Genomic DNA, 57671 nt, shown 5'->3' on the forward strand with positions numbered 1-57671 from the left:
TGCAGTTGTAGTTCGTACTAAAAAAGAAGTGCGCAGACCAGATGGTTCTTATATTCGTTTCGATGATAATGCATGTGTGTTATTAAATCCTTCGGGAGAAATGAGAGGAACTCGTGTTTTTGGTCCTGTTGCAAGAGAACTTCGTGATAAGCAATTCATGAAGATTGTTTCACTAGCGCCAGAAGTGCTTTAAAACATTTGAAAAGATGACAAAGCTAAAAATTAAATCAGGAGATACAGTACGCGTTATCGCTGGAGACAATAAAGGTCAAGAGGGTACGGTGCAAAAAGTATTGAAAGATAAGAACAAGGCGATTGTAGAAGGTGTTAACTTAGTGTCTAAACACCAGAAGCCTAGTGCTACTAATCCACAAGGTGGAATTGTAAAGCAAGAAGCACCTATTCATATATCTAATTTATCATTGTTAACTTCGAAAGGAGAAACTACAAGAGTTGGGTATAGAGTAGAAGGAGATAAGAAAGTGAGATTTTCTAAAAAATCTAATGAAGTAATATAATTATGGCTTATATCCCAAGATTAAAACAAGAGTATAAAGACAGAGTAGTGTCTGCTCTTACAGAAGAATTTAGCTATGATAATGTAATGCAAGTACCAAAGCTTAAAAAAATTGTTTTAAGTAGAGGTGTTGGTGCAGCTGTAGCTGATAAGAAGTTAATCGACTATGCAGTAGACGAATTAACAACAATCACTGGTCAGAAAGCAATATCAACGATTTCTAAAAAAGACGTTGCATCTTTCAAATTACGTAAAGGAATGCCAATTGGTGCTAAAGTTACGTTAAGAGGAGAAAGAATGTATGAGTTTTTAGATCGTTTGATTACTTCAGCGTTACCACGTGTAAGAGATTTTAGCGGAATTAAAGCAACAGGTTTTGATGGTAGAGGTAATTATTCCTTAGGAATTTTAGAACAGATCATCTTCCCAGAAATTGATATCGATAAGGTAAATAAGATTTCAGGAATGAACATCACGTTCGAAACTTCTGCTAAGACCGATAAAGAAGCAAAATCATTGTTAACCGAACTAGGATTACCTTTTAAAAAGAATTAATTATGGCTAAAGAATCAATGAAAGCCCGTGAGGTGAAGAGAGCTAAAACTGTAGCTAAATATGCTGAAAAACGTAAAGCTTTAAAAGAAGCTGGAGATTATGAAGCATTACAAAAGTTACCGAAAAATGCTTCTCCAATCCGTAAGCACAATCGTTGTAAATTAACAGGAAGACCAAAAGGATATATGCGTCAGTTTGGAATTTCTCGTGTTACATTTAGAGAGATGGCTAATAAAGGGTTAATTCCAGGAGTAACTAAAGCTAGTTGGTAATAATAAAAGTAAATTAATTGGTGTAAGGTTCGGCTAAGTGTAGTTGAAAACCAATACCAGAAATTAAATATAATGAATACAGATCCTATAGCAGATTATTTAACCAGAATTCGTAATGCAAATAGTGCTCAACACAGAGTGGTTGAGATCCCTGCATCAAAGGTTAAAAAAGAGATCACTAAAATATTATTCGACCAAGGATATATTTTAAGTTATAAGTTTGAAGATACTACTGTACAAGGTACTATCAAGATAGCACTTAAGTACGATAAGATTACAAAAGAACCTGTAATAAAAGAATTACAAAGAATCAGTAAGCCTGGTTTACGTAAATATGCAGGATCTAGTGATATTCCTAGAATCCTTAATGGATTAGGTGTTGCAATAGTGTCTACATCACATGGCGTTATGACTGGTAAACAGGCAAGACAAGATAATGTTGGTGGAGAAGTACTTTGCTACGTATATTAACAGTATAAAAGACAAAAGAAATGTCAAGAATAGGAAAAAATCCAGTAACTATTCCGTCTGGTGTCACGGTAGAAGTGACAGGTAATGTTGTTACTGTTAAAGGAAAATTAGGAGAGCTTTCTCAAGAGATCGATAGTATCCAGGTGAAAGTAGAAGAAGGCCAGGTAGTTCTAGAAAGACCTAGCGATGCCAAAGATCATAAAGCGAAGCACGGTTTGTATAGAGCCTTGATTCAGAATATGGTAGTTGGAGTTTCTGAAGGTTTTACCAAAGAGTTAGAATTGGTGGGAGTTGGATATAGAGCTTCTAACCAAGGTCAAAAATTAGATTTGGCTTTAGGATTCTCTCATAATATAGTGTTAGACTTGGCTCCAGAAGTTAAAGTTGAGACTATTTCAGAAAAAGGTAAAAACCCTATCGTAAAATTAACTTCTTATGATAAGCAATTGGTAGGACAGATAGCAGCTAAAATTAGAGGCTTCCGTAAACCAGAACCTTACAAAGGGAAGGGAATTAAATTCGTAGGAGAACAATTAAGAAGAAAAGCAGGTAAATCTGCATAATATCGTAGTTATGGCATTCTCAAAAGATTTAAGAAGATTAAAGATAAGAAAGCGTATCCGTGGAAATGTAAACGGAACAGAACAACGTCCTAGATTATCTGTATATAGAAGTAATAAAGAAATCTATGCGCAAATCATAGATGACGTTACTGGTAAGACTATCAGTGCTGCTTCTTCAAGAGATAAAGACATTGCTTCGGCATCTGGTAATAAGATTGAAAAAGCAGGTTTGGTAGGAAAAGCTCTTGCCGAAAAAGCTAAAAAAGCAGGTGTAGAAACAGTAGCCTTTGATAGAGGAGGATATTTATATCACGGAAGAGTAAAATCATTAGCAGACGGTGCTAGAGAAGCAGGACTTAAATTCTAAGAAATTATGTATCAGAAATATAAAAACGCAGAATTAGTAAAACCAAGTGGACTAGAACTTAAAGATCGTTTAGTTGGTGTGCAACGTGTTACTAAAGTAACAAAAGGTGGTAGAGCATTTGGTTTCTCTGCAATCGTAGTTGTAGGTGATGAAAATGGTGTTGTAGGTCACGGTTTAGGTAAGTCTAAAGAGGTAGCAGAGGCTATCGCTAAGGCAGTAGAAGATGCAAAAAAGAATTTGGTTCGTATTCCATTACATAAAGGTACTTTACCACATGAACAAAAAGGTAAGTACGGTGGAGCAAGAGTGTTACTTTTACCTGCTGCAACGGGTACTGGAGTAATTGCTGGTGGAGCTATCCGTGCAGTATTAGAATCTGTAGGAGTACATGATGTACTTTCTAAGAACCAAGGATCGTCTAACCCACACAATGTGGTGAAAGCAACGTTTGATGCTTTATTGCAAATGCGTAGTGCACAGCAAGTGGCAAAACAACGTGGAGTTTCACTTGAAAAAGTGTTTAAAGGATAAATAGGAAACGATGGCAAAGATTAAAATTACTAAAGTAAAAAGTGCAATAAACCGCACTCAAAGACAAAAGAGAACCTTAGAGGCTCTAGGTCTTAAGAAGATCGGCCAGGTTGTGGAGCACGATGATACTCCTAATATCCTTGGGATGGTAAATAAAGTTAAACATTTAGTTTCTGTAGAAACAAAATAATATAAGCACATGGATTTAAGTAACTTAAAACCTGCTGCAGGTTCGGTAAAAAATAACAGCAAGCGAGTAGGTCGTGGACAAGGTTCTGGAAAAGGCGGAACTGCTACTCGAGGTCATAAAGGAGCGAAATCACGTTCTGGGTATTCTAAAAAGATCGGTTTTGAAGGTGGTCAAATGCCTCTTCAAAGACGTGTGCCTAAGTTTGGTTTCAAAAATATTAATAGAAAAGAGTATCAAGGAATCAACCTAGATACACTACAGAAATTAGTAGACGAAGGTAAGATTAAAGATACCGTAGATGTTGATGTGATTTTAGCTACACGCCTTGCTGGAAAAAATGATTTGATTAAGATACTGGGAAGAGGTGAATTGAAGGCGAAGTTGAAAGTCTCGGCTCACAAATTTACGGCCACAGCAAAAGCTGCTATAGAAGCAGCAGGTGGTGAAGCAGTAACCTTATAATAGACAATTCATGAAATTTATTGATACAATAAAAAACATTTGGAAAATCGAAGAACTAAAAAATAGGATCTTAGTTACACTAGGATTACTTTTAGTATATCGTTTTGGAGCGCAAGTTGTACTTCCTGGGGTAGATGCAGCACAATTAGCCGAATTGGGTACTCAAACCCAAGACGGTATTTTAGGATTGCTTAATGCATTTACAGGAGGAGCGTTTGCTAATGCTTCAGTATTTGCTTTAGGTATTATGCCTTATATATCTGCTTCAATTGTAGTGCAATTGATGGGAATCGCAATTCCTTATCTTCAAAAACTACAAAAAGAAGGAGAAAGTGGTAGAAAAAAGATTAATCAAATTACACGTTGGTTAACTATTGCTATTACTTTGGTTCAAGGACCTGGTTATATCTATAATTTGTTTGCAACATTACCGGCAGAAGCATTTGTTATTCCAAATCAAACCATTTTTGTTGTATCATCTGTAATTATCATATCAACAGGTTGTATTTTTGCAATGTGGTTAGGTGAGAAAATTACTGATAAAGGTATTGGTAACGGTATTTCATTACTAATTATGGTGGGTATTATTGCTACACTACCACAATCATTTGTGCAAAACTTCATTTCGAGAACATCGGGTGAAGGTGGTGATATCATTATGGTATTAATCGAGTTAGTAATTTGGTTTGTAATTATCCTGGCTTCAGTGTTGTTGGTGATGGCTGTACGCCAGATACCAGTGCAATATGCCAGAAGAACTGCAGGCGGAGGTTATGAGAAAAATGTTTTTGGATCTCGACAGTATATTCCATTAAAACTTAATGCTTCAGGTGTAATGCCTATTATCTTTGCGCAGGCAATTATGTTTGTTCCTGGTTTTGTGGCAGCGAGCATGTCAGAATCTGAGGCAGCTCAAGGAGTTACGGCAGCATTTAGTGATATTTTTGGATTATGGTATAATCTGGTATTTGCACTATTGATTATAGTGTTTACCTACTTTTATACCGCGATTACTGTTCCAACTAATAAAATGGCTGATGATTTAAAACGTAGTGGTGGTTTTATTCCTGGAATTCGTCCAGGTACAGAAACTGCAGATTACCTTGATAAAATCATGTCGCAAATAACTTTACCAGGATCAATTTTTCTTGCCTTGATAGCAATTTTCCCTGCAATTGCAGTGAAATTGTTAGATGTACAACAAGGTTGGGCATTGTTTTTCGGAGGAACATCACTACTTATTATGGTGGGTGTTGCAATAGATACAATGCAACAGGTTAATTCATATCTATTGAATAGACATTATGATGGATTAATGAAAACTGGTAAAAATCGTAAAGCAGTAGCATAATGGCAAAGCAACCAGCAATAGAACAAGACGGAAGTATTATCGAAGCATTATCAAATGCAATGTTTCGTGTAGAACTTGAAAACGGTCATGTTGTAACAGCACATATATCTGGTAAGATGCGTATGCATTATATTAAATTACTACCAGGAGATAAGGTAAAGTTAGAAATGAGTCCTTATGATTTATCAAAGGCTCGAATAACATATAGATACTAATAGTTTTATAATATTGTTAATTAAGATTTTTTGTGTAATTTTGCAGGCTGAAAAATCTTATTAATGATACTTTCTGAAAATCATATATTATGTTTTTTCAGTAATTAAATAAAAAGAGATGAAAGTAAGAGCATCAATAAAAAAGAGAAGTGCCGAGTGCAAGATTGTGCGTAGAAAAGGCCGACTTTACGTGATTAATAAAAAGAATCCTAGATTTAAACAAAGACAAGGGTAATTATGGCAAGAATTGCAGGGGTAGATATACCTAAACAAAAGCGAGGAGTTATAGCATTAACCTATATCTTCGGAATTGGTAGAAGTAGAGCTAAAGAGATTTTAGGTGCTGCCAAAGTAGATGAGAGTATAAAAGTTTCTGACTGGGATGATGATCAAATTGGTCGTATTCGTGAGGCTGTAGGGACATATACCATAGAAGGAGAACTACGTTCTGAAGTTCAGTTGAACATCAAACGTCTTATGGATATAGGATGTTATAGAGGAATACGCCATAGAGCAGGATTACCTCTTAGAGGACAACGTACTAAGAACAACTCTAGAACACGTAAAGGAAGAAGAAAAACAGTTGCTAACAAGAAAAAAGCAACTAAATAATAAGTAGTATGGCAAAGTCAACTTCAAAAAAACGTAAAGTAATTGTTGAGTCTGTAGGAGAAGCTCATGTAACTGCTTCTTTTAACAACATTATTATTTCGTTAACAAATAAAAAGGGAGACGTTATTTCTTGGTCTTCAGCAGGTAAAATGGGATTTAGAGGTTCTAAAAAGAATACTCCTTATGCTGCCCAACTTGCTGCCGAAGATGCTTCTAAAGTAGCTATCGAAGCTGGTCTGAAGAAAGTAAAGGTATACGTTAAAGGACCTGGTAATGGTAGAGAATCGGCAATTCGTTCTCTTCACAACTCAGGAATTGAGGTTTCAGAGATTATCGATGTAACACCAATGCCACATAACGGTTGTCGTCCTCCTAAAAGACGTAGAGTATAATTTTTATCCCGAAACTTGTTTTCGGGATCTTTTATATATTTAAAAATAGGTAAATCTAAAAGAGGAATACTGATTATCGAAGGACAGTGACCTTAATTCATAATCACCTCAATAACTAAATTATTAATAATGGCAAGATATACTGGTCCAAAAACTAAAATCGCTCGTAAATTTGGTGAAGCGATCTTCGGGGAAGATAAGTCCTTCGAAAAAAGAAATTACCCTCCTGGGCAACACGGTAACAACAGACGTAGAGGTAAGAAAAGTGAATATGCTATCCAGTTAATGGAAAAGCAAAAAGCAAAATATACGTACGGAGTTCTTGAACGTCAATTCCGTAACATGTTCGAAAAAGCAACACGTGCACAAGGAATTACAGGTGAGGTTTTACTTCAATTATGTGAGTCTCGTTTGGATAATGTAGTTTTTAGAATGGGATTATCGAACTCTCGTAGAGGAGCAAGACAACTAGTTTCTCATAGACACATTACAGTTAATGGGCAACAAGTAAATATTCCATCTTACCAGCTAAAAGCGGGAGACGTTGTTGGCGTAAGAGAAAAATCAAAATCATTAGAAGTAATTCAAAATTCACTTGCTAATAATAGTAAAGTGTATGAGTGGATTACGTTTAATAACGATACTAAAGAAGGCACTTATGTATCTGTTCCGGCTAGAATTCAAATTCCGGAAAATATTAACGAACAATTCATTGTCGAATTATACTCTAAGTAATAACGCTAAAGAAGAAACAAAAATATGGCAATATTAAATTTTCAGAAGCCCGATAAAGTTATCATGATCGACTCAACTGAGTTCGATGGTAAATTTGAATTTAGACCATTAGAACCGGGATATGGATTGACAGTTGGTAACGCTTTGAGAAGAGTTTTGCTATCTTCTTTAGAGGGATTCGCTATAACTTCTCTTAGAATAGAAGGTGTAGATCACGAGTTTTCTACAATCTCTGGAGTAGTAGAAGATGTTACAGAAATTATTCTAAATCTTAAACAAGTTCGCTTTAAGCGTCAGATAGAAGATATAGATAATGAATCTGTTACTATATCTATCTCTGGTCAGGAGCAATTAACAGCTGGTGATTTTCAGAAATTTATTTCTGGATTTCAGGTGCTAAATCCTGATTTAGTAATCTGTAATATGGATAAGAAAGTAGCACTTAACCTAGAAATTACTATCGAAAAGGGTAGAGGTTATGTTCCTGCTGAAGAGAATAAGAAAGCTAACGCTCCTATCGGAACGATCTTTACTGATTCTATATACACTCCTATTAAAAATGTTAAGTATAGCATTGAGAACTATCGTGTAGAGCAAAAAACAGATTACGAAAAATTAGTTTTCGAAATTGTAACAGATGGATCTATTCATCCTAAAGATGCATTAACAGAAGCTGCTAAAATATTAATCCATCACTTTATGTTATTCTCTGATGAGCGTATTACATTAGAAGCTGATGAGATAGCACAAACAGAAACTTATGATGAAGAGTCACTTCACATGAGACAGTTGTTAAAAACTAAATTGATCGATATGGATCTTTCTGTACGTGCACTTAATTGTTTAAAAGCTGCAGAAGTAGACACTTTAGGAGATCTTGTATCTTACAATAAAAATGACTTGATGAAGTTCCGTAACTTTGGTAAGAAGTCTTTAACAGAGCTAGAAGAACTAGTAAATGTTAAAGGACTTAACTTTGGTATGGATCTTTCTAAATATAAATTGGATAAAGACTAATCCATCATAATTTGCTCCCCAAAGAGGGTTGTAGCAAGATGATGATTAAAATTAAATGTCATGAGACACGGAAAAAAAGTAAATCACTTAGGAAGAAAGACAGCCCATCGTAAAGCTATGCTTGCAAATATGGCTTGTTCCCTAATTGAGCATAAAAGAATCAATACTACTGTTGCAAAAGCTAAAGCGCTTAAACAGTTTGTTGAGCCATTAGTAACTAAATCTAAAGATGATAGTACTCATAATCGTCGTATTGTATTTAGTAAACTGCGTAATAAGTATGCGGTTACTGAATTATTTAGAGATGTAGCTACAAAGGTTGGTGATAGACCTGGAGGATATACAAGAATTATAAAACTTGGAAATCGTCTTGGGGATAATGCTGATATGGCAATGATAGAATTAGTAGACTACAATGAGCTATATAATGCTGGTAAGCCTGCTAAGAAGAAATCAAGAAGAAGAGGAGGAAAAGGAAAGAAAGCTGAAACTGCTCCTGTAGCGCCAGCTCCTGAAACTGCTAATTCTGAAGAAGAATAAATGAAAAGTGTGAATAACACATAATATAAAAGGATAAACGTTTTACGTTTATCCTTTTTTTTTGAATAATTTTGAAAAGGTTTTCCGCCTAAAATTGAAATAGAATATCAATTAAAATTTAAAGATGAAATATCAATCTCGAAAAAAAGCGATTCTTTTATTAGCAGACGGTACAATTTTTCACGGTAAAGCAGTAGGTAAAGAAGGTAGTGCTTTTGGTGAAGTATGTTTTAATACGGGTATGACAGGATATCAGGAGATTTTCACAGATCCGTCGTATTATGGACAACTTATGGTAACTACCAATGCACATATTGGTAATTACGGTACTAATGAAGAAGAAATAGAATCAGATTCAATAAAGATAGCTGGGCTTATTGTGAAAAATTTCAGTTACGAATATTCTCGTGACCTAGCGGATAGCTCTTTACAAGAGTTTTTAGAAAAACACAACCTCCTTGCAATATCAGATGTTGATACCCGTGCTTTGGTAAGTTATATAAGAGATAATGGAGCAATGAATGCCGTAATCTCTACAGAAGTTGAAGATATTGATGCATTAAAAAAACAGCTCTCCGAAGTACCGGATATGAAAGGATTAGAGCTAGCGTCTAAAGTATCAACTACCAAACCATATTTCTTTGGAGATCCTAATGCCACATATAAGATTTCGGCTTTAGACATAGGAATAAAGAAAAATATACTGCGAAACTTAGCCAAAAGAGATGCGTATATTAAAGTATTCCCTTATGATACCACATTTGAAGAAATGAGTGAATGGGAACCAGACGGGTATTTCTTGTCTAATGGCCCAGGAGATCCAGAACCTCTTACTCAGGCTATTGATACTGCAAAAGAGATTATTAAAAGAGACTTGCCATTATTCGGAATATGTCTTGGGCATCAGGTGATTGCATTGGCAAATGGAATTAGAACCTATAAAATGCATCACGGACATAGAGGAATAAATCACCCTGTAAAAAATATAGTTACGGGTAAAGGAGAAATTACCTCTCAGAATCACGGTTTTGCAATCAATAGAGAAGAGACAGAAAAACATACTGATATCGAAATCACTCATGTGCATCTTAATGATCATACCGTAGCCGGAATCAAAATGAAAAACAAGAACTGTTTTTCGGTACAATATCATCCCGAAGCTAGTCCTGGGCCAAATGATTCAATATATTTATTTGATCAATTTATTGAGAATATCAAAAACGCAAAAATTACAGTATAAAACTTCAATTCTTTGCATAGAACTTTAAGCGGTTTGATAACATCTTAATCTATAACGTTATAGTTGATAACTTAGCAGTTTTATTGCTGTTTTCGCAGTAAATTAAGGGTTTTTCGAAGGTGTTAAAGTTTACTGGTTTCGTATATTGCAAAGAATTAAAATTATCCAACAAAAATTAAAATAAACATGAGTATAATTATTAATATTCACGCAAGACAAATCTTAGATTCACGTGGTAACCCAACTGTAGAAGTAGACGTGATTACAGAAAATGGTGTTTTAGGAAGAGCGGCTGTCCCATCGGGAGCCTCTACAGGAGAACATGAAGCAGTAGAGCTAAGAGATGGAGGGAAAAGTTACATGGGCAAAGGAGTGCTAAAGGCTGTTGAGAATGTAAACACCATTATTGCTGAAGAATTGTTAGGCTATTCTGTATTCGATCAGAATTTACTAGATAAAACCATGATCGAAATTGATGGTACACCAAATAAATCAAAACTAGGAGCGAATGCTATATTAGGTGTTTCATTAGCAGTTGCAAAAGCAGCGGCAAATGAACTTAATATGCCATTATATCGTTATGTGGGTGGGGTAAGTGCTAATACACTGCCAGTGCCGATGATGAATATTATTAATGGAGGTTCACATAGTGATGCGCCAATTGCATTTCAGGAGTTTATGGTAATGCCGGTAAAGGCTAAAAATTTTACTCATGCTATGCAAATGGGTACAGAGATTTTTCATAATCTGAAAAAAGTACTACATGATCGTGGATTAAGTACAGCTGTTGGAGATGAAGGTGGTTTTGCTCCAACTCTCGACGGAACTGAAGATGCTTTAGACTCTATTGCTATCGCTGTAGAAAAAGCTGGGTATAAGTTTGGAGATGAAGTAATGGTTGCTTTAGATTGTGCTGCGGCAGAATTTTATGTAGATGGAAAATACGACTATGCAAAATTCGAAGGAGATACTGGTAAAGTACGTACTAGTGAAGAACAAGCAGATTATCTTGCAGAATTAGCATCGAAATATCCAATTATTTCTATCGAAGATGGAATGGATGAAAATGATTGGGATGGATGGAAGTATCTTACAGATAAGATCGGAGATAAAGTGCAGTTGGTAGGTGATGATTTATTTGTTACCAATGTAGAAAGACTTTCAAGAGGGATCGAAAACGGAATAGCAAATTCTATTTTGATAAAAGTAAATCAGATAGGTACACTTACCGAAACTATTGCAGCAGTAAATATGGCTCACAACGCGGGGTATACTTCTGTAATGTCTCATAGATCAGGAGAAACAGAAGATAATACTATTGCAGATCTTGCCGTAGCTTTAAATACTGGTCAGATCAAAACAGGTTCTGCATCTCGTAGTGATAGAATGGCAAAATACAATCAGTTATTACGTATAGAGGAAGAATTAGGAAGTGTAGCGTATTATCCAAAAGAGAACGCTTTTAAAGTGAAATAACATACTTATTTTATAATGTAAAATAGGCCGTCTAGAAAGACGGCCTATTTTTTTTGCGAATAATTTTGAAATAGCTTCATAAGGCTAAAAATCATGCAATGATTAATACTATATTAACACTATATTTCGTATTTTAGCAGCCCTTACAATAACAGCAAAATTCTAAATAATCATATGTCAAAAATAGCTACGTTAGAAATCGACGGTAATAAATATGAGTTTCCAATCATAGAAGGAACAGAGAACGAATTAGGAATTGATATTAAGACACTTAGAGGGGTAACTGGCGGGGTTACTACAATAGATCCTGGTTATAAAAACACAGGTAGTTGTCAAAGTGCGATCACTTTTCTTGATGGAGAAAAAGGAATCCTGAGATATTGTGGATATTCTATTGAAGAACTAGCAGAGAAAGCAGACTTTCTCGAGGTTTGTTATTTGTTGATTTTTGGAGAATTACCAACAGCAGAACAATTAGAAAAATTTGATAAGGATATTAAAGAAGAATCTCAGGTAGATGAGGATATGAAGAAAATCTTAGATGGTTTTCCTAAAAGTGCTCACCCGATGGGGGTATTATCTTCTTTAACAAGTGCATTGATTGCTTTTAATCCTGCATCTGTAGATGTAGATTCTGAAGAAGAAATGTATGGTGCTATTGTTAAAATATTAGCGAAATTCCCTGTGCTAGCAGCATGGACAATGAGAAAAAGAAAAAGCCTTCCACTTGATTATGGAGACAATTCTCTTGGTTATGTAGAGAACCTGCACAAAATGATGTTTGCAAAGCCTAATCAGACCTATAAGGCAAATAAAATTGTAAATGATGCACTTGATAAACTATTAATTCTTCATGCTGATCATGAGCAAAATTGCTCTACCTCTACAGTAAGAATAGTTGGTTCTTCGCATGCTGGATTATTTGCGTCATTGTCTGCAGGAATATCTGCATTATGGGGTCCTTTACATGGTGGAGCAAATCAAGCCGTAATAGAAATGCTTGAAGCTATAAAAGAAGATGGAGGCGATACAGCTAAGTATATAAATAAAGCTAAAGATAAGAATGATCCTTTCCGTTTAATGGGATTTGGTCATAGAGTATATAAGAATTTTGACCCCAGAGCAAAAATCATCAAGAAATCTGCCGAAGAAGTATTGGGAGATCTTGGGATAGAAGATCCGGTACTTGATATAGCAAAGGGATTGGCAGAGGTTGCATTAAAGGATGAGTATTTTGTACAAAGAAAATTATATCCTAATGTAGATTTTTATTCAGGTATTATATATAGAGCTTTGGGGATTCCTACAGAAATGTTTACAGTAATGTTTGCATTAGGAAGATTACCAGGTTGGATTGCTCAATGGAGAGAGATGCGTCTTCGCAAAGAACCAATAGGTAGACCAAGACAAATATATATCGGCGAAAATTATAGAGCGTTTAAGTCTATAGCAGACCGCTAAGATATCACAATAAATATGCAAAGGCGTTGAAAGTTTTCAACGCCTTTTTTTATTGAATCTTTAAAATACGAGCTTTAATCAAACTGATTTTAGAGTTTTGATAAAAAACAGGTTATTTTTTTAAAGAAATCCTTATGTTAAAAATGTCACTTTCATATATTTGCGTAACTACTCAAACTAACGTTTAAAACTTATTTTTTTGAACTTAAATATACAGAACGAAACATCAAGACTTAGAGCGGTTGTATTAGGAACGGCTACTAGTAATGGTCCGGTTCCAAAACTAGAAGAGGCATATGATCCTAAGTCTATAGAGCATATTAAAGCGGGTACATACCCTAAAGAAAACGATATGGTTGCAGAGATGGATGCCGTAGCCAAAGTTTTTAAAAAATACGATGTAAAAGTATATCGACCAGAAATTATACAGGAGTATAATCAGATTTTTGCAAGAGACATTGCCTTGGTTATAGAAGATAAATTTATAAAGGCAAATATACTACCAGATCGTGAAAAAGAAATCAAGGCAATTCAGCATGTAATTGATGAGATAGACTCTGATAAAGTATATAAGGCTCCTTCTGATGATATTCATTTTGAAGGAGGGGATATTATGATTCATAATGATCATATTTTTATAGGTACCTATAAAGGTGAAGATTATCCCGATTGTATTGTAGCTCGAACTAACATGAAGGGAGTAGCATATATTAAGTCACTATTTCCAAACAAAACAGTAAAGGAGTTTGATCTTAATAAATCTATGAAAGATCCAAGGGATAACGCTTTGCATTTGGATTGTTGTTTTCAACCAGTAGGAAAGGATAAAGCAATTATTCATAAAGAAGGCTTTAGAGATCCCTTAGATTATGAATACTTGGTTGATTTTTTTGGAAAAGAAAACCTATTCCATATTGATAAAAATGAAATGTATCATATGAATTCTAACATCTTCTCTATTGCAGAAGATGTGGTGATTTCAGAAAGAAATTTTACTCGATTAAATGCGTGGCTTCGAAGCTTTAATATTACTGTCGAAGAAGTACCTTATGCAGAAATTGCAAAACAAGAAGGTTTATTGCGTTGTTCAACAATGCCATTAATACGAGATTAGATCATGAAATGAGCCAAATTGATTCGGTCAAAACCAACCGGTACGATTATTGGCGAATTCCATCTGTCGGATAATAAAAAATAAAATAAACAGATGAAACAGGTAACAGATACTATTGTAATGATTCGTCCGGTGAAATTTAGGATGAATGAAGAAACGGCAGTTAATAATTACTACCAAGAAGATGCAGGCATTATAGATGCTAACACAAAAGCACAACATGAATTTGATGAATTTGTTATCGTATTGAAGAGTGTTGGAGTCAATGTTATTGTAATCGATGATAATCCAGAAAATGATACTCCGGATTCTATTTTTCCAAATAATTGGATTTCTTTTCATGAGAATGGAGATATAGGGTTGTATCCTATGTTTGCTGTTAATCGTCGCAGAGAACGTAGACCTGAAGTTTTAAACCGTATTGAGTCCTCTGGGTTTAAGATAAAGAATGTTATAGATTATACCGAAGCAGAAGATGAAGGAGTATTTCTTGAAGGCACAGGTAGTCTTGTTTTAGATCGTGTACATAGAAAAGCATATTGTGCGCTTTCTCCCCGTGCTGATGAAGAACTGTTAATCGAATTTTGTGAAGATTTTGAGTATACTCCGGTAATATTTACAGCCTATCAGACTGTAGACGAAGATAGACTTCCTATTTATCATACTAATGTAATGATGGGCGTGGGTGAAACGTTTGCCGTTGTATGTCTCGATTGCATAGACGATAAAAAAGAACGAAAAAACCTGGTTAGTCATTTAAAGAATGATGGTAAAGAGATTATTGCAATTTCTGAGGATCAAGTAAACCAGTTTGCTGGTAATATGTTGCAAGTTGCAGGTTCAGAAGATAAGCGCTATCTTGTAATGTCATCGGCAGCATTTAATAGTTTAACCAAAGATCAAATAACCAAGATAGAAAAGCATTGTGATATTTCACATAGTGATCTTAATATAATAGAAACATTGGGTGGTGGTAGTGCAAGATGCATGATGGCAGAAGTGTTTCTTCCTAAGGAATAAAATAGATATGCTTTCAAAGAAAACAAAATACGGGCTTAAAGCGCTTACTTATATTGCCAGAAAAAGGTGTGATCATCCTGTTCAGATATCTGAGATAGCACAAAACGAAAACATATCCCAAAAATTCTTAGAAAGTATATTATTAACCTTAAGAAAAAATGGTTTTTTAGGATCAAAAAAAGGAAAAGGAGGAGGGTATTATCTCATAAAAGAACCTAAAGATATTGTTATGGCTTCGATAATTAGAGTTTTAGAAGGGCCTATAGCGATGTTGCCTTGTGTTAGTCTTAATTTTTATGAAAAATGCGATGATTGCCCAGATGAAGAACGTTGTGCAGTACATAGCCTAATGATTGAAGTAAGGGATAGTACTTTAAAAGTGTTGGAAAACAAAACTTTGGCAGACTTTACAGATTGATTATTGTTTCCTTTTTCTTTTGTATATATAAGGACCTTTAATCTTTCCCCATATTTGTTTTCCCTTTTTGTTGTAACCCTTATTCCAAATAGATATTTTATCACTACTAACTACAAAATTACTAGAAATATACTCGATATGACCTGTAGTGCTAGAGCAAGATTTTTTCTTGGTTTTTCCTGAATATATTGTTGATGTATTTTTTTCGAAGTACACTTGGCAGCCCTCTCTTATCTCTAAACTATCTAAGGTTAATTGGTTAAAAACATGTTTATCCTTTTGTCCAATTTTATAGTCTTTGGCATTACGTATACTATAGCTTGTATTTTTAAAAATAAAAGAATCTAATCTTTCATAATTTAATATTCTTTGACTATAAATGTAGTTTTTCTCTTTTGCATCAGATACTTCAGAGTATAACCAATACCCGGGTTTATCTTTCCAGATTTCGATATTTGTCAAATTAAGATGGGCAAATCCCGCATCATTTTTAGCTTGTTCTTCATTAGAGAATTCTCCGGCTAATAACGATACCAAGTCGTGTAATTCGGGATCTGTTACATCCTTAGAGTTGCAACTAAAAAGTAAGGGTAGTATAAAAACAATGCATAAAAATTGCTTCATCTAGAGGTTTTATTAAATATACGAAAAAATGAAAAAATAAGCAATTTATCGATAAAACTAAACGTTTTGTCCTAGTAAAATTAATTTTTTGAGGCAATTCTTCGAATCATCCCTCCAAAAATAAAGTAGTGAAAAGGGACCATAAGATACCAATACATTCTCCCCGAAATCCCTTTTGGTCTAAAAGTAGCGGTTTGGTGTAGAACATTTTTCTCATCAATATCAAACTCTAACCAAGCTTCACCGGGAACTTTCATTTCTGCAAAAAGTAATAAACGTTTGTTGCTTTTGTCTGCGACTAATACCCTCCAAAAATCTAATGCGTCGCCAGAGAAAATTTTATCGGGATGAGTTCTTCCTCGTCTAAGACCTACTCCTCCAAAAAATTTATCCAAATACCCTCTTATTTTCCACATCCAATCTCCATAATACCATCCTGTTTTACCTCCGATGGCCCAAATGCGATCCATTACTTTTTCGGGATTTGTAACTTTTATTTTTTTCTTATCTGTAAGACAACCACGTTTTGGTACGGTTACATAACGTTGAATATCCTTTTTGAATCGTCCGCTGATCATCGAATCTTTCCAGCTTGAAACCACTTGATTTTGCTCGATTTTAATAAATGCCAATTCTAAAGCTTTAGTATAAGACATAGGTGAAAACCTTAGTATTTCTTGTAATCGAGTGTCATTTGCAATTACAGGAATCTTCATACTATCTACCAGATTTAAAGCTAGTTTGTATGATGTTGAGGTAACAAAATAGAGCCAGTATGAAGATAATTTTGGGGTCATTACCGGAACCGTAATGATGAATGTTTTGATTCCCCTAACTTTTGCATATAATTTAAGCATTTGCTTGTATGTCAAAATATCAGGTCCACTAATATCAAAGGATTCATTATAACAGTCGATAGTACCCAAAACTCCGGTCATGAAGCTTAATACATCTCTAATCGCAATAGGTTGCGTTTTGGTATTTACCCATTTTGGAGTGATCATTAAAGGTAGTTTTTCACATAAATCGCGAATAATTTCGAATGAAGAACTCCCAGATCCAACAATAATTCCTGATCTTAATACGGTAAGGTTATAATTTCCTTTATATAGGGTTTCTTCAACATTTTTTCTTGACCACAAATGTTTCGACAAGTTTTTTTCATTTACAATACCACTTAGATAAATAACCTGTTTAATGTTCGTGTTTTCTACATATGTATTGAAGTTTTTGGCAGATACTTCTTCTTTTTCATCAAAATCATGTGTAGAAGAACTCATTGAATGAATAAGGTAATAAGCTGCATTGATATTTTTTGGGAGCTTATTTGGGTTTGGTTTTTCAAGAAAATCAATCTCTATGATATCAACTTTATGTCTCAATTCTAAATCAATAGAAAGTCGATTCTTATCTCTAACACAGCAAATAACTTCATGACCAGCTTCTATTAGTAAAGGTAATAACCGTAGTCCTATATATCCATTGGCTCCAGTAAGAAGAATACGCATGTTTTTAGGTATAAGTTACAAAGAAATTAATTGTCTTTAAACACATCTATTGCAGGTAATGCATTTAAATCAAAATCAAAAAGGCATTGATTTTCCCAGGATGATCCTTTAGTAGAGGTGTTTTGGTTACCGCTGAAGGCAACCCAGTCTGGTGCCCAATAGCAAAAACCAAGACCGTGATCATTAGGGATGTTTTTAATAATGTGTACGATCCAGGCTAAGTATTCTTTTTGCCCAGTAGGTGTAGCCGGAAATCGAGATAGAATCTGATCACTTTGCCCTATAAAATTAGTTTGATTGTCATTCCAATTTAAAGTGAAGGGATATGATATTTCGGCAAGAAAAATATCTTTATCAAAAGTAGTGGCAAGATCATTAATACTATTTTGGAAATCTGTCAAGTTTTTGCCATGAAATTGTGGATAATAGGAGAGTCCTATAATGTCATAATTACCATTGTTTTCTTCAAATTTGTTGAAAAACAACTTGGCATTAGAAAAACCTGCTATATGGATCATCGTTTTTATAGTACTATCTACTTCTTTTATTGCTCGATACCCTTGATTTGAAAGCTCGACATAAAAAGGCCAATTATCTACAAATTCATCCCATACTTTACCATAGTTCCATAAAAAACCCGAATTGGTTTCGTTTCCAATCTGAACAATATCTGGTGGTGTCCCCTGGTCTTTTAATTCTTGAATTACCTTTTTCGTATAGGTATAAACAGCAGTTTTGATTTCTTGATTAGTCATCGTATTCCAGGATGCAGGAGGCTTTTGATTAGCCGGATCTGCCCAGGTATCAGAATAATGAATGTCTAGCAAAAAATCGGCACCTTTTGATTTAATCTTTAGAGCATAACTCTTTACTTTTTCTAAAGAATTTAAATCGTTCTCTGGGGTATGCCATAAACGTAAACGGATAAGATTGGTTCCATTAGAGGTTACATAGTCTAATAGATTGACTGGATTTCTGTTTTGATCACGATACTCCAGGGTATAGGATTCTAGTTCTGATTGAAAAGATAAGTCCATTCCGGTATACAATATTTTGCTCTCTACAGAATCCGGAATTGCCTCTTCATTTTTATCATCTTCAGAACACCCGATAATCATTAGAACCAACAAGAATAATAGTGTTTTTTTTATCATAAGTCTTCAATATTTGTAGGTTGATTATCTGCTTTATACGCCAGTACTTTTTTTATAAATGCGTGTATTGCTTTATCACTTTTTGAAGCTCTAAATTTTATAAAATAATGATCTTTATGTATTGAATATTCTTCAGCTTTTCCTTTATAAAGATTTAATTTATAAAACGGAATAATTAAAAGATAGGTTTCTAATCGTACTCCAAAACCAACCAAAATCCCTTGTGGGCGTAGTTCTATATTACAGGTTTTAATGCTGCTGTCTAGTATTAGTAAATTATGTATTTCTATACTGCTAGTTGTAATATGAAGTTTGGGTGATCCAATACCTCCTAGTTTTATGCGCTCTAACAGAGTAAAAGGAGGACCAACTTCATTATTGATTCTCCGAATTAACTCGGGATCCTTATAGGAGTTATTGACTAGCATTCTTTTTTATACCAAGATAACGAAATCATACCAAAACGCGTAGTGAGACACTATTATTTCTATTATCTTTGCAGCTTAATTAAGTGAAACGTATCCCGCTGTAGAGCGGGATCTTATTTTAATGATCTTTTATTTATAAAGTATGAGTTTACAACATACCATTTCAGAAAATGTAAAAACGGCAATACACAAGTTGTATAATGCTACTCTGGAATCTGTAGAATTACAAGCTACACGTAAGGAGTTTGAGGGGGATATAACTGTGGTGATTTTTCCTATGCTTCGTGTGGTTAAGGGAAACCCGGTTCAAATAGGCGAAGCTGTTGGTAAACTTCTTGTGGATACAGTAGAAGAAATTAAAAGTTATAATGTTGTTAAGGGGTTTTTAAATCTTGTAATTTCAGATTCCTACTATCTTGATTTTTTTGCAAATATAAAAGATGATGATCATTTTGGATTTGGGACTCCGGTAGAAGGTGATAAGGCAGTTATGGTAGAATATTCTTCCCCCAATACAAACAAGCCATTACATCTTGGACATATTAGAAATATTCTTTTAGGATATGCCGTTGCTGAGATTATTAAAGCAAGTGGTAAAAAAGTATATAAAACCCAGATTATTAACGATAGGGGGATACACATTTGTAAAAGTATGCTTGCCTGGAAAATGTTTGGAAAAGGGGAAACTCCAGAATCAACAGGCCTTAAAGGAGATAAACTGGTAGGGAACTATTATGTAAAATTTGATCAGATCTATAAAGATCAGATTGCAGAATTAGAAACTCAGGGAAAATCTAAAGAAGAGGCGAAAAAAGAAGCTCCAATTTTGATTGAAGCCCAGGAAATGCTTCGAAAATGGGAAACGGGAGATCCAGAAGTTGTGAAACTCTGGAAAATGATGAATGAATGGGTATATGCAGGTTTTGATCAAACATATAAAACGGTTGGAGTAGATTTTGATAGCTATTATTATGAAAGTAATACCTATCTGCTGGGTAAAGATAATATCGAGGAAGGTCTGGCAAAAGGAGTCTTCTTTAAAAAAGAAGACGGATCCGTTTGGTGCGATTTAACCGATGAAGGGCTTGATGAAAAATTAGTATTACGTAGTGATGGGACTTCGGTATACATGACACAAGATATTGGTACCGCTATACAACGTGTTAAAGATAACCCCGACGTTGGCGGAATGATCTATACCGTAGGTAACGAACAGGATTATCATTTTAAAGTATTGTTTCTGATTTTAAAGAAACTAGGATACGACTGGGCTAAGAATTTACACCACCTAAGTTACGGAATGGTAGATTTGCCAAGCGGAAAGATGAAGAGTAGAGAGGGTACCGTAGTTGACGCCGATGACCTGATTGTAGAAATGGTTAAAACTGCGAGTGAAATATCTAAGGAACTCGGTAAACTAGATGGATATACAGAAGAAGAAAGAACAGATATATACGATACCATTGGTCTAGGTGCACTAAAATATTTTATTCTAAAAGTAGATCCTAAAAAACGTATTCTTTTTAATCCAGAAGAATCTGTCGATTTTCAGGGTAATACAGGGCCGTTTATTCAATATACCTATGCTAGGGTTCAGGCAATTCTTCGTAAAGCAGAAGATTTTGAGTATACCAAAACGATTAATGATATTGCTTTGCATCCAAAAGAAAAAGAACTTATTAAACAACTCGAACTGTATCCAGAAATTATACAGAATGCAGCAAAAGACCTTAGTCCGGCTATAATTGCAAATTACACCTATGATCTAGTAAAAAGTTATAATTCTTTCTTTCAGAATGTATCTATATTTGGAGCAGATTCTGATCAAGAAAAACTGTTTAGAGTACAACTTTCAAAGTCGGTAGGAAATACAATTAAATCGGCATTTAAACTTTTAGGGATTAATGTCCCTAATAGAATGTAGTAAAAACCAGTAATTTACTTGGAAAATTCGATAATTATTGGTATTTATTGCAACACAACGAATTTTTAATCATTTTATCCGAAGAGAAGAGGAAAAAATAGGGGCTGACTGTTATTAAAGTAACCAGTTTTATATTTTAGTACTATGAAGCATCAAATAAGTAGAGCAACCGATATTGATTTACCATTAATGCAACGTTTATTTTATCAAACGGTAACGACCTATGGTGCCATGTTATTTACTAAATCCGAAATCAAAATATATTCTCGATTAGCTACTAATAAATTGTATTGGCAAAAAAAGTTTAAAAAAGACTTTATTTATAATGCAAAGCTTAATGGAGAAATTGTAGGTTCATTCTCTATGGATACATTTGGTAATATAGAGTATGTTTTTGTACATCAGAATTATCAAGGACATGGTATCGCTAAAGATTTGTATAAAACTATAGAAGAAGTAGCAAAACAATCCAACATTCAAACCCTTACGACTCAAATCAATATGCTTACGAAACCTTTTTTTGAGAGAAATGGATTTAAGATTATCAAAAATGAAGTAGAGGTTGTTGGCGGTGAAAAAATTGTAAGCTACAGCGGAGTTAAACACCTTTAAAAGTTAATCCTTATTACTGCATTGGGCGTAAATCCCAGGCCAAACTCTTTAATTTCTTCTACATTATCTTCAGGAGTTATTTTGTAGTAATTATTAACAATATTTTCCTGACTTAATATATTCCATATAGAAACTCCTGCCAGGCCCTTAATTTTATTGTTGATTTTAAAGTTATAGGTAGCGGAAGCATCCCATCGAATATAATCGTTTAGTGTACCTCGATTTGGATCTTGATAATTGATATTGCCATTTTCTATTTCATTACCAGCAATAGGCAGTGTAGTTGGTTTGCCACTATGCCAGTTTATACCACTAGAGAATTTAAAATTTTCTAAAGTATACGTAAGGGCAAAATTAATATTATGTGTGATGTCGATATTATTCGGAAAATCAATCTCGAAGAGTCTATTAAAAGTATAGTCATTTTTGGCATATGAGTAGCTAAACCAAGTGCTGAAGTTTTTAAACCTTTTGTTTATCAAAAAATCGACTCCTCTAACAGTATAACTACCATGGTCTTGTATAAATTCGAATTGGTTTTGAAACCCCTGGCTTTGACTTATAATGCCATCCACATTTTTATAATATATATCAGTGCTGATTAACCAATTATTGTGGTTGTAACTTAGCCCTAAAGAAATTTGTTTACTTTTAAGTATTGGAATGTTTTCATCATTAGAGAGTATCCATTTTCTGTTTTCCACTCCTAAAAAATCATTTTGTGATTCGATAATTTGACTAGTCACCTGGCTTTTTAATTCACCAAGAGCTTCAACAGTAAAATGGTTGTAAAACCTATGATTAAAACTAATACGGGGTTCGAGAAAATAATCATTAAATTTATCAAAATGATTAAGACGAGCACCTAAGTTAAGATGGGTGTTATTATCTTTTGATTTATATTCAACCTCAGAAAAAAGACTATTGGTACGAATAACCTCTTTGGTAAAATCCCTAAAAGTGGGATTGCTAACATCTCTTAGATTAGATATTCCGGTTTCATTAAATTGATATCCGGTTTTTAAATTAAAACTAGTACTTAGCTTAAGTAAGTTATTTAATTTAAAGCCACCTTCCTTTACCTCATTGTCTTGTAATAAACGTTGGTTGTTTAGGATGTCAGAATTAATCGCTTCTAGATTGTAGTTTGTGCCGTAAATAAGTAATTCACTTTTAAAAATTTCATTCCAATTTCTTTGATACGAGATGCTTCCGGCACTATTGTTTTGTTTTATACTACTTTCTCTGGCTATATTTATTTGATTGATTAACGTGTTTTCTTCAAAAATGAGATCATTTCTTATGAGTAAAGCGTTTACTTTGAGTAAATCTTTAGAGCTTAATTGGTATAGCCACCGTAGACTTGTGTCATAAAACGAAAATTCATCCTCTGTATTAAAAACATTTTCGGCCGTGTTTATCACTTCAGAATCCTGAAAAACCTTATCGAAAAATTGTGTATATGTTGGGGTTTCTACTAATTCACTTATTGATTTTCGCACAGATAGCTGCAAAGACGATTTCTTGCCTAACGGAGTATCAATATAAGCATCTGCACTTATCATATTGATGCCTAAACTGGCATCCAGGTTTTGATTAATTTCATTTGTTGTATTCATGGCTATAACGCTAGAAATACCATCTCCATAACTAGCACTAGTCCCATTTTTGATGAGCTGAACATTTTTTGTTAGATATGGATTAAATGCCGAGATAAGACCAAAAAAATGACCAGATTGATACATCTTAATTCCATCCCAGAGAATAAGATTTTGATCATTAGTCCCCCCTCTTACGTTAATATCGGAAACCGTTTCCTCTACACTTAGTATACCCGGTAAGGCTTGTATAGTTTGTAATAAATCAGGTTCTATAAGCCCTGGTAGTATACCAAAATCAGTATAGTCAATAATAACTGATCCATCTGATTTCTTATCAATCCCTTTGACTAAATAATCATTAAGTATTACTTCGGTCAAGTATTGAACTTCTGGGGTAAGGTAAATTGTAGTACAGGGTGTGTTTAAAAGATCTTTAGCAGAAATCACCAGGGTTTTGTAGCCTATAAAATTAATTTTTATAAGCTCTTCAGGATTTTCAACAGTAAATCTAAATTCTCCATTTTCATTGCTAATTGTGGCACCAGCCTTGTTTTGTACTGTTGCGTTTGCCAATTCTTTGTTGTCCGTAATGGATTTTAAAACTCCACACACTTCATTTTTTTTGTTTTTACGACTAATGGCAATATTCTTATCATCTAAAAAAGTGTAGTCAAGTGGGGTACTGCGTTTTAAATATTCAATAGTTTTTTTAAGCGTAAATGTGTCCGAAGGTTTTTCAATTTGTATTCCCTCGATATCATCATCTACATAGGAAAAGCTACAATTAAATTTTTCCTGGGTCTGGTTTAATATTGAAAAAAGTGATAAAGAATCCTGATCTGACTGTGAATAGGTCTGATATGAAGCAAAAAAAAACGTAATAAGTAAAGCTGTGATTTTGGTTTTGATCACTCTTTATACAGGGTTATGTTGTTGTCATTCATCTTATATTTCAAACGCATCGGTATGGTTATAGATTGTAATGCAGTTTGAATATTTGAATGTACAAAATTACCTGTAAAAAGTTTATCTTGATCTATGTTTTTTGCAATAATGGTTACATTATATTGCCTTTCTAATTCTTTAAGAATATAGCGGTATGGTGTGCTCGAAAAAGTACTTCGGCCCTTAATCCAATCCGGTTCAACAAGAGTTGTTGTAGTAGTATGGATTTTATTGTCTATCACTTTAAATGCCTTGCCTCCCGGAAGCTTAACGTTGCTTTTATTATAGGTAACACTTACTAGGCCCTCATAACACGTAACCTCAAAGTAATTGTCTCTTTGTTTTACATTAAATTCTGTGCCTAATACACTAATACTACCAGATGAAGTGTATATGTCAAATTTTTTCCCTTTGGCAACCTTAAAATAGGCCTCACCATCCAGTTTGATTTTACGATTATTTTCCCAGTCTTTTTCTTGGTATTTAATTGTAGAAAGCGCATTAATCTTAACTATAGTATGATCAGGAAGTTCAACAGAGTTTTTCTCACTTGCTATCGTATTAACAGAGGTGTCAGTAGTATAAAAAAATGTAAAATAGGTGCCAATGCCTAAAACAAATAGAGCAGCTATTTTTAATAATATAGTCGATATTTTTTGGGATTTGGTGTTACTTTTGCGATTTGATAACGTAGCATTTAAATTCTGTAAATTTTGGTCAACATCATATTCCGGAGATTTAAATCTTTTTGCCGTTTCAGATATTTTAGCATACGAACCATAGGCGTCTAAGTTCTTAAACGCCTCTGATTCTGTATGAGTGAGTTGTTCATTGTCCAACCACTTTTTTATGAGATCTTTCTTTTTCATAACAAGATTTCTATATATATAACAATCTTCCTTTAAAAATTCCTACCCTATCTATTTGACGTTTAATCGTTTTATATACCATCAATATCTTTTCTTAGCTTTTCTAATGCTCCATAAATTCTTTTTTCAACGGCTTTTCTAGAGATTCCCAAATAATCTGCAATTTCTTTGTGTTTTTTCCCTTCAACTCGATTAAGAAGAAATGCTACACGTTGTGCTTCAGTAAGGTTGGAAAGTGCTTTTTGGTATTTTAGTAGATATTCTTTTTCTTGTAAAATAAATTCAGGATTTTCGTTAGTTCTATCCTTGTGATCTACTTGTTGATATTTTAGCTTTACCTTATTGTGTTTTATTTGATTTAGTGATAAATTATTGGCAACGGTGAATAGAAAACTTTTTGCCTTTTGAAGTGGAGTTTTCTTACAGTTGTCCCATAGTTTTATAAACGCCTCTTGTACTTTGTCTTTTGCATCTATATGTTCTCCATATTTATAATATATGAAGTCATGTAGTTCTTTTGAATGTTTCTGAAAAAGTACTGTGAATATGTTTTCTTCACAAACATTGTCAAATAAGTCTTTAGGCATTATTAATATTTTTGTTAAAATTAAAAAAAATAGCATTGATACGTAGGAATTTATGGAAGTATGTTGTTATACCTTAAATTAGAGTGTTTGAAACAAATGATTAGAAAATGAAGAATTGGAATTTATATTTTTTTGTAAGTATTATGATTTTATTGGCATCCTGCCAGGAAGAAGAAAGAGAATTCATAGATCCTAACGTAGATAATACAGTTCCTAGGAATTCGCAGCTAGCGAGTCTGATGAAGAATGTAGTAACACATGACGGTTCATTTGATGATATTGTGGATAGAGGGAATTGTTTTAGTATTAATCTTCCCTATACTATCTTATTAAATGGAGATGAGTTCGTAATTAATGACGTAGTTGATTATCAAGGTTTTTTGAATACAGATGTTATAGAAATTTCATTCCCCGTTACAATCACTCAATCTGATCATGTAGAAAAAATTGTAGAAAACAACGCCGAACTAGAGGTTTTTAGGGGTCTTTGTAAAACAGAGGACGATGATATAGAATGTATAGATTTTGTGTACCCCATGTCTATCTCAACCTTTGATAGTAATTCAAATCAATTAAATACCATAGAAATAGGTCATGATTCTCAGATGTTTAATTTTATGTCTAATGTTAGAGATAATATTTCTGTAAGTATTAATTACCCTATAAATTTAGTACTTCATAATGGAGAAAATGTGGGCGCTCAACATAATAGTGAGTTGTTAAGTAAAATCTTAGATGCAGCACCCGAATGTGATGAAAACGATGGTTAATGATTGTAAATCAATAGAATAGGCTACCTGTTTGGTGGCTTTTTTTGTTTAACTTATTGTGTAAATTGTTAAACAAAAAGTTAAAATAATGCTAAAATCATTTTTGAGGGTTCGAGTTTTGTTTGATGAGTTGTTTAATCATCAAACAATAAATTTAGAAACCATGCAAATGAAACATTTTTTTAAAATCGTATTTCTTACCATTTTTATAGTAACTACGTATTCGTGTAGTGATGATGATGATACAACTTTTCCTCCGACGGATGTAGATACTATTGCAGCTTTTGTGGCAGCCAACCCCGATTATAGTTCTCTTTTAGCGGCTCTAGAAAGAGCAGATTTAGTTACAACACTATCCGGTCAGGGAAGTTTTACTGTTTTTGCACCAGATAATGATGCATTCACTGAGTTTTTAGATGGGGCAGCTTTAACAGATGTACCTGTAGAAGATTTAAGAAAAGTATTATTGAACCATGTATTGGGGGTAGAAGTGACATCAAGTCAAATTACAACGGGATATCAAACCAATCTCGCCGAAGTAAGTTCTTATATAGAAAAGTCTGGAAGTGACGTAACAATTAACGGAGGTGTCATGGTTACTACAGCAGATATCGATCGATCTAATGGCGTGATTCATGCTGTTGATAAGGTTATTGCTATACCGACATTATTAGATTTTGTAACAACAGATCCAAGTTTATCTTCTTTGGCATCAACAGCTTCAGTGAACAGTGCCGCTGTGATTAGTGCTTTAGGAAATGAAGAGGGCGATTTAACATTATTAGCTCCAGATAATGATGCGTTTACAGCTTTAGGTGATATCTCAGGAGTGCCTGCCGTTGCAGTAGAACAGATTTTGTTAAATCATGCAATATCAGGAGGCCTTCTTTCTTCTGCATTATCGACTTCTTACGCTAGTACATTAGCATCTTATGGCACACCTTCAGACGGTATTAATTTAAGTATTTATATCAATACTGCAGATGGAGTTGTTTTTAACGGTGGATCTACGGTAACTACTGCAGATATTGTTGCAGGTAATGGAGTACTTCATATCGTAGATGCTGTGATTACGCTACCCGATGTAACGACTTTTGCTACGGCAGATCCAACTTTTTCTACTTTAGCCACTGCTTTAGGAGATGCTAATTTGGTTCTAGCCTTACAGGCCGCTAACGGAACAGGAACACCAGAGGCACCATTTACAGTCTTTGCGCCGACTAATGATGCTTTTGCAGCCCTTGCATCTGTACCAACTGGCCAGGCGTTGGTGGATGTGTTGACATATCACGTAATTCAGATGAATAATGTACGATCTTCAGATTTAGCTAGTGTAGCAGGTGCTGTTGGAACCGTTAACGGAAGTAATGTAACGATATCGGCAGATCCTGCAACTGTAACCGGAGGCGGAAATACAAGTGCAAGCAACATTATTGTTGCCGATGTGCAAGCTGCCAATGGTGTAATCCATGTTTTAGATCAGGTGTTATTACCAGCACCTTAATTAATATCCTTTAAGAATTTAAGGCTGTTCAATAACTGTTCCTTCTATGGGCAGCCTTAGATTTCTTACACACACATCTTAACATACTAACTTTAAAATTTATAACCATGAAAACACTAATCAAAAGATTAATGGTACCCTTCTTGTGCCTAATTTTAACCCACCTATTTGTAGCTTGTCAAAGTGATGATAGCTTTGAAGCCCAACCAGAACAGGAGCTAATCGAATTTGAAGAATCTAAGATCATCGGTTTTGATGCCATCGAAGAAATGACCCAAAATATAATTGAAGGAGAACTAGCCGTAGAAGAAGACAAAGTTTCTGTAGCCAAGAGTAAAACATTTGGTATTAGCAGAGAGAAAAGAGTGTATGATTTCTCAGCAACGGTAAACAGCGGAGCCGGAACAGGGGCAGTAATAGCCGGAGAATTAAAACTCAATTTTACACTTTATCATGCTAGTTTTACCATTGTTCGTGGTAATTTAACACTACCAGATGGTACTAAAGCAAGAGCGCGGGGTGCTATAGTAAGTGATGGTAAAGTATATTTGATCATAAACCCACCAGGTAGAGATTTAATATTTGGTATTGGTAGAGTAGGTGATAATGGAGATTTAGAAGGAAGCTTCAGATTGTTTACGTCTGGTGGTTTAGGCAGAGGAGCTTGGAATGCAGCACTAACCGAGGTTACTTTCCCCGATAAAACAATAGTCGAGCTAGCTGTAGAAGATGGTAGATTTACTTCTTTAGTAGGAGCACTACAAGCTGCAGAACTGGTAGATGCACTATCCGGAGATGGGCCGTTTACTGTGTTTGCTCCCACAGATGAAGCTTTCGCTGCTCTAGATGAAGTGCCTAGTGGTGATGCACTTAGAGATATTCTATTATACCATGTAGCCAGTGGTCGATTAAATACTTCGGCATTACTTGCTCAGGAATTTATTACTACATTACAGGGTGAAGATGTAAAAGTAAGCCTTAATAGCGATAATGAGATCGTGATTAATGATACCGTAAAATTACTTTCTGCTAACATTGGTGGATCCAATGGAATAATCCAGGTCATAGATGTAGTATTAATACCACCATCATTTCAACCCTTACAATCCATAGTAGAGATAGCGGTAAACACTCCAGAACTATCTACTCTTGTTGGAGCATTGCAGGCAGCAGATTTAGTTGATGCACTTAGCGGCGATGGACCTTTCACAGTTTTCGCACCAACTAATGCTGCCTTCGATGCTTTGGATGCTATCCCAAGTGGAGATGTGTTAAAAGAAGTATTACTATATCACGTAGCTTCAGGTAAATTTACTGCAGAAGATCTGTTAGAAAAGCAAACCGTTACCACCTTACAAGGAGACGAGGTAACTATTGAAGTAGATAGCGATGGAAATGTAGTACTTAACGGAAACATAAAAGTAGCACTAGCCGATGTCGAAGCTTCTAATGGTATCGTGCATGTGATCGAAGGAGTTTTATTACCTCCGGCAGATTTGCAAAGTATAGTAGAGATTGCGGTAAATACCCCAGAACTATCTACTCTTGTTGGAGCATTGCAGGCAGCAGATTTGGTAGATGCACTTAGTGGCGATGGCCCTTTTACAGTTTTTGCCCCCACCAATGCTGCCTTCGATGCTTTAGATGCAATCCCAAGTGGAGATGCATTAAAAGAAGTATTGCTATATCATGTAGCTTCGGGTAAATTTGATGCAGAAGATTTGCTAACCAAAGAAACGGTGACTACACTGCAAGGTGAACAAGTAACTATCGAAATGTTTGATGGCGAAGTAATTCTAAACGAAAGTATAAGAGTGGCACTAGCCAATGTAGAAGCTTCTAATGGTATTGTGCATGTGATTGAAGGGGTATTAATTCCACCATCTTTGCTACATTAGAAAGTAATTTTTAGTGTTGATGAGTAGCAACTGAAAAGGGTTAAATTTGGATTCTTTTCAGTTGCTTTTTTTATAATAACGTCAAATCATAAGCGTATCTATTAATTCTGTAATTCCATCCTTCATTTATACATTTCAAATCCTTAAATTTGCACTTGTCTATCAAAAAAAGATAGCATTTTCAAAATAGAAGAAAATATATGTTTGATAATTTAAGTGATAAGTTAGATAAGGCCTTACATATTTTAAAAGGGCATGGTCAGATTACCGAAATAAATGTTGCCGAAACACTTAAGGAAGTACGAAGAGCATTAGTAGATGCCGATGTTAACTATAAAATAGCGAAAGAATTTACTGCAACAGTAAAAGAAAAAGCATTAGGTCAGAATGTATTAAAGAGCCTTAAGCCTGGTCAGTTAATGGTAAAACTGGTTAAGGATGAGTTAACAGAATTAATGGGTGGCGAAGTAGCCGGAGTTAATTTAGCGGGAAATCCTTCGGTTATCTTAATGTCGGGCCTGCAAGGTTCTGGTAAAACAACTTTCTCTGGTAAGCTGGCTAATTTTCTTGCTACAAAAAAAACAAAGAAGCCGCTACTTGTAGCATGTGATGTATATAGACCAGCAGCAATTGATCAGTTGCACGTAGTTGGTGAGCAGATCAATATCGAAGTGTTTAGTGATAGAGGTAATGATGATCCTGTTGCTATTGCCAAAGCCGGTGTTGCCCATGCTAAAGCTAATGGATTTAATGTGGTAATTATTGATACCGCAGGTCGTTTGGCTGTTGATGAGGTAATGATGACCGAGATTGCTAATATCCATAAAGCCGTTACTCCCGATGAAACCTTGTTTGTAGTAGACTCTATGACAGGTCAGGATGCTGTAAATACTGCAAAAGCATTTAATGATGTGCTTAATTTTGATGGAGTAATTCTTACAAAATTAGATGGTGATACCAGGGGTGGAGCCGCAATATCTATTAAATCTGTTGTTAATAAACCGATTAAGTTTATTGGTACCGGTGAAAAAATGGAAGCCATTGATGTATTCTACCCTTCTCGTATGGCAGATCGTATTTTGGGAATGGGAGATGTTGTTTCTCTTGTTGAAAGAGCCCAAGAGCAATTTGATGAAGAGGAAGCCAGAAAACTTCAGAAAAAAATAGCCAAAAATCAATTCGGATTTGATGATTTCCTGAAACAAATTCAGCAGATTAAGAAGATGGGTAACATGAAAGACCTTGTCGGAATGATCCCTGGAGCAGGAAAAATGATGAAGAATATGGATATCGATGATGATGCCTTCAAACATATTGAAGCCATAATACATTCTATGACTCCGGCAGAGAGATCAAAGCCACAAATTATTAATGCCAGTAGAAAGAAGCGTATAGGTAAAGGTTCGGGAACATCTATCCAACAAGTGAATCAATTGCTTAAACAATTCGATCAAATGAGTAAAATGATGAAGATGATGCAAGGTGGTGGTGGCAAGAGAATGATGCAAATGATGGGTAAAATGCGATAGCAAACACATAAATTTTTAAACTTTTATAAAAGTACAATTAGGGGGAATGGAAATATTAGACGGAAAAAAAGTAAGCAACGATATTAAAGATGAAATTGCTGCCGAGGTTCAGAAAATGAAAGAACGTGGTGAGAAAGTACCACATCTGGCTGCAGTATTAGTAGGTAATGACGGGGCTAGCTTAACTTATGTTGGTAGTAAAGTAAGGGCTTGCGAGCGTATAGGTTTTGAATCTACTTTGGTTAAAATGCCAAGTACGACCAGTGAGATTGAATTGTTGGCTAAGATCAAAGAGCTAAATGAAGACGATGATATCGATGGTTTTATAGTTCAGTTACCATTACCACCACAAATTGACACCCAAAAAGTATTGTTAGCTGTAGATCCCGATAAGGATGTGGATGGTTTTCATCCTATGAATTTTGGTAAAATGGCATTAGATATGTCTACTTTTATTCCTGCTACTCCTTTTGGTATTTTAGAGCTACTAGAGCGCTATAATGTAGATACCAAAGGAAAACATACGGTGGTAATAGGTAGAAGTCATATTGTGGGTAGACCCATGAGTATATTAATGGGGCGAAAAGGTTGGCCTGGTAATTCTACGGTAACCTTAACACATAGTCATACCAAAAATATTACCCAGATTATTTCTCAGGCCGATATTGTTATTTCTGCATTGGGTGTTCCCAATTTTCTAAAAGCAGAAATGGTTAAAGATGATGCTGTGGTGATCGATGTTGGTATAACCAGGGTAACAGATGAATCCAGACCTAAGGGATATAAAATTGTAGGGGATGTAGATTTTGATAATGTAAGTAAAAAAGCTTCGTTTATCACACCAGTACCAGGTGGAGTAGGGCCAATGACAATTGCGATGTTGCTTAAGAATACCTTATTAGCTAGAGAAAGACACCGTAACATAAAATAATTAATACCTATAACGTACAAAAAATAAACCCTATGAAAGTTTAACTTTCATAGGGTTTATTTTTTGTGCTTGTAGAAAGACTTTTTTAATTACTATCCAAAAAATGTCATTACATATACAAACCAAAAATGCTAGGGCATTTGCCCTAGCGTTTTTGTTACATTTATATTTTGGTGATTATAAATTGTATGTATTTCGTATTTATTTTAGTTCTCGTTAAATTGAGTAGCATTAATATCATCCTGACCACCAGTACTGTATCCACCACTACTTGGTTGTAGATCTAATGTTAAGTTGTACGATGGTACATTAATACCCTTAGAAGTTTTAACCGTGTTAAAATCTAGGACCTGAGGTGCTTTTTCATACAAAGCATTTTGAGTAAATGTCCCGAACTTCTTCCCGTTTTTAACAGTTTCTCTCCAGTCCTTACCGTAAGCGATTTTTAAGTAGTACTCACCTTCGGGTACGTTTCTGATAAATTGAGTTGTACTACTATTGATATATGTTACACGAACTAACTCGTCGTCAGCAGTAGTTTTACCCATTTTGTACATCTTTACAACAACCTCGGTATTTTTACCTACTTTGATTTTAAGGTAATTGTCTAATTTGTAATCAAACTTACCTTTAAAGTTGAAAGATTTTGGTGTAGCACCAGACTTATATGTCTTTTTCTCCCAGCTAGAGTACTTATCTTCTCTAGTAACTGATATTGCAGTTGATGCAGGAGAACTAGTGTTTGATGAACTAGAACCATAAGAAGGAGTAGTAGACTCTATAGGAGTAGAAGCATAGCTACCACCTTGAGCGGCTCTTCTGTTTGCTTCTTCTACAGCTCTTCTTGTTTCTTCAGCTTCTGCAGAAGCTCTTCTTGCAGTCGCATCTTGAGATCTTTTTGCAGCTTCAGCATCTGCAATAGCTTTTGCAGCACTTGCTTCAGCTTCTCGTTGTAAACGCTCTGCATCAGCAATAGCTTTCCTTGCTGCTTCTTCAGCAGCTCTCTTTGCAGCTTGTGCTTGAGCAATCGCTGCTGCTGCTGCTGCCTTGGCAGCTTCTCTTTTTGCAGCTGCTTGCCTTGCAACGGCTGCTGCATCGGCAATTCTACTATCTGTAGTTAAAAGTTTTGTTGGAACAAAACCATTCATTTTTTTAAACTGGATTGCACTCCAGTCTCCGTAACCAGAATTGATTACATAAACTTGTGTTCCCTGAGGAACTTCAGCAATTGTGTTAAAGTTTAGACCTGGACCACTTCGAACTTCTAATTTCTGTGCAGACATTAGATACTCCTCTTTTTGAGCATGAGCAGTCGAGAACGTAATCACCAAAAGCAGAATAAATGTAAAAATAGACTTCATATCTCTTGTTTTTAAGTAGATTGGGTTATAATTTAAATTCAATATTATTATTTTCTTTAATCAAAATTTTTAAACAAAATTTCTAATTTACCGTCAATAATTGCATTTCAAAAAGGATGCCAAAAACGTTTTAACGTCAATTTTATCTTTAATTATGATCCTTTAATTTTAAGTAAAAAACCATATTCTTTGAAAGAACAACTAAGATGTTAACGGCTTGTTTTTCAGTGCTTTAACAAGAGTTTTCTTTACTAAAACTTCAATATTTATGATTAAAATACTGAAAAGAAAACCATTAAATCAGATTCAAAAGTAATGTTTTAATATTAAAAACACAACATGTTTTCATTTTATTTGCATAAAAATATCAATTTTTTTTCGATGATTTGTGTTTTTCACCGATTTTTTTAAGTATTACAACCGATTTACGTCTTATTTTTTCTTCGTCCTGTCGGTTTTGTGATTTTGGTGTAATTGCCCAGTGTATATGAGCATATTGTGGATATGAAGGGTAGAAGTTAAACTACATATAATAATAAGGAGTAAAATTAAATTTTCTTAATGCTTTTCCTTAATTAATTCTGGAAATTTTAATTGAAATCTTTTTAACCTTGGAATAGATATATTTCGAATGTATCCACTATTAGGGTTTCTTCTTTCATAGTCTTGGTGATATGCTTCTCCTTTCCAGAATTTTTGAAAAGGAACAACCTCTGCAGCGATCCTTCTGTTTAGTTTTTTACCTAACGCCTCTTTCTTTTTATCAATGATTTTTTTCTGCTCATCGTTTTGATAAAAAATAATTGACCTATACTGTGAGCCATGATCTGGTCCTTGACCATTTATTTGAGTTGGATTTTGAGAGCCAAAATATATATCAACCAAGGTCGAAAAAGATACTACTTCGGGATCGTAGTATATTTCTACAGCTTCTGCATGACCGGTTCTTCCTGTATTACTGCTTTCGTAAGTCGGATTTTCTGTATGTCCACCTGAGTAACCTGAGATGGATTCTTTTACTCCTTTTACACTTTCATAGATTGCTTCGACACACCAAAAGCAACCACTTGCAAAATATGCTCTTTCTAATCCATTAATTGCTTCAGTCTGAATTGGTGTTATGTTTTGAGTATTTTCTTTTTTAGTGGATTGACTATTACTTTGACAGCTTGTAAATAAGAAGGTAAGTGTCAATACTATATAAGGTATCTTTTTCATAAGTGTTTTTTGTTTATTTCTGCTTTAGTCATTTTTTTATTTAAAACCTTTCAATTGTTACATGTTAAGAAGGGTAAAATTAAAAATATAAAAATTTGCTTTTTTAAAGAGAGTTGAAATATGGGGTATGTTAAATAATATGGCTTTCGAAATATTGAAAAACCCTGTTTTCAGGGTGTGCAATAACAAGAGTGATTACTAAATTTGAGCTAAGTATACTTAGACCAGGACCTTAATGTCTATAAACTTTTAGGGATCATTTTAATTTTAAAACTTGAAACCATGTTAAGCAAAATTTTGAATTGTAAAGAAATAGTACTTACCAAAGCTCAGCAAAAAACTGTTATTGGAGGAAGAAGAAGTGGCGGGGTAGATCCTGTAAACGAATATGAGATCGATTTAGATTTGGATGCTGTTCCTTCTTTTTTGTAAAATGGTAATAAAAATCTTAAGATATTAGGTGGTACGTTGATTTTAAATAAGTAATGAAGCTACTGTTTGAAATGTCTGAGAAAACTTGAAAGATTTTTTAATTATAAAACTTGAACTTATGGTAAGTAAAATTCTAAAAATAAAAGATATTCAGCAATTAAGTAAAAATCAAAAAATTAGTATTAACGCAGGAACGTCTCTGCCATTTCCGGGAGAAGAAGATTGTGGATGTGCGGTAATGGGGTCTGGTGGATTTTTACAGATTATCGCTATGCCATGTGCTGGCACTTGTCCCGATGGAACTTCGCCTATTCGTGGTTTACATCACTAAGCTTGTATGATTAGGGTGTTGTAGATGATGGATATCTCTCATTTGATTAGGAATCTATACAATACATTGCTCAAATCTATATAAACAAATAAGAGGCCGAATTCTTTGTTTCTCAACTTAGAATTCGGCCTCATTTAAATTTATTTATAGATGTTATCCGTTCATCGAGATCAGGAATTCATCATTGTTTCTTGTTTGCTTAAAACGTTCGTTAATAAATTCCATAGCTTCTACAGGGTTCATATCTGCAAGATATTTTCGCATTACCCACATTCTTTGAATTGTTGTTTCGTCAAGCAGTATGTCATCACGACGTGTACTCGAAGAAGTAAGATCGATAGCTGGGAAAATACGACGATTAGATATTTTACGATCTAATTGAAGTTCCATATTACCAGTACCTTTAAATTCTTCGAAAATTACTTCGTCCATTTTTGATCCAGTCTCTGTTAACGCCGTCGCAATTATGGTAAGCGACCCTCCGTTTTCGATGTTACGAGCAGCTCCAAAGAAACGTTTTGGTTTGTGCAATGCATTTGCATCAACACCACCACTTAATATTTTACCACTGGCCGGTTGCACAGTATTGTATGCTCTGGCTAAACGGGTAATTGAGTCTAGTAAGATAACCACATCATGGCCACACTCTACTAATCTCTTTGCTTTTTCTAATACAATATTAGCAACTTTTACATGTTCATTAGCTTCTTTATCAAAAGTAGAAGCAATTACTTCTCCTTTTACATTACGTTGCATATCGGTAACTTCTTCAGGTCTTTCGTCAATAAGAAGAATCATTTGATATACTTCCGGATGATTTGCTGCAATTGCATTGGCAACATCCTTTAGTAACATGGTTTTACCAGTTTTGGGTTGAGATACAATCATACCTCGTTGCCCTTTTCCTATTGGGGCAAATAAATCCATTATCCTGGTGGATATAGTACTTTGTCTTTCTGCTATATTGAATTTTTCTTGCGGAAATAAAGGAGTTAAGTGTTCAAAAGAAACACGATCCCTCACCACTTGTGGATCAAGTCCATTTATTTTATTTACCTTAATAAGAGGGAAATATTTTTCTCCTTCTTTAGGTGGTCTTACTTGTCCTAAAACTGTATCTCCTGTTTTAAGGCCAAAAAGTCTTATTTGAGATTGAGATACATATATATCATCTGGAGAAGAAAGGTAGTTGTAGTCACTAGATCGCAAGAATCCATATCCATCTTGCATAATATCAAGAACTCCTTCGCTTTGGATTATTGCGTCAAATTCAAAATCGGGTTCCTTGTAGCGATTTCTGTTATCTCTGTTTCCGTGATCTCTATTCCCGTTGTCCCGATTTCCACCTTCTTTCTTGGCGTTTCTATTTTTATTCTGAGGTTTTTCTCCGCCTCTATTTCGGTTATCTTTTTTGTCTTCTCTTTTATCCTCTCTCTTGTCTTCTCTAGCTTGTTGAGGTTTGTTGCTTTCGCCACTTTCTTTGCTTTTAGGACTAGTTTTGTCTTGAGTAAACAAAGTCGCCTCTTTTTTGTTTTCTTGAGGTGCTTTTGTGTCCTTGTTTGCAGGAGATGATTCGTCTGTTTTTCGAGTTCTAGGACGTCTTTGGCGAGGATTGGTATTTTGCTTTTCAGATACCTTCTTTTCTGAAGAATCTTCTTTTATTACTTCTTTTGCCTTAGCAGGGTTTGCTGCCTGATGATCCAATATTTGGTATACCAAATCCAATTTCTTCAAGGTGCGAAATTTTGGTACATTGAGGGTTTTTGCAATCTCCTGTAATTCAGGAAGCTTTTTTGCTTTTAATTCAGAAATCTCTAACATTTAAATTTGTTGTATAATTTATGTTTTTGGTATAAATTTTCTAAAGAAGAATTCCAGGAAAATTTTATTTCGAAGGTAAATAACCTTAGTTGAGAAGGTTACATATTTGTGGTGCAAGTATACGAATTTATTTTTAATTTTTTACGCATATTTATAAAAAGAAACTCTTATTTTTGCTTTTCCGTAAGAAAAAGTTGTAATGTTACAAAGAATCCAAACCTTATACTTAATATTGGCCGCTGTGATTTCGGGTGTGCTTTGCATATATTTACCCTATGGATTGGATGAAAACGGAGCTGCTCTTTATGCTTTAGGAGATGTTTTTCTTTTAAGTATGTTTATGGGATCGGCAGTCTTATCGTTGATTGCTATTTTTTTATTTAAAAACAGGAAGCTTCAATTTGTATTGGGGCGTGTTAATATAATATTGAACTTTATTTTACTAGGAGTATTTGTTTATTGGTCGCTAACGATATCTGGAGAAACTAAAATTTCTGAGAAAGGTATTGGGATGTTGATTCCTATTATTTCTATCGTTTTATTAGTGATGGCTAACAAAGCCATTAAAAAGGATGAAAATCTCGTAAAATCTGTTGACCGATTACGATAAACCTAACATCTTAGTAGTATTAGTGCGTTAAAACCCGGAGCATGCCAACTCCGGGTTTTATTTATACTATACTTTTGATTATTTCTTGCCCAATTCAATCACCTCTAGATTTTCAATTTTACCGATATCCAAAGTGAATCTAAGCATGGTTCTTACTTTATGAAAACCATGAGTACCAGCCGCACCGGGATTCATATGCAGCAAATCATTCTTATGATCAGGGATTACCTTTAGTATATGCGAATGTCCACAGATAAATAGCTTAGGTGGATTAGATCTGATCTCTTCTCTGGTGTTTACATTATATTTTGGGGGGTATCCACCAATATGGGTTATCCATACAGAAACACCTTCGCAGATAAATCGTTGATGTAACGGAAATGTGGCTCTGGCTTTATCATTATCAATGTTGCCATAAACAGCTCTAAGAGGTTTTAATGCTTCAATAGCATCTGTGACTTTTAGATCTCCTATGTCTCCAGCATGCCAAACTTCATCTGTTTCTTTAACATAATGTAGTATGCGGTCATCAATGTAGCTATGGGTGTCACTTAGTAAAAGGATTTTTTTCACAATTGAGGTATAAAAATGATTTATAGGGTTATAAAAAAACAGAAACAACGCTGTGCTACTTATCTGTATTTTTAAAAGTATATTTGCGCTCTGCTTTATTACAAAAATAGAATACTTTGAGATATTTTTTAGAACTTTCTTATAATGGAACACCTTATCATGGATGGCAACGCCAACCCAATGCTTTATCTGTTCAAGAGGTTTTAGAAGATTCGCTGTCTACCGTGTTAAGAGTAAAAACTGAGGTTGCTGGGGCAGGAAGAACAGATACGGGAGTACATGCAAAGCAGATAATGGTACATTTTGATCATAATCATGAATTAGTGCCAGATCAATTAAAATACAAGCTTAATTCTATTTTGCCATTAGAAATAGCGGTTAAGGATATTCATTTGGTTAAAGAAGATGCTCATGCACGGTTTGATGCCGTTAGTAGATCTTATGAGTATTATATTACGTTTGCAAAAGACCCTTTTCAGATTAATAAGTCATATTATTTGAAAAAACCATTAGATTTGGATTTGATGAATGAAGCTGCTAAATTACTGTTAAACTATACTAATTTTAAATGCTTTAGTAAGTCCAAAACCGATGTAAAAACGTATAATTGTACGATAACAGAAGCAGTTTGGGTTAAAGGTAATGATCAATTGATCTTTAAAATTTCGGCTAATCGTTTTCTAAGAAATATGGTAAGAGCTATCGTAGGAACTCTTATCGAGATTGGTGAACATAAACTCAATATAGAAGATTTAATACGTATTATTAAAAACGAAGACCGTAGTCAGGCAGGATATTCGGTTCCGGCACACGGATTATATTTAACAGCGGTACATTACCCAAAAACTATATACATTTCATAGATGGCAGAAAAGAGTGGCAAAGCATTTGATTTTAAATTGTTCAGGAGATTGATTAGGCATACTAATCCTTATCGTCTGACTTTTTATTTTGTGGCATTTTCGGCTATTCTTTTGTCTATATTTGCGGTATTACGACCTTATTTATTGCAGCAAACTATTGATAGAACTATTATCCCAAAGGATAGTGAACTGCTAGTCTATTTTATTAGCATGATGTTAGGAGTTTTGTTCCTAGAGGTCATCTCACAATTCTTATTCATTTATTTCGCAAATTGGCTTGGTCAAGAAGTGATTCGTGATATCAGGGTAGCCCTTTTTAAGCATATGCTTGGGTTTAAAAAACAGTATTATGATCAATCTGCGGTTGGGAGATTGGTGACCCGGGCGGTAAGTGATATTGAGACGATTGCAAGTATTTTTAGCCAGGGATTGTTCATGATCATAAGTGATTTGTTAAAGATGCTGGTGATTTTAGGATATATGTTTTATCAAAGTTGGCAACTTACAGTGCTTGTTTTGGTTGTACTTCCTCTTATACTATATGCAACCCGAGTATTTCAGAAAAAAATGAAAGCTGCTTTCGAAGAAGTAAGGACTCAGGTTTCTAATCTTAATTCTTTTGTGCAGGAGCGCATCACTGGGATGAAAATTGTTCAATTATTTACAAGAGAAGAAACAGAATATTCTAATTTCAAAGAAATCAACGAAAAACATAAAAAAGGTTGGATAAAAACGGTTTGGTATAACTCTATATTCTTTCCGATTGCAGAAATGTCAAGCTCTGTTACCATTGGATTAATAGTTTGGTTTGGAGGATTAAGAGCGGCACAAGGTGATGTGATTACATTAGGTGTTGTTATTGCTTTTATAGAGCTTTCTCAAATGCTTTTTAGACCATTGAGACAGATTGCAGATAAGTTTAATACCTTACAAATGGGTATGGTGGCAGCTAATAGGGTATTCGCCATATTGGATACAGATTCTAAAATTGAAAATAATGGAGCGTTGCTTTTAGAACATGTAAAAGGTAAAATTTCGTTTAATAATGTTCGTTTTAGCTATGTAGAAGGAGAAGAGGTTTTAAGAGGGGTCTCATTAGATGTTAATGCTGGAGAAACTGTTGCAATTGTTGGAGCGACAGGGGCGGGTAAATCTACAATCATTAATTTATTAAGCAGATTTTATGAGATCGATAGTGGTGTTATTTCAATTGATGGTGCTCCTATTAAAAATGTGAAATTAGAATCTTTAAGGAGTCATATTGCGGTCGTATTACAGGATGTATTTTTATTTGCAGATACAATTCTTAATAATATTACTCTTAATAACCCGGATATCTCTGAAGAACAGGTTCAGCAAGCAGCCAAAGAGATAGGGATCCATGATTTTATTATGAGTCTTCCCGAGGGATATCATTATAATGTAAAAGAAAGAGGGGTAATGTTGTCCTCTGGCCAACGGCAGTTGATCTCTTTTCTAAGAGCCTATGTTACGAATCCGGGTATTTTGGTTTTGGATGAAGCTACATCCTCTGTTGATTCTCATAGCGAAGAGTTGATCCAGGATGCTACCAACAAAATTACCAAAGGGAGAACGTCTATCGTAATTGCACATCGATTGGCAACTATTAAAAATGCTGATAAGATTATTGTTATGGATCAAGGTGAAATTGTAGAGCAAGGTAATCATAATGAACTCCTTGAAATCACCGATGGCTATTATCGAAATCTTTACGAAGTTCAGTTTGCTGAAGTGTAATCATTATTTCACAGTAAAAGTGTCATAAATTTCTGTTGTTTATATGCTATGAAATAGTAAAGAAACAATAATTAGTAATAAATAACTTCCTAAAAGAATCATTAAAAATAGTAGGGTTTTGAGTAAAATTTTCTTCAAATCAATACCGTACAATCTTTTTAAAACATAGCCTATATAAAAGAAATAAACAATAAAAGGCGAAAATGACATTATAAAGTAACTGTCGATAAGAAATGTGATAGGTATTTGTAATAATGCAGTTATTCCTACAATATGCGAATATGCATATAAGTAAATCACAAAATGTTCTGTTAGATTGTATTTTTTATAATTAAGAAAAACTAATCGAGATAATAATGCAAGTATAGGAATTAAGATAAAACTTAAAACTGACTGATATTGAAAAGCCATGTCAAGACCAGTCATTTGTGATTCTAATGCCTCTTCAGAAAGAAGAGAACTCATAGTAGCAGATGTAAGTTCAAATATCCGATCTTTAACTATAAAACCATAAAGCCCAGTAATGGTAACCGATATAGCGAAATACCCAAAAGCATTCACGTACCTTTTTCTAAGCCCATGAATGTAGCCATCAATTACCACTTCGGGTTTGGTAAATAAGTGTATGAATGTTTTAAAAAAAGAATTATCAAGATTAAGAAAACGATCAATAAATTCAGCAATTAGATTTTTGAAGGTTATTCTTTTCGTTATTTTCCTGGCTCCACAATCAGGGCAAAAATTATAAACCTCTATCTGTTGCCCACAATTTTTACAGTTTGTAATAGTAATTAATTCACTCATTTAAACTAAATCGCGTTTTATGATCTCAATTAATTCTTCCTCGGTTTTAAATATTTTAAACTCACCATTTTTAATATAGGATAGTTTGCCGGTTTCTTCACTCACAACAAGTGCTAAAGCATCCGTTTTTTCTGTGATCCCTACGGCAGCCCGATGACGCAAACCAAATCGCAATGGCATCGAATTGCTGTTGGTAACGGGTAAAATAACTCGGGTGGCAACAATATGGTTATCTTCTATAATCATCGCACCATCATGAAGCGGACTATTTTTATAAAAAACACTTTCTAAAATTGGGGTATTGATAAGCATATCCATAGAATCTCCTGTGGTTTTTACAAAATCAAGAGACGTATTTCTTTTAATCACAATCAAGGCTCCGGTATTGGTTTCTCCCATACTTTTACAGGCTTCTACAATTGCTTTTACATTGGTAACACTATCTTCTGGGGTGTCTCTTATAAACTTTAATTGACGTAAAAATTTACGTCGTCTTCCAAAATTTGTAGAGCCTATCATCAGTAGAAACTTTCTGATTTCTTGCTGAAATACGACAATAAGCGCAAACATTCCTACACCTATAAACTCTCCTAATACGCTACTTAGCATTTCCATAGCTAGAAATTGAGTAAGTTTCCAAACCAGGTAAATCATTACTATTCCTATAAAAATGTTTATCGCTGCAGTACCTTTGACTAACTTGTAGATATAGTACAATAAAAAAGCTACCAGAACAATATCTAGTACATCAAGTATTCTAAGGTTGATTAAATCCAAAGTGTTAGGAGTTTTTGTAAAAATAGAAAAATTAGTGAAACCTTGTTTTGAAAAGCTAGAAAAGCGTATTCAAAATAAAGGGTAGAGCTAATTCCTTAGCAGAGTAGGTATTAAAAAAAAGCTAAACCATGTTAAGAGAGTCTATTAATGTAATACATTCGATAGCTTCTTTTACATCGTGTACCCTTATGATAGAAGCTCCGTTTTGCACAGCAATTGTGTTTAATACTGTGGTTCCATTTAATGCTTCGGCGGGAGTATTATTTAGAGTTTTGTATATCATTGATTTTCTTGAAACCCCTGTTAGAATTGGGAGGTCATGTATTTGTAAAAGAGAAAGGTTTTTCAAAAGCTCAAAATTCTGACTTGTGTTTTTTGCAAAGCCAAATCCGGGATCTATTATAATATCATGCACTCCGTTCTTTCTTGCCTCTGCAACTTTTTCTGCAAAGTAGCTATTTATTTCATGAATCATATCGGTATAGCGATCTTCTGATTTCATAGTTTGAGGTGTTCCTTTCATATGCATCATGATATAAGGTACATTTAGTTTTCCAACACAACTAATCATATCTTCATCCATGTTTCCGGCAGAAATATCATTAATTATTGCAGCACCAGCTTCGATACATTCTTTTGCAATTACACTTCTAAAGGTGTCAATTGATAATAGGATTTCGGGAAATGTGTTTGTTAATAGCTCAACAATAGGCACTATTCTTTTTCTTTCTTCTTCTATAGTAATATGATCTGCACCAGGTCTTGATGAATATGCCCCCAAGTCTACAAATGTTGCACCAGCAGTAAGCATTTTTTCTACCTGAGCCAAAATCTGAGATTCATCCTTGTAGTTACCTCCATCGTAAAACGAATCTGGAGTAAGATTTAGAATCCCCATTACTTTTGGAGTAGATAAATCAATTAAAGAACCTTTGCAGTTGATTGTCATTAGGCAGTATTTAGTTTTTTTAGTTTTTTATTTGGTATAATTCCCATATTAAAGCGAAATTTACGCAAAATTCAATAGTTATATGCAAGATACATCTACACAATATGATGCAGTTATTCATACATGTCGTGATTTATTTATTAAAAAGATGAAAGATTACGGAAGCGCATGGAGAATTCTTAGACTCCCTTCGTTGACCGATCAGATTTTTATCAAAGCACAACGCATTCGAAGCTTACAAGAAAATGAAGTAAGAAAAGTAGATGAAGGAGAAGTTTCTGAGTTTATAGGGATCATTAATTATAGTATAATGGCTTTGGTACAGATCGAAAAGGGTATTGCAGAGCAACCCGATTTATCTGTTGATGAAGCAATAAAACTATATGATAAACACGTTGATATTACAAAGAAATTAATGATAGATAAGAATCATGATTATGGAGAGGCCTGGAGAGACTTGCGTATAAGCTCGTTAACAGATTTGATTCTTCAAAAATTACTTCGTGTTAAGCAAATTGAAGATAACAAAGGAAAAACTTTGGTGAGTGAAGGTATAGATGCTAATTATCAGGACATGATTAATTATGCTGTATTTGCAATGATCCATTTAGAAGAATCGAACTTGTAAATATTTAAAATACTGTTAAATCTGGTCGTATAAGATTCGAACTGTTGTTATCTTGTCCAAAATAAATTTTAATCCATTATTGTAGTATGAAAATACTGGTTACTATCTCAAGAATATTCGTAGCAGCACTCTTTCTGTTTTCGGGATTTATAAAACTAAACGATCCATTAGGGTTCTCATATAAACTTCAGGAATACTTCGGAGAAGGAGTTCTTAATTTAGAGTTTTTAATTCCGTTTGCTTTATTAATAGCAGTTTTTTTAGTGATTTTTGAAATTATATTGGGGATCACATTAATATTGGGATATCTGCCTAAGTTTACTATATGGTCATTATTGGGGATGATCGTGTTTTTTACGTTTCTCACCTTCTATTCAGCATATTTTAATAAAGTTACCGATTGTGGGTGTTTTGGTGATGCATTACCATTAACTCCATGGGAATCATTTACCAAAGATGTTATTTTACTCATATTGATATTAGTGTTGTTTTTTGGAAGAAAATATATTACTCCTATTCATCCCGTTGCTACACATAAGTGGATTGTTTTTGCTGGTTTCACAGCTTGTTTGGCATTTGCATATTATGTTTTGATGCATTTACCCGTATTTGACTTTAGAGCGTATAAAATAGGAACCAATATTGAAGAAGGGATGCAAATCCCCGAAGGAGCGCAAGAAGCAGAATTTGCTTACCATTGGAAATTTACTGTTAATGGAGAAGAAAAAATAATTACTACGAGTGGCGAATATCCGCAGGTTGAAGGAGATTTTATTAATGTTGAAACCGAGACTGTAAATGAAGGATATGAACCTCCTATTCATGATTTTGCAATCACAAAGAATGATGTTGATTATACTGCAGAATTTTTGCAAAAAGAGAACCTGGTGTTAATAGTGGCCTATAATTTATCAAAAAGTGAAGCCGAAGGGTTTAATAAAGTTAAAGAAATAACCGATAAAGCAATTTCTTCAGGTTATGAGGTGATTGGACTTACAGCTTCTGGGCCCAAAGATATATCACAAACTAAATCTAGATATGATTTGAGTTTTGATTTTTATACGACCGATGAAACTGCGTTAAAAACAATTTTGAGGTCAAATCCAGGGATCGTAAAATTAAAGAAAGGAACTATAGTTGAAAAATATCATTGGAATGATGCTCATAAAGTACCTTTAGAAAAAGTAAAACGACCAGAACCTCAGATTAATAAAAGGCTTAAAGCTCAATTAGATAGTGTGATGATCCTAGATCAGGATGCAAGAAATCAGCGAGTGCCACTAGATGAGTTAAAAATTTTGGATAGTACAAATACCGTATTTGTTGAAGAAATATTCAAAACATATGGATATCCAGGAAAGTCTCTTGTGGGAGAACAAACAAGTATGGCGGCCTGGCTGATAATACATCATTCAGAGAAGATAGATACACATTTACCATTGATTAAAGAAGCTTCTAAAAAGGGAGAACTTGATTTTACATTTGTAGCAATGATGGAAGATAGACATCTAATGAAACAAAATTTGGAGCAAATCTATGGAACACAAAGCACCTTTAGCAGTGATAAGGGCTTTATATGGCCCATTAAAGATCCAGAAACTGTTAATGAAAGAAGAAAAAATGCTGGTTTTAAAGAAACGATAGAAGAGTATAGTCAACGAATAGTTGGCGTTCCTTATAAAATATATACTATTGATGAAGTTGAAGCTCTTAAAAAAGCAGATAAACTTAAAGAAAAATCTAACAAATAATGTTGTTGTGGTACTTCAATAAATTAGGGTATGCTATACTAACTTTATTGGGTGTAGTGACAGTAATTTTTTTACTTTTTACATTGTTACCTGGTGATCCGGCACAAATGATGCTCGGACAGAACGAAAGTGAAGAACAGCTAGAAAATGTTCGAAGAAAGTATGGTTTCGATAAGCCTATAACAACTCAATACAGGTATTATTTAAATGACCTTTCTCCCATTTCGTTTCATAGTCTTGATACTAAAGATTTCTCTTATTTAGATGAGAAGAAATATTCAGCAATTAGATTGTTTAGTATTGGTAATATAGTTACCGTGATTAAGTTTCCTTATTTAAGGGAGTCTTTTCAGAAAAATGGAAAAAAAGTAAGTGATGTTATAAAAGAAACATTACCCAATACTGCTGTATTGGCGGTGTCTGCAATTTTTATCGCAATAGTTGTAGGGATTTTGCTAGGGATTTTAAGTGCGATAACAAAAGATCAATGGGTAGATAAACTAATCCAATTATTGAGTACGCTTGGTATGAGTGTTCCGTCTTTTTTTAGTGCAATCATTTTTGCCTGGTTATTTGGTTATGTTTTACATGAGTTAACAAATCTAAATATGACAGGTAGCTTATATGAAGTTGATGATTTTGGAGAAGGAAGTTATATACAGTGGAAAAATTTATTGCTTCCGGCAATAGTTTTAGGGATTAGGCCATTGGCCGTAGTAACCCAATTGATGCGTAACTCTTTACTCGAGGTACTAAGTCAGGATTATATTCGTACTGCCAAAGCAAAAGGGCTTTCGATGTTTCAAATCATTAGAAAACATGCTCTCAAGAACGCATTAAATCCAGTGGTTACTGCAATTTCGGGCTGGTTTGCCTCTATGTTAGCGGGTGCAGTTTTTGTAGAATATATTTTTGGATGGAACGGATTAGGTAAAGAGATTGTAGATGCTTTAAATACATTGGATCTTCCTATAATAATGGGTTCTGTTTTAGTTATAGCAACAATGTTTATACTAATCAATATATTTGTCGACATTATATACGGATGGTTAGATCCAAGAATTAGACTATAACCATGCACTATTAATTAATAACCACACTTTTTAACCAAAAACATAAATTTAAATTAATGAGAAAAAAAATTGTAGCAGGAAACTGGAAAATGAATAAAAACCTCTCAGAAACTGAGGTTTTACTTTCAGAATTAAAGACAAAGTTAGGAGATACAAAGAATGCAAAAATTATTGTAGCTCCTACATTTACAAATTTGTATAAAGCCACCCAGGAGTTAAAGCAATCCGGTATTACCGTGGCAGCACAAAATATGCATCAGGCAGAAAATGGTGCATTTACTGGAGAAATTTCTGCCGATATGCTTAAAAACATAGAGGTAGATACGGTTATATTGGGTCATAGTGAGAGAAGAGCATATTTTGGAGAAACCGATGCTTTATTAGCAGATAAGGTAAATACAGCCTTAAAACATGATATGACTATTATCTTTTGTTTCGGAGAAGAATTGCAGGATCGAAAAAGTGATAATCACTTTGCTGTGGTAGAAAGTCAATTAAAAAATGGTCTTTTTCATATCAAAGCAGATAACTGGAAAAATGTAATCCTTGCTTATGAACCTGTTTGGGCAATTGGTACGGGAGAAACTGCATCACCTGATCAAGCACAAGAAATGCATGCTTTTATTCGTGCTACGGTAGCAAAAACCTTTAACCAATCTATAGCTGATGAGGTTTCTATATTGTACGGAGGAAGTGTTAAACCAAATAATGCCGAAGAAATTTTTGCAAAACCAGATGTTGATGGTGGATTAATCGGTGGAGCTGCTCTGGATGCAGATAGCTTTGAAGCAATAGCAAAGGCTATTTAATTGAATAGTATAATTTTTAAAAAGCATCCCATTATCGGGATGCTTTTTTATTGGTAAACGCCTAACTTTGGGCACAATAAAAAATGAATATGTCAAATACAAAATATCTAGGGTATTATTTTAAAGTATCCCCATTACAACCCACTACAGAAATCTTAATTGCAGAGCTAGGAGAGGCAGGGTTCGAAAGTTTTGTTGAAACAGAAACAGGAGTTAATGCATTTATTCAAAAAGGAGATTGGCACCAAAACATTTTTGACGATATTTTTGTGCTAAAATCTGATGAGTTTGATATTCAATATACTTCTGAAGAAATAGAACAAATCAATTGGAATAAAGAATGGGAAAAGAATTTTACCCCCATACTTGTAGATGATATTTGTAGTGTAAGAGCTCCATTTCATGACAAACCTAATACAGAATTTGATATTGTTATAGAGCCGAAAATGTCATTTGGGACGGGGCATCATGAAACTACTCATATGATGATTCAGCATTTATTGAAAACAGATTTGAAAGATAAAAAAGTGCTTGATATGGGTTGTGGTACTGGGGTTTTAGCAATTTTATCAGAAATGAAAGGAGCGGCCCCTGTAGATGCAATTGATATAGATAATTGGTGCTACCTTAATACTATTGAAAATGTAGAACGAAATGACTGTCATCATATATCTGCGTTCGAAGGGGATGTTTCACTCTTGACAGGAAGAAATTACGATGTTATTATTGCTAATATTAATCGTAATATCTTACTTAATGATATCAAGGAGTATGCTAAGTCTCTAAATCCCGGTGGGAGCTTATTTCTAAGTGGATTTTATAAAGAAGATTTAGATATGATTACAGAAGAATGTTCAAAAAACAATTTGTTCTTTGTTGATAATTTTGTTAGAAACAACTGGATTGCAGTATCTTATCATCTAAAATAATAGACTTCTTACAGATTTAAATATGTTAAAGTTATTATATTTGTATAAAAGAGTTTTGCTATGAGTACCCAAGAAAAAGTTTTAGAAGAAGTTCTTGAGAAAACTGTAGATCAAAGTAATAATGAGATTGTCTTGTATAATGATGATGTTAATACTTTTGATCACGTTATAGAAACATTGATGTATAGCTGTGAACATACGGCTTTGCAAGCCGAGCAATGCGCTTTATTAGTGCATTATAAAGGAAAATGTACCGTTAAAACAGGTACATACAATGAACTAGAACCAAGATGTTCTAAATTGCTCGATGCAGGACTTAGTGCAGAGATAATTTAGTTTTTGTATTATATATTTTTTTATATGTAAGCCCTTTTGGGGCTTTTTTTTATGCTTTAACCCTATTTATTTAACTTTGATTTTGTGTTATATCTGGAGATAAATAATGTATTTGTGTTAAATATTTAAAATGTACTATTTTTTTAACATAGTTAAAATCAAACTTTATGATTTGTAAGAAAAAACGCTCTTTTTACTTATTTAAAGGATGTTTTTTCTTTGTATTATTATTGATCGGTTTTCTAGTATTCTAGAAGTTTTATAAAAGAATTTTCTGACAAATTAATAGTGCATTTAGTCGATTTTATGAGTTATTGAAAATTGGAATTTTCTTACTTTTTTTGATAAAATCTTACGGTTTTACCGTATTTTTAATAAATAGCATAAAAAATTAACGTATTTTAAAGAAAAAATATCATATCTTCAAACCGCAATTTTAAAAAAGTTCAAAGCTTTTAACATAATTGTAGTCGGGGTAGAACTTAAAAATTTTACCTTGATTTAATAACTACACAAACTCAACTTATTAAAATGAAAAAAATCAAAGTATTAGCGCTTTGCGCTATCGTGGCAGGTTTTGCCACGTCTTGTCAAAAAGAAGATGTTGCTACTGAAACACAAGAAGTAGTAAAAGAAGAATTATCCAAATCACAAATTGATGCATTAGCTAAGGCGGGAATTAACTCAGGTGGTGCTTCTATTGGTATTTATGAGAGTAAGTTGCCAGGAGATGATTATCTTAGAAATCAAAGGGTAATAACTATTGGAGATCTTGCTATACCGGAAGCAGAACTAGAAGGAGGAAAATTATCATTGGCTACAGCATCAGATGGTATAAACAAGCAATATAGAACTAATAATCTGGTTACTGGATCTAATCGTAGCTTTAGAGTAGTAGGATATACAGGTTCTTGTTGTGCACTTACTTCTAAAATGAGAACTGCATTACAGTGGGCTGTTAACAACTATAACAGATTAAACACTGCGCTTAATTTAAATCTTGTTTTCCAGAGTAACTTTAACAATAGTGATATGGTTGTTTATAACAACGGCCGTGGAGGCGGAGGTGGATCTGCTGGTTTCCCATCTGGAGGTCAGGTGTTTAAGCGTGTTCAAATTAATGCTGGTACAGATTCTTTTAGTACTAACGTTGTAGAGCATGTTATGACGCATGAGATTGGTCACTCTGTAGGTTTTAGACATACTGATTATGCTAGAAGAAAGTGTGATGGTTCTAATGAAGGAACTGCAGGTATAGGGGCTATATTAATCCCGGGAACACAAAGTGGTAACCAATGGGGCGGTAGTAATATCGATTCTAACTCTATCATGATCTCTTGTTTTGATGGAAATGAAGATGGAGAATTTAGTCAAGGAGATATTACCGCATTAAATGCTCTTTACTAAGAGATAAATAACTAAAATAGGCTTTGAACTTTTATACTAACCATCCCGGTAACTTGGGATGGTTTTTTACTTTTCTACTTTTGCAGGAGAATTTCGTTTTCTTGTACAGCTTTTTCGAAATTAGCTCTTACTATAGCTAAGCTATTAAAGAACTTACCTCCACTCTCTTGTTTAAATGAGATCTTAGTATGTTCATTTTTCTTATTTACTTCAGTAACAATGACACGATTTCCAATTAGTGCTTTGTAATTGGGAATACCCCCCTTTTTGATAATAAAGTTCGCCTTAGGGAAAAAAATGTGCTGATAATACTTAGCAGATGGTGTACCTAATGTTAATACATCACCCACTTCTACATTAATAGTTTTTTCTTGACCTTGAGCGCTAAAAAATGACAATAATGTAATAAATACTAACTTTTTCATGACTGTATTGTTGTATTATTGGTTTATGACTGTAACTGTTATAAAATTATCAATTTTGAATGGAATTTTAAAATCGAGATGGTTAAATAAAAGTTAATCTATTAGAATATGATAGTATTACTTTTATTTTTGCAATAAGTTATTTTAGAAAATAAGTACAGCAAGAATAAAAAGTAAGCAGATGAAATATTTACTCCAGAATTTGAAAGTTACTATTAACGATAAAATCTATTTAAAGGATCCAGAGTCCTCATCTCTTGGCAAGAGAATCATAGAAAACAGTATTATGATGATTAATCAAATGGGTTTCGAGAGTTTTACATTTAAGAAACTTGGCGAGAAAATTGGATCTAACGAAAGTTCGATTTATCGTTACTTTGAAAATAAACATAAGCTTTTATTATATCTAACATCTTGGTATTGGGGTTGGTTAGAATATCAGCTGGTGTTTTCAACAAATAGTATTTCTAATCCCAAGAAGAAGCTTAAAAAAGCTATAGAGATTATTACAAGAACCATCGAAGAAGATTCTTCATTTTCGCACATCAATGAAGTCCTCTTGAGTAAAATTGTAGTGAATGAAAACTCCAAATCGTATTTAACAAAAGAAGTAGATAAAGAAAATAAAGAAGGGTATTTCTCCATATTTAAAAGGTTAGTAAGTAGGATCAAGGATATGATCATAGAAGTTGATCAGAAGTATAAATACCCATCCAGTCTGGCTAGTACCATTATTGAAGGAGCATTATATCAACATTTTTTAAAAGAACATTTCTCATCATTAACAGATTGTAATGAAGAAAATACACCTACTGAGTATTTTACAGAACTAGTCTTTAACTCTTTTAATGAAACTGCAAATGACTAAAAATTTGTTGACTGCCTGGCAAAGGTTGATGGGACTTTTACAATTAGACAAAAAAGACATTTTACAAACATTTTACTATGCAATATTTGCAGGATTGGTTAACCTTTCACTTCCATTAGGAATACAGGCTATTATTAATCTTATTCAGGGTGCGCAGATTAGTACTTCCTGGATTGTATTAGTTGTTCTAGTAACTGTTGGTGTTGCATTTGTAGGAGTATTGCAATTAATGCAAATTCGAATTATAGAAAACGTTCAACAAAAGATATTTACCAGAGCTTCTTTTGAGTTTTCCTATCGTTTTCCCAAAATTAAAATGAGCGAACTACGTAATTATTACCCACCCGAATTGGCTAATCGTTTTTTTGATACATTAACTACCCAAAAAGGTTTGGCTAAAATATTAATTGATTTCCCTGCGGCCTTGATACAAATAGTTTTCGGGTTAATGTTACTTTCATTTTACCACCCATTCTTTATTATATACGGGTTATTATTGATAGTACTGATTTATATAGTATTTAAGTACACTGCTCAGCGTGGTTTAGAGACGAGTCTAAAAGAATCGAAGAGTAAGTATAAAGTCGCACATTGGATTCAGGAGGTAGCCAGAACTATTGTAAGTTTCAAGCTTTCAGGAAAGACAAATCATGCATTGCATAAGAATGATAACTTGGTAAGTGAATATCTAGATGCTCGAGAGAGTCATTTTAAAATATTGGTAATTCAATTCATTCAGATGATTGGATTTAAAGTTCTAGTTACCGCAGGATTATTAATTATTGGAGGGATATTAGTGATCAATCAAGAGATGAATATTGGTCAATTTGTAGCTGCAGAGATTATCATTGTATTAGTAATTGGTTCTGTCGAAAAATTAATTGTTGGGCTTGAGTCTTTTTATGATGTACTTACGTCTATGGAAAAACTGGGGCAAGTGGTTGATAAGGATTTAGAGCCTCAGGATGGAGAAAAACCATTTCACGAAGATGAAGGTTATACCTTAGAATTATCCAATATAATGTACAAAGCTCCTGATTATAATAAAAAAATATTGGATGGTGTTTCCCTAACAATAAGTCCGAGTTGTACGATATTAATTCAAGGCTCAAACGGATCCGGAAAAACTACATTACTTCGTTTAATTGCTGGTTTAATCGAACCCACCGAGGGAAATGTTTATGTAAACGATGTAGAGCTAAGGGGCGTAAATCTTAATTATTACAGGGCTCATTTAGGACAATCCTTAACAGAAGAATCTCCTTTTGAAGGAACTCTATTAGAAAATATAACTTTTGGAGATGATACTATTACATATGAGGATGTGTATTGGGCATTAGAAAAAGTAGGGCTGACACAATTTGTAAAAGAACAACCCAAAGGGTTAAAAACAATAATATACCCAGAGGGAAAGCAAATATCGTACAGTGTGTCTAAAAAAATAGTTTTAGCCAGAAGTATAGTTCGAAAACCTAAGCTTTTGATTTTAAAAGATCCGTTAGATCAGTTTGATGAGGGTGAAGTAACAAGAATTATGAATTTCCTTACCGAACCATCAAGTCCATGGGCTCTGGTTGTAGTAAGTCAAAACCAAAAATGGATACAAAGGTGTGGTAGGATTATTAATGTTGAGAACGGTAAAATAGTAAGTGAAAAATAAAAAGCTATGTTGAATATTTCACATAATAAACTTAATAAGCAGGTTAATCTTTCTGAGTATAATGCGATCCAGAAAGTTTTTCATAAAAGACACTATAAATACTTTAACCGCTTTCTAATTACGTTTACTGGCATGGCATGTATCGTGTTATTTCTACCCTGGACACAAAATATTTCTGGAAAAGGGTTTTTAACGACTTTAAAACCAGATCAACGCCCGCAAACTATACAATCTCCAATCCCTGGTAGAATAGAAAAATGGTATGTACAAGAAGGTGATTTTGTAAAAAAGGGAGATACAATACTCTTTATTTCCGAAGTGAAAAATGAATATTTTGACCCCAACTTGATTGCACGTACTGATCAGCAAATTCAGGCTAAATCAATGTCTGTAACATCATATGAAGGCAAAGTAAAAGCGCTAGAAAATCAAGCAAAGGCCTTACTTAATGAACGAAGTTTAAAACTACAGCAGGCAACCAATAAACTACTTCAGTCAAGGTTGAAGGTGCAGAGTGATAGTATTAATTTTGAAGCCGCAAAAACTAATATACGAATTGCTGAGCGTCAGTATGATCGTATCCTTCAATTAGAAAAAGAAGGACTAAAGGCCTTAAGTGATGTAGAAGAAAAACGATTAAAACTTCAAGAAACACAAGCTAAATTAATTTCGCAGGAGAATAAACTATTAGCTAGTAAAAATGAGGTGATTAATGCACAAGTAGAAATCAATAGAGTAGGGGCAGAATATGCAGATAAAATTGCAAAATCTAGAAGTGATAAGTTTACTGCACAGTCTAACCAGTTTGATGCTGAAGCCCAGGTGACAAAACTTGAAAATGAATATACTAATTACGAAATGCGGAGCGAGATGCATTATATCAAAGCACCACAAAGTGGGTTCATCAATAAAACATTAATGTCTGGAGTAGGTGAGACGTTCAAAGAAGGAGATCAATTAGTAAATATTATGCCAACAGATTATGATTTGGCAGTAGAAACATATGTGAAACCTATTGATCTTCCTTTGATTCATATAGGAGAAAAAATAAGAATACAATTTGATGGTTGGCCAGCTATTATATTTAGCGGTTGGCCGAATATTTCTTACGGAACTTATGGAGGAAAGATTGTAGCTATAGAAACGTTTATAAGTGATAATGGAAAATATAGAGTACTCATTGCACCTGATTCCAACGATTATGATTGGCCTAAGGATATACGCGTAGGGTCTGGAGCAAATTCTATGGCTTTGCTTGAAGATGTACCCATCTGGTTCGAATTATGGCGTAAACTTAATGGTTTCCCTCCTAACTATTATCAACCCAGTAGCGTAAGAGCTAAACCTGAAAAGAAATAAGATGAAGAAAAACCTTTTGTATGGCTTTTTGTTCTTAGCTATGCCAATTTCTGCCCAGGAAATGGATACAACGATTCTCAATTTTAAAGAATATTTAGGGTATGTAAAGAAATATCACCCTGTTGCTAAGCAGGCAGAATTAAATATAGATATCGGTCAAGCTAATTTAATGAAAGCCCGAGGAGGGTTTGATCCAAAGATTGAGGTAGACTATGATAGAAAAAAATTCAAAGGGACAGAATATTATGATCTACTGAATACTACATTTAAAATTCCTACCTGGTATGGTATCGAGTTTAAAGGTGGTTTCGAGCAAAATGATGGGGAGTTTTTAAATCCTCAAAATTCAGTGCCCGAAGACGGACTTTTCAATGCTGGGATTTCAGTTGCTGTTGCACAGGGATTATTAATTAATGATCGTATGGCGACTTTGCGTAAAGCCAAGTTTTTCAGAGAACAAACTAAAGCAGACCGGGATCTGTTAGTTAATCAAATTTTGTATAATGCTTCGTTGGCATATTTTGATTGGTTGAAAGCCTATAATGAAAAAGAAATTTACGGTAACTTTTTAGATAATGCTAAAGTACGATTAGAAGGGATAAAGAAGAGTGCATTTGTTGGTGATAGAGCGGCTATTGATACCGTAGAAGCTAAAATAGCCTACAAGAACAGGGCTCTAAGCCTGGAGCAAGCAAAAGTGAAGTTGATGAAATCGGCTTTAGAACTCTCCAATTTTTTATGGTTAGAGAATAATATACCTATAGAATTACAATCTGATGTAACCCCAGATACTAATGTCGAACGGGATATAGATAGCACATTAGAGATTCAGGGAAATCCATTAGACAGCTTTACCATAGAAAGCCACCCAAAGTTAAGATCGTTGCAATATAAAATAGATGGTTTAGAAGTCGATAGAAAGCTTAAAGCAAATAAATTGCTTCCAAGAATTGATTTAGAATATAACTTCCTGACCGAAACACCAGATGTAGGGAATTCTTTTAATACTGCTGAGTATAAAGGAGGGGTTTCGTTTAAATTTCCACTTTTCTTAAGAAAAGAAAGAGGGGATCTTAAATTAGCCAAATTTAAAGTACAAGATGCACAATTTGAACAAGAAACAACCCAATTGCAAATCAAGAATAAGGTGATGGCCATCTATATAGAATTGGAATCTTTTATCAACCAAAATGAGCTTATATCCAATATTGTAAGTGATTATAGTACATTACTTACCGCAGAAGAGCGTAAGTTTAGTTTTGGCGAAAGCTCACTTTTTCTAATTAACTCAAGGGAGCGAAGCCTTATTGATGCTAAACTTAAAGAGATCGAAGTGCAAAATAAGTTCTTTGAGGCAAAAGCCAAACTGTTTAATAGTTTGGCCGTAAACCCAGAGAGCCTTTAATGTATAGGTGTTTTTTTAATCAAAAATACTTCGAAATTGAAAGCCTAAAGAAACTATCTTCCTTAAAATTTGATAAAATCAATTCATTTGTGTCAATAGTATTGAAAATCCGTGCTTCTATTTCTGCGGTCCAGCTGCTTCCAAAACGTCTTGAAGCCTCTAAACTAAAGATTGTGCTACTGGATTCGAGATCGGCAATTCCTCCGATTAAAATCGAGGTGTCTTGTGTATCATTAAAAGCGATACGGCTTCCAAAAAATACATCATTTTGTAAGGCATTTAACGCCAGTTCATCACGATCATCAAATAGGTATTCACCAAGAATACCAATGTCTAATCCATTTCTGTCAATATTAGAAAAAGTATATTCCAGTCCTGCTACCAAGGCAAAAAAATCTTGTGCTTCTGCGGTACGATAAATAGATTCTAATTTCCATAGAAAAGCATCATGTGTGACTTGTAGCTCTAAACCCGTTTGATTGATTACAGGGTAAAAAGCATTTATGTTTCCCGAAGTATCAAATGTAAAAAGTGGTTCTCTGCCTGTTCCATAAAAATGAGATAATCCAATGTCAAAAATATCAAAGTAATGTTTCCAACGAAAAGCAAGATCCTGCCTCCATTCTTTGGCGCCGCTTTCATAGGCCAAATCATCTTTATCAATAACCGTTGGAAAACGTAATCTTCCTTTCTTTCCTGCAAAAGTACGTTTACGATGATAGGGGAGGTAAAAGAAATCAAAGGTTCCGAATTTTTGAGTTATCCAGGTAAACTGTGCCATGGGTTGCCCTAATTTTTCTTCACCATCAAAGGTTTCCACAGCATCAGTTTGATTAATAATATCCACCAAATGATTGCTTTCTGCTACACCCCAATATACTTTTTTAAGCCCCAAGCTAAGTTCCCAGTTGTTTTTGGCTTTTTGGTAATACAATTCACGTATATCCCAATGTGTACGTTCATCATCCACATCCAAACGAAAAAAACCTTTGAAATTAATGCTTTCGTAACCTTTATTCCAGTCAATAGCATATTCTGGTCGTATAGCCAAAGAAGGAAAATGATCTTCTTGATCTTGGAAAAGTGCATTGTCATAGAAATAGCGATACTCTGACTCTAAT

Annotated in this window: 63 protein-coding genes (2 of these 63 cut by a window edge); 47 read left to right on the forward strand and 16 right to left on the reverse strand. The window is 34.1% G+C overall.

The window, feature by feature from the left end; all coding sequences use genetic code 11:
- From rplN to ABW637_RS17515, 24 genes are all read left to right on the forward strand, one after another.
- Nucleotides 1-193, forward strand: the 3' portion of a protein-coding gene (gene rplN / locus ABW637_RS17400) for a 50S ribosomal protein L14 (protein WP_367586002.1). Its footprint begins 176 nt before the window's first position; the window shows 193 of its 369 coding nt (coding positions 177-369); its start codon lies off the left edge, out of view; its stop codon occupies nt 191-193.
- A 13-nt stretch (nt 194-206) separates the two neighbouring features.
- Entirely contained in the window at nt 207-518 is a 312-nt protein-coding gene (rplX, locus tag ABW637_RS17405; RefSeq protein WP_201922871.1) for a 50S ribosomal protein L24, read from the forward strand.
- Nucleotides 519-520: 2 nt separating this feature from the next.
- A complete protein-coding gene (gene rplE, locus ABW637_RS17410) occupies nt 521-1072 on the forward strand; it encodes a 50S ribosomal protein L5 (RefSeq protein WP_367586003.1) in 552 nt (183 codons plus the stop codon).
- Between the two features lie 2 nt (nt 1073-1074).
- Nucleotides 1075-1344, forward strand: coding sequence for a 30S ribosomal protein S14 (gene rpsN, locus ABW637_RS17415; RefSeq protein ID WP_025666456.1), 270 nt, complete (start codon nt 1075-1077; stop codon nt 1342-1344).
- A gap of 72 nt (nt 1345-1416) precedes the next feature.
- Nucleotides 1417-1815 (forward strand): 30S ribosomal protein S8, encoded by a 399-nt coding sequence (rpsH, locus tag ABW637_RS17420; RefSeq protein ID WP_367586004.1) that lies wholly within the window; start codon nt 1417-1419, stop codon nt 1813-1815.
- A 20-nt stretch (nt 1816-1835) separates the two neighbouring features.
- A complete protein-coding gene (gene rplF / locus ABW637_RS17425) occupies nt 1836-2378 on the forward strand; it encodes a 50S ribosomal protein L6 (protein WP_367586005.1) in 543 nt (180 codons plus the stop codon).
- Between the two features lie 10 nt (nt 2379-2388).
- Complete coding sequence (gene rplR / locus ABW637_RS17430) at nt 2389-2745, forward strand: 50S ribosomal protein L18 (protein WP_367586006.1); 357 nt, start codon at nt 2389-2391, stop codon at nt 2743-2745.
- A gap of 6 nt (nt 2746-2751) precedes the next feature.
- Complete coding sequence (gene rpsE, locus ABW637_RS17435) at nt 2752-3276, forward strand: 30S ribosomal protein S5 (RefSeq protein WP_367586007.1); 525 nt, start codon at nt 2752-2754, stop codon at nt 3274-3276.
- A 10-nt stretch (nt 3277-3286) separates the two neighbouring features.
- Nucleotides 3287-3466 (forward strand): 50S ribosomal protein L30, encoded by a 180-nt coding sequence (gene rpmD, locus ABW637_RS17440; protein ID WP_027392536.1) that lies wholly within the window; start codon nt 3287-3289, stop codon nt 3464-3466.
- Nucleotides 3467-3475: 9 nt separating this feature from the next.
- Nucleotides 3476-3928 carry a 50S ribosomal protein L15 gene (gene rplO, locus ABW637_RS17445; protein WP_367586008.1) on the forward strand — a complete coding sequence of 151 codons (453 nt, stop codon included), beginning with the start codon at nt 3476-3478 and terminating at the stop codon, nt 3926-3928.
- A 10-nt stretch (nt 3929-3938) separates the two neighbouring features.
- Nucleotides 3939-5279 carry a preprotein translocase subunit SecY gene (gene secY / locus ABW637_RS17450; protein ID WP_367586009.1) on the forward strand — a complete coding sequence of 447 codons (1341 nt, stop codon included), beginning with the start codon at nt 3939-3941 and terminating at the stop codon, nt 5277-5279.
- Nucleotides 5279-5494: a translation initiation factor IF-1 gene (infA, locus tag ABW637_RS17455; RefSeq protein WP_010181908.1), complete on the forward strand. Its 216-nt coding sequence runs from the start codon at nt 5279-5281 to the stop codon at nt 5492-5494. The genes secY and infA overlap by 1 nt, the downstream gene beginning before the upstream one ends.
- Nucleotides 5495-5612: 118 nt before the next feature.
- Nucleotides 5613-5729, forward strand: coding sequence for a type B 50S ribosomal protein L36 (gene ykgO, locus ABW637_RS17460; protein WP_013621733.1), 117 nt, complete (start codon nt 5613-5615; stop codon nt 5727-5729).
- A 2-nt stretch (nt 5730-5731) separates the two neighbouring features.
- Complete coding sequence (rpsM, locus tag ABW637_RS17465) at nt 5732-6106, forward strand: 30S ribosomal protein S13 (RefSeq protein ID WP_367586010.1); 375 nt, start codon at nt 5732-5734, stop codon at nt 6104-6106.
- 8 nt (nt 6107-6114) lie between these two features.
- Nucleotides 6115-6498: a 30S ribosomal protein S11 gene (rpsK, locus tag ABW637_RS17470; protein ID WP_025666464.1), complete on the forward strand. Its 384-nt coding sequence runs from the start codon at nt 6115-6117 to the stop codon at nt 6496-6498.
- A 129-nt stretch (nt 6499-6627) separates the two neighbouring features.
- Nucleotides 6628-7233, forward strand: coding sequence for a 30S ribosomal protein S4 (gene rpsD / locus ABW637_RS17475; RefSeq protein WP_367586011.1), 606 nt, complete (start codon nt 6628-6630; stop codon nt 7231-7233).
- Nucleotides 7234-7257: 24 nt separating this feature from the next.
- A complete protein-coding gene (locus tag ABW637_RS17480; protein WP_024770856.1) occupies nt 7258-8250 on the forward strand; it encodes a DNA-directed RNA polymerase subunit alpha in 993 nt (330 codons plus the stop codon).
- A gap of 60 nt (nt 8251-8310) precedes the next feature.
- Nucleotides 8311-8790, forward strand: coding sequence for a 50S ribosomal protein L17 (gene rplQ / locus ABW637_RS17485; RefSeq protein WP_367586012.1), 480 nt, complete (start codon nt 8311-8313; stop codon nt 8788-8790).
- 124 nt (nt 8791-8914) lie between these two features.
- On the forward strand, nt 8915-10030 hold the full coding sequence (gene carA / locus ABW637_RS17490; RefSeq protein ID WP_367586013.1) for a glutamine-hydrolyzing carbamoyl-phosphate synthase small subunit: 1116 nt from the start codon (nt 8915-8917) through the stop codon (nt 10028-10030).
- A gap of 186 nt (nt 10031-10216) precedes the next feature.
- Nucleotides 10217-11506, forward strand: coding sequence for a phosphopyruvate hydratase (gene eno, locus ABW637_RS17495; protein WP_367586014.1), 1290 nt, complete (start codon nt 10217-10219; stop codon nt 11504-11506).
- A 174-nt stretch (nt 11507-11680) separates the two neighbouring features.
- The gene (locus tag ABW637_RS17500) at nt 11681-12967 is read left to right on the forward strand and encodes a citrate synthase (protein WP_367586015.1); all 1287 of its coding nucleotides are present in this window, start codon (nt 11681-11683) and stop codon (nt 12965-12967) included.
- 199 nt (nt 12968-13166) lie between these two features.
- Nucleotides 13167-14081, forward strand: coding sequence for a dimethylarginine dimethylaminohydrolase family protein (locus tag ABW637_RS17505; RefSeq protein WP_367586016.1), 915 nt, complete (start codon nt 13167-13169; stop codon nt 14079-14081).
- A 93-nt stretch (nt 14082-14174) separates the two neighbouring features.
- Nucleotides 14175-15101 carry a citrulline utilization hydrolase CtlX gene (gene ctlX, locus ABW637_RS17510; RefSeq protein ID WP_367586017.1) on the forward strand — a complete coding sequence of 309 codons (927 nt, stop codon included), beginning with the start codon at nt 14175-14177 and terminating at the stop codon, nt 15099-15101.
- 7 nt (nt 15102-15108) lie between these two features.
- Complete coding sequence (locus ABW637_RS17515) at nt 15109-15519, forward strand: RrF2 family transcriptional regulator (RefSeq protein WP_367586018.1); 411 nt, start codon at nt 15109-15111, stop codon at nt 15517-15519.
- On the opposite strand, the gene ABW637_RS17520 is transcribed toward ABW637_RS17515, so the two are convergent.
- The 4 genes from ABW637_RS17520 to ABW637_RS17535 form a co-directional block, all read right to left on the reverse strand.
- Nucleotides 15520-16143, reverse strand: coding sequence for a chromophore lyase CpcT/CpeT (locus ABW637_RS17520; RefSeq protein ID WP_367586019.1), 624 nt, complete (start codon nt 16141-16143; stop codon nt 15520-15522).
- An 80-nt stretch (nt 16144-16223) separates the two neighbouring features.
- Complete coding sequence (locus tag ABW637_RS17525) at nt 16224-17651, reverse strand: SDR family oxidoreductase (protein WP_367586020.1); 1428 nt, start codon at nt 17649-17651, stop codon at nt 16224-16226.
- A gap of 26 nt (nt 17652-17677) precedes the next feature.
- Nucleotides 17678-18805, reverse strand: coding sequence for a glycoside hydrolase family 53 protein (locus tag ABW637_RS17530; protein ID WP_367586021.1), 1128 nt, complete (start codon nt 18803-18805; stop codon nt 17678-17680).
- The gene (locus tag ABW637_RS17535; protein WP_367586022.1) at nt 18802-19233 is read right to left on the reverse strand and encodes a hypothetical protein; all 432 of its coding nucleotides are present in this window, start codon (nt 19231-19233) and stop codon (nt 18802-18804) included. The genes ABW637_RS17530 and ABW637_RS17535 overlap by 4 nt, the downstream gene beginning before the upstream one ends.
- Nucleotides 19234-19375: 142 nt before the next feature.
- Between ABW637_RS17535 and argS the strand changes: the two genes are divergently transcribed.
- Together argS and ABW637_RS17545 are read left to right on the forward strand one after the other, a co-directional pair.
- A complete protein-coding gene (gene argS, locus ABW637_RS17540; RefSeq protein ID WP_367586023.1) occupies nt 19376-21157 on the forward strand; it encodes an arginine--tRNA ligase in 1782 nt (593 codons plus the stop codon).
- 144 nt (nt 21158-21301) lie between these two features.
- Nucleotides 21302-21769: a GNAT family N-acetyltransferase gene (locus ABW637_RS17545; RefSeq protein ID WP_367586024.1), complete on the forward strand. Its 468-nt coding sequence runs from the start codon at nt 21302-21304 to the stop codon at nt 21767-21769.
- Here ABW637_RS17545 and ABW637_RS17550 read toward each other — a convergent pair.
- From ABW637_RS17550 to ABW637_RS17560, 3 genes are all read right to left on the reverse strand, one after another.
- Complete coding sequence (locus tag ABW637_RS17550) at nt 21766-24282, reverse strand: TonB-dependent receptor plug domain-containing protein (protein WP_367586025.1); 2517 nt, start codon at nt 24280-24282, stop codon at nt 21766-21768. The two genes, ABW637_RS17545 and ABW637_RS17550, sit on opposite strands and share 4 nt — an antisense overlap.
- The gene (locus ABW637_RS17555; protein WP_367586026.1) at nt 24279-25184 is read right to left on the reverse strand and encodes a FecR family protein; all 906 of its coding nucleotides are present in this window, start codon (nt 25182-25184) and stop codon (nt 24279-24281) included. The genes ABW637_RS17550 and ABW637_RS17555 overlap by 4 nt, the downstream gene beginning before the upstream one ends.
- Nucleotides 25185-25255: 71 nt before the next feature.
- Complete coding sequence (locus ABW637_RS17560; RefSeq protein ID WP_367586027.1) at nt 25256-25771, reverse strand: RNA polymerase sigma factor; 516 nt, start codon at nt 25769-25771, stop codon at nt 25256-25258.
- Nucleotides 25772-25878: 107 nt separating this feature from the next.
- Here ABW637_RS17560 and ABW637_RS17565 point away from each other — a divergent pair, with 107 nt between their 5' ends.
- The 5 genes from ABW637_RS17565 to ABW637_RS17585 all read left to right on the forward strand — a co-directional run bounded on the left by ABW637_RS17565 (nt 25879) and on the right by ABW637_RS17585 (nt 32403).
- Nucleotides 25879-26541, forward strand: coding sequence for a hypothetical protein (locus tag ABW637_RS17565; protein WP_367586028.1), 663 nt, complete (start codon nt 25879-25881; stop codon nt 26539-26541).
- Between the two features lie 169 nt (nt 26542-26710).
- Entirely contained in the window at nt 26711-28045 is a 1335-nt protein-coding gene (locus tag ABW637_RS17570; protein WP_367586029.1) for a fasciclin domain-containing protein, read from the forward strand.
- A 107-nt stretch (nt 28046-28152) separates the two neighbouring features.
- A complete protein-coding gene (locus tag ABW637_RS17575) occupies nt 28153-29943 on the forward strand; it encodes a fasciclin domain-containing protein (protein ID WP_367586030.1) in 1791 nt (596 codons plus the stop codon).
- Between the two features lie 200 nt (nt 29944-30143).
- The gene (gene ffh, locus ABW637_RS17580; RefSeq protein WP_367586031.1) at nt 30144-31472 is read left to right on the forward strand and encodes a signal recognition particle protein; all 1329 of its coding nucleotides are present in this window, start codon (nt 30144-30146) and stop codon (nt 31470-31472) included.
- 46 nt (nt 31473-31518) lie between these two features.
- Complete coding sequence (locus ABW637_RS17585; RefSeq protein ID WP_367586032.1) at nt 31519-32403, forward strand: bifunctional 5,10-methylenetetrahydrofolate dehydrogenase/5,10-methenyltetrahydrofolate cyclohydrolase; 885 nt, start codon at nt 31519-31521, stop codon at nt 32401-32403.
- A gap of 206 nt (nt 32404-32609) precedes the next feature.
- Here the strand turns inward: ABW637_RS17585 and ABW637_RS17590 are convergent, their stop codons facing one another.
- Both ABW637_RS17590 and msrA read right to left on the reverse strand, forming a co-directional pair.
- Nucleotides 32610-33764: an SH3 domain-containing protein gene (locus ABW637_RS17590; RefSeq protein WP_367586033.1), complete on the reverse strand. Its 1155-nt coding sequence runs from the start codon at nt 33762-33764 to the stop codon at nt 32610-32612.
- A gap of 558 nt (nt 33765-34322) precedes the next feature.
- Entirely contained in the window at nt 34323-34982 is a 660-nt protein-coding gene (gene msrA, locus ABW637_RS17595; protein WP_367586034.1) for a peptide-methionine (S)-S-oxide reductase MsrA, read from the reverse strand.
- A 282-nt stretch (nt 34983-35264) separates the two neighbouring features.
- On the opposite strand from msrA, the gene ABW637_RS17600 reads away from it, so the two are divergent.
- Nucleotides 35265-35414 (forward strand): hypothetical protein, encoded by a 150-nt coding sequence (locus tag ABW637_RS17600; RefSeq protein ID WP_367586035.1) that lies wholly within the window; start codon nt 35265-35267, stop codon nt 35412-35414.
- Between the two features lie 118 nt (nt 35415-35532).
- Nucleotides 35533-35745 (forward strand): hypothetical protein, encoded by a 213-nt coding sequence (locus ABW637_RS17605; protein WP_367586036.1) that lies wholly within the window; start codon nt 35533-35535, stop codon nt 35743-35745.
- Nucleotides 35746-35898: 153 nt separating this feature from the next.
- Here ABW637_RS17605 and rho read toward each other — a convergent pair whose 3' ends face one another.
- A complete protein-coding gene (rho, locus tag ABW637_RS17610; RefSeq protein ID WP_367586037.1) occupies nt 35899-37566 on the reverse strand; it encodes a transcription termination factor Rho in 1668 nt (555 codons plus the stop codon).
- 199 nt (nt 37567-37765) lie between these two features.
- Between rho and ABW637_RS17615 the strand changes: the two genes are divergently transcribed.
- Nucleotides 37766-38176, forward strand: coding sequence for a DUF4293 domain-containing protein (locus tag ABW637_RS17615; protein WP_367586038.1), 411 nt, complete (start codon nt 37766-37768; stop codon nt 38174-38176).
- A 78-nt stretch (nt 38177-38254) separates the two neighbouring features.
- On the opposite strand, the gene ABW637_RS17620 is transcribed toward ABW637_RS17615, so the two are convergent.
- Nucleotides 38255-38749 carry a metallophosphoesterase family protein gene (locus ABW637_RS17620; RefSeq protein ID WP_367586039.1) on the reverse strand — a complete coding sequence of 165 codons (495 nt, stop codon included), beginning with the start codon at nt 38747-38749 and terminating at the stop codon, nt 38255-38257.
- Between the two features lie 116 nt (nt 38750-38865).
- Here ABW637_RS17620 and truA point away from each other — a divergent pair, with 116 nt between their 5' ends.
- Complete coding sequence (truA, locus tag ABW637_RS17625) at nt 38866-39612, forward strand: tRNA pseudouridine(38-40) synthase TruA (protein WP_367586040.1); 747 nt, start codon at nt 38866-38868, stop codon at nt 39610-39612.
- Complete coding sequence (locus tag ABW637_RS17630) at nt 39613-41370, forward strand: ABC transporter ATP-binding protein (protein ID WP_367586041.1); 1758 nt, start codon at nt 39613-39615, stop codon at nt 41368-41370.
- 39 nt (nt 41371-41409) lie between these two features.
- On the opposite strand, the gene ABW637_RS17635 is transcribed toward ABW637_RS17630, so the two are convergent.
- From ABW637_RS17635 to folP, 3 genes are all read right to left on the reverse strand, one after another.
- Nucleotides 41410-42174: a DUF3667 domain-containing protein gene (locus ABW637_RS17635; RefSeq protein ID WP_367586042.1), complete on the reverse strand. Its 765-nt coding sequence runs from the start codon at nt 42172-42174 to the stop codon at nt 41410-41412.
- Nucleotides 42175-42951: a diadenylate cyclase CdaA gene (gene cdaA, locus ABW637_RS17640; protein WP_367586043.1), complete on the reverse strand. Its 777-nt coding sequence runs from the start codon at nt 42949-42951 to the stop codon at nt 42175-42177.
- A 121-nt stretch (nt 42952-43072) separates the two neighbouring features.
- Nucleotides 43073-43900: a dihydropteroate synthase gene (gene folP, locus ABW637_RS17645; RefSeq protein WP_367586044.1), complete on the reverse strand. Its 828-nt coding sequence runs from the start codon at nt 43898-43900 to the stop codon at nt 43073-43075.
- Between the two features lie 82 nt (nt 43901-43982).
- Here folP and ABW637_RS17650 point away from each other — a divergent pair, with 82 nt between their 5' ends.
- The 7 genes from ABW637_RS17650 (at nt 43983) to ABW637_RS17680 (ending at nt 50833) form a co-directional block, all read left to right on the forward strand.
- On the forward strand, nt 43983-44528 hold the full coding sequence (locus ABW637_RS17650) for a DUF1599 domain-containing protein (protein WP_367586045.1): 546 nt from the start codon (nt 43983-43985) through the stop codon (nt 44526-44528).
- 86 nt (nt 44529-44614) lie between these two features.
- The gene (locus ABW637_RS17655) at nt 44615-46279 is read left to right on the forward strand and encodes a BT_3928 family protein (RefSeq protein WP_367586046.1); all 1665 of its coding nucleotides are present in this window, start codon (nt 44615-44617) and stop codon (nt 46277-46279) included.
- On the forward strand, nt 46279-47352 hold the full coding sequence (locus ABW637_RS17660; RefSeq protein WP_367586047.1) for an ABC transporter permease: 1074 nt from the start codon (nt 46279-46281) through the stop codon (nt 47350-47352). Before ABW637_RS17655 ends, ABW637_RS17660 begins: the two co-directional genes overlap by 1 nt.
- A gap of 56 nt (nt 47353-47408) precedes the next feature.
- Nucleotides 47409-48161: a triose-phosphate isomerase gene (tpiA, locus tag ABW637_RS17665; RefSeq protein WP_367586048.1), complete on the forward strand. Its 753-nt coding sequence runs from the start codon at nt 47409-47411 to the stop codon at nt 48159-48161.
- 89 nt (nt 48162-48250) lie between these two features.
- Complete coding sequence (gene prmA, locus ABW637_RS17670) at nt 48251-49090, forward strand: 50S ribosomal protein L11 methyltransferase (protein ID WP_367586049.1); 840 nt, start codon at nt 48251-48253, stop codon at nt 49088-49090.
- A gap of 60 nt (nt 49091-49150) precedes the next feature.
- Nucleotides 49151-49426, forward strand: a complete 276-nt coding sequence (locus tag ABW637_RS17675; RefSeq protein WP_367586050.1) for an ATP-dependent Clp protease adaptor ClpS — start codon at nt 49151-49153, stop codon at nt 49424-49426.
- A 531-nt stretch (nt 49427-49957) separates the two neighbouring features.
- Entirely contained in the window at nt 49958-50833 is an 876-nt protein-coding gene (locus ABW637_RS17680; RefSeq protein ID WP_367586051.1) for a M57 family metalloprotease, read from the forward strand.
- Nucleotides 50834-50907: 74 nt separating this feature from the next.
- Here the strand turns inward: ABW637_RS17680 and ABW637_RS17685 are convergent, their stop codons facing one another.
- Complete coding sequence (locus ABW637_RS17685) at nt 50908-51258, reverse strand: hypothetical protein (RefSeq protein WP_367586052.1); 351 nt, start codon at nt 51256-51258, stop codon at nt 50908-50910.
- Nucleotides 51259-51439: 181 nt separating this feature from the next.
- Between ABW637_RS17685 and ABW637_RS17690 the strand changes: the two genes are divergently transcribed.
- Genes ABW637_RS17690 through ABW637_RS17705 form a run of 4 tightly spaced genes read left to right on the forward strand, consistent with a single transcriptional unit; the run spans nt 51440 to nt 56550 of the window.
- The gene (locus tag ABW637_RS17690; RefSeq protein ID WP_367586053.1) at nt 51440-52126 is read left to right on the forward strand and encodes a TetR/AcrR family transcriptional regulator; all 687 of its coding nucleotides are present in this window, start codon (nt 51440-51442) and stop codon (nt 52124-52126) included.
- A complete protein-coding gene (locus ABW637_RS17695) occupies nt 52119-53786 on the forward strand; it encodes a peptidase domain-containing ABC transporter (RefSeq protein WP_367586054.1) in 1668 nt (555 codons plus the stop codon). Before ABW637_RS17690 ends, ABW637_RS17695 begins: the two co-directional genes overlap by 8 nt.
- Before the next feature lie 6 nt (nt 53787-53792).
- On the forward strand, nt 53793-55145 hold the full coding sequence (locus ABW637_RS17700) for an HlyD family secretion protein (protein ID WP_367586055.1): 1353 nt from the start codon (nt 53793-53795) through the stop codon (nt 55143-55145).
- Between the two features lies 1 nt (nt 55146).
- Nucleotides 55147-56550 (forward strand): TolC family protein, encoded by a 1404-nt coding sequence (locus ABW637_RS17705; protein ID WP_367586056.1) that lies wholly within the window; start codon nt 55147-55149, stop codon nt 56548-56550.
- A gap of 19 nt (nt 56551-56569) precedes the next feature.
- Here ABW637_RS17705 and ABW637_RS17710 read toward each other — a convergent pair whose 3' ends face one another.
- Nucleotides 56570-57671, reverse strand: the 3' portion of a protein-coding gene (locus ABW637_RS17710) for a hypothetical protein (protein WP_367586057.1). It continues 107 nt past the right edge of the window; only the last 1102 of its 1209 coding nucleotides appear in the window; the start codon falls outside the window, past its right edge; its stop codon occupies nt 56570-56572.

It is taken from the genome of Aquimarina penaris, from assembly GCF_040786285.1.
GTDB lineage: Bacteria > Bacteroidota > Bacteroidia > Flavobacteriales > Flavobacteriaceae > Aquimarina.

What these genes read in the sequence shown, in the direction of transcription:
- ABW637_RS17700 (WP_367586055.1), top strand. Translation starts at nt 53,793, where the DNA reads ATGTTGAATATTTCACATAATAAACTTAATAAGCAGGTTAATCTTTCT.
- carA (WP_367586013.1), top strand. Translation starts at nt 8,915, where the DNA reads ATGAAATATCAATCTCGAAAAAAAGCGATTCTTTTATTAGCAGACGGT.
- ABW637_RS17565 (WP_367586028.1), top strand. Translation starts at nt 25,879, where the DNA reads ATGAAGAATTGGAATTTATATTTTTTTGTAAGTATTATGATTTTATTG.
- rplO (WP_367586008.1), top strand. Translation starts at nt 3,476, where the DNA reads ATGGATTTAAGTAACTTAAAACCTGCTGCAGGTTCGGTAAAAAATAAC.
- ABW637_RS17525 (WP_367586020.1), bottom strand. Translation starts at nt 17,651, where the DNA reads ATGCGTATTCTTCTTACTGGAGCCAATGGATATATAGGACTACGGTTA.
- ABW637_RS17545 (WP_367586024.1), top strand. Translation starts at nt 21,302, where the DNA reads ATGAAGCATCAAATAAGTAGAGCAACCGATATTGATTTACCATTAATG.
- ABW637_RS17685 (WP_367586052.1), bottom strand. Translation starts at nt 51,258, where the DNA reads ATGAAAAAGTTAGTATTTATTACATTATTGTCATTTTTTAGCGCTCAA.
- ABW637_RS17680 (WP_367586051.1), top strand. Translation starts at nt 49,958, where the DNA reads ATGAAAAAAATCAAAGTATTAGCGCTTTGCGCTATCGTGGCAGGTTTT.
- ABW637_RS17675 (WP_367586050.1), top strand. Translation starts at nt 49,151, where the DNA reads ATGAGTACCCAAGAAAAAGTTTTAGAAGAAGTTCTTGAGAAAACTGTA.
- ABW637_RS17500 (WP_367586015.1), top strand. Translation starts at nt 11,681, where the DNA reads ATGTCAAAAATAGCTACGTTAGAAATCGACGGTAATAAATATGAGTTT.
- rpsH (WP_367586004.1), top strand. Translation starts at nt 1,417, where the DNA reads ATGAATACAGATCCTATAGCAGATTATTTAACCAGAATTCGTAATGCA.
- ABW637_RS17520 (WP_367586019.1), bottom strand. Translation starts at nt 16,143, where the DNA reads ATGAAGCAATTTTTATGCATTGTTTTTATACTACCCTTACTTTTTAGT.
- rplR (WP_367586006.1), top strand. Translation starts at nt 2,389, where the DNA reads ATGGCATTCTCAAAAGATTTAAGAAGATTAAAGATAAGAAAGCGTATC.
- ABW637_RS17615 (WP_367586038.1), top strand. Translation starts at nt 37,766, where the DNA reads ATGTTACAAAGAATCCAAACCTTATACTTAATATTGGCCGCTGTGATT.
- rho (WP_367586037.1), bottom strand. Translation starts at nt 37,566, where the DNA reads ATGTTAGAGATTTCTGAATTAAAAGCAAAAAAGCTTCCTGAATTACAG.
- rpsE (WP_367586007.1), top strand. Translation starts at nt 2,752, where the DNA reads ATGTATCAGAAATATAAAAACGCAGAATTAGTAAAACCAAGTGGACTA.
- ABW637_RS17515 (WP_367586018.1), top strand. Translation starts at nt 15,109, where the DNA reads ATGCTTTCAAAGAAAACAAAATACGGGCTTAAAGCGCTTACTTATATT.
- ABW637_RS17590 (WP_367586033.1), bottom strand. Translation starts at nt 33,764, where the DNA reads ATGAAGTCTATTTTTACATTTATTCTGCTTTTGGTGATTACGTTCTCG.
- ABW637_RS17705 (WP_367586056.1), top strand. Translation starts at nt 55,147, where the DNA reads ATGAAGAAAAACCTTTTGTATGGCTTTTTGTTCTTAGCTATGCCAATT.
- rpsM (WP_367586010.1), top strand. Translation starts at nt 5,732, where the DNA reads ATGGCAAGAATTGCAGGGGTAGATATACCTAAACAAAAGCGAGGAGTT.
- ffh (WP_367586031.1), top strand. Translation starts at nt 30,144, where the DNA reads ATGTTTGATAATTTAAGTGATAAGTTAGATAAGGCCTTACATATTTTA.
- infA (WP_010181908.1), top strand. Translation starts at nt 5,279, where the DNA reads ATGGCAAAGCAACCAGCAATAGAACAAGACGGAAGTATTATCGAAGCA.
- ABW637_RS17555 (WP_367586026.1), bottom strand. Translation starts at nt 25,184, where the DNA reads ATGAAAAAGAAAGATCTCATAAAAAAGTGGTTGGACAATGAACAACTC.
- rpsK (WP_025666464.1), top strand. Translation starts at nt 6,115, where the DNA reads ATGGCAAAGTCAACTTCAAAAAAACGTAAAGTAATTGTTGAGTCTGTA.
- ABW637_RS17535 (WP_367586022.1), bottom strand. Translation starts at nt 19,233, where the DNA reads ATGCTAGTCAATAACTCCTATAAGGATCCCGAGTTAATTCGGAGAATC.
- ABW637_RS17660 (WP_367586047.1), top strand. Translation starts at nt 46,279, where the DNA reads ATGTTGTTGTGGTACTTCAATAAATTAGGGTATGCTATACTAACTTTA.
- folP (WP_367586044.1), bottom strand. Translation starts at nt 43,900, where the DNA reads ATGACAATCAACTGCAAAGGTTCTTTAATTGATTTATCTACTCCAAAA.
- ABW637_RS17695 (WP_367586054.1), top strand. Translation starts at nt 52,119, where the DNA reads ATGACTAAAAATTTGTTGACTGCCTGGCAAAGGTTGATGGGACTTTTA.
- ABW637_RS17690 (WP_367586053.1), top strand. Translation starts at nt 51,440, where the DNA reads ATGAAATATTTACTCCAGAATTTGAAAGTTACTATTAACGATAAAATC.
- ABW637_RS17530 (WP_367586021.1), bottom strand. Translation starts at nt 18,805, where the DNA reads ATGATAAAAAAAACACTATTATTCTTGTTGGTTCTAATGATTATCGGG.
- tpiA (WP_367586048.1), top strand. Translation starts at nt 47,409, where the DNA reads ATGAGAAAAAAAATTGTAGCAGGAAACTGGAAAATGAATAAAAACCTC.
- ABW637_RS17655 (WP_367586046.1), top strand. Translation starts at nt 44,615, where the DNA reads ATGAAAATACTGGTTACTATCTCAAGAATATTCGTAGCAGCACTCTTT.
- ABW637_RS17630 (WP_367586041.1), top strand. Translation starts at nt 39,613, where the DNA reads ATGGCAGAAAAGAGTGGCAAAGCATTTGATTTTAAATTGTTCAGGAGA.
- msrA (WP_367586034.1), bottom strand. Translation starts at nt 34,982, where the DNA reads ATGAAAAAGATACCTTATATAGTATTGACACTTACCTTCTTATTTACA.
- argS (WP_367586023.1), top strand. Translation starts at nt 19,376, where the DNA reads ATGAGTTTACAACATACCATTTCAGAAAATGTAAAAACGGCAATACAC.
- rplQ (WP_367586012.1), top strand. Translation starts at nt 8,311, where the DNA reads ATGAGACACGGAAAAAAAGTAAATCACTTAGGAAGAAAGACAGCCCAT.
- prmA (WP_367586049.1), top strand. Translation starts at nt 48,251, where the DNA reads ATGTCAAATACAAAATATCTAGGGTATTATTTTAAAGTATCCCCATTA.
- ykgO (WP_013621733.1), top strand. Translation starts at nt 5,613, where the DNA reads ATGAAAGTAAGAGCATCAATAAAAAAGAGAAGTGCCGAGTGCAAGATT.
- rplF (WP_367586005.1), top strand. Translation starts at nt 1,836, where the DNA reads ATGTCAAGAATAGGAAAAAATCCAGTAACTATTCCGTCTGGTGTCACG.
- ABW637_RS17635 (WP_367586042.1), bottom strand. Translation starts at nt 42,174, where the DNA reads ATGAGTGAATTAATTACTATTACAAACTGTAAAAATTGTGGGCAACAG.
- rpsD (WP_367586011.1), top strand. Translation starts at nt 6,628, where the DNA reads ATGGCAAGATATACTGGTCCAAAAACTAAAATCGCTCGTAAATTTGGT.
- ABW637_RS17560 (WP_367586027.1), bottom strand. Translation starts at nt 25,771, where the DNA reads ATGCCTAAAGACTTATTTGACAATGTTTGTGAAGAAAACATATTCACA.
- rplX (WP_201922871.1), top strand. Translation starts at nt 207, where the DNA reads ATGACAAAGCTAAAAATTAAATCAGGAGATACAGTACGCGTTATCGCT.
- rpmD (WP_027392536.1), top strand. Translation starts at nt 3,287, where the DNA reads ATGGCAAAGATTAAAATTACTAAAGTAAAAAGTGCAATAAACCGCACT.
- rplE (WP_367586003.1), top strand. Translation starts at nt 521, where the DNA reads ATGGCTTATATCCCAAGATTAAAACAAGAGTATAAAGACAGAGTAGTG.
- ABW637_RS17600 (WP_367586035.1), top strand. Translation starts at nt 35,265, where the DNA reads ATGTTAAGCAAAATTTTGAATTGTAAAGAAATAGTACTTACCAAAGCT.
- ABW637_RS17575 (WP_367586030.1), top strand. Translation starts at nt 28,153, where the DNA reads ATGAAAACACTAATCAAAAGATTAATGGTACCCTTCTTGTGCCTAATT.
- ABW637_RS17650 (WP_367586045.1), top strand. Translation starts at nt 43,983, where the DNA reads ATGCAAGATACATCTACACAATATGATGCAGTTATTCATACATGTCGT.
- ctlX (WP_367586017.1), top strand. Translation starts at nt 14,175, where the DNA reads ATGAAACAGGTAACAGATACTATTGTAATGATTCGTCCGGTGAAATTT.
- ABW637_RS17585 (WP_367586032.1), top strand. Translation starts at nt 31,519, where the DNA reads ATGGAAATATTAGACGGAAAAAAAGTAAGCAACGATATTAAAGATGAA.
- ABW637_RS17605 (WP_367586036.1), top strand. Translation starts at nt 35,533, where the DNA reads ATGGTAAGTAAAATTCTAAAAATAAAAGATATTCAGCAATTAAGTAAA.
- eno (WP_367586014.1), top strand. Translation starts at nt 10,217, where the DNA reads ATGAGTATAATTATTAATATTCACGCAAGACAAATCTTAGATTCACGT.
- ABW637_RS17570 (WP_367586029.1), top strand. Translation starts at nt 26,711, where the DNA reads ATGAAACATTTTTTTAAAATCGTATTTCTTACCATTTTTATAGTAACT.
- ABW637_RS17480 (WP_024770856.1), top strand. Translation starts at nt 7,258, where the DNA reads ATGGCAATATTAAATTTTCAGAAGCCCGATAAAGTTATCATGATCGAC.
- rpsN (WP_025666456.1), top strand. Translation starts at nt 1,075, where the DNA reads ATGGCTAAAGAATCAATGAAAGCCCGTGAGGTGAAGAGAGCTAAAACT.
- secY (WP_367586009.1), top strand. Translation starts at nt 3,939, where the DNA reads ATGAAATTTATTGATACAATAAAAAACATTTGGAAAATCGAAGAACTA.